The organism is Neobacillus sp. 19, from assembly GCF_049463095.1.
In the GTDB taxonomy this organism is placed as follows: Bacteria; Bacillota; Bacilli; order Bacillales; family Cytobacillaceae; genus Neobacillus.
This window is the reverse complement of the sequence record NZ_JBMPZU010000100.1, coordinates 1-55280: the sequence shown is the minus strand read 5'-3', so window position 1 is coordinate 55280 and position 55280 is coordinate 1. Positions and strand designations below refer to the sequence as shown.

The following is a 55280-nucleotide window of genomic DNA, read 5'->3' as shown; positions in this document are numbered from 1 at the left end:
CCCTTTTGTTTCCCACTTCATTTCCCCTTCCTATTCAATTCCCGCATATCATGGATCGCTTCATATTCCCAATGTGATTTCAAAACGTCTTTGAATGGAGGAATCTGTTCGTTGTTCCAAAGGGCAAGCCCTAGCCAATAGAGGGCTTTCCTTTTTCCGTTCGTAGTAATTAGTCCGTCCGATATGCATTTCGCTATAAACAAAATCATCCAAAGGATAGCTTCCCGATGCTTTGATTTGCAGGTATTTCCGCGCAATGATCTCCCGATGCAATTCGGGTAGTTCATTTAACTTGCTTTGGAAGAGGTCAAGCCATTGCTCCGCCTGCCTGCATTTCTCATTTTGCCTATCGGGCCCGCCCGCAGACATGGGTTTCTTTTTCGCTTTCAATTTCATTACGAAATACTTGGCAATCCATTCGTCCAAGACGTATTTTACAAACCTATCCTTTTCTTCATTGAACTTCTTTCTTGCCTTCTTTTTGTCTGAATCAGTCGTCATGTGTGTCTTGACCATGTTGAAATGCTGATAATCAAATTCGCCCTCGTTATGCATGTGCATATACTTAAAGATGTGGGATAATTGAAACAACACTTCGTATGGAATGAATCCCGTCTCGTCATTATCGTCGCTTGGAAAATAAGGCACATTGAAGACTTTTAGATTCCCATTGTAGAACGTCTTGAATGCGACTTGTTTTCTAGACATCACTTGAAACACCGATACGTCTCCTTTTTGCGTAATCATCAAACCGAATTTCCCCCTAATCTCTTGTTGTATCCTTTACCGCCCGTCCACTAACAAACATTGGTAAAGAATCGGCTGCTGTACCACCCCCTGCATCCCTTGATCCGGCAAAAACTACTGGTCTTTCACGAATTCACCGTCCTTCAGGAAATAGAAGATGTTCTGTACATGCGCTTCATCCGCAAGCAGGTCGGAATCGAGCACGACCCTCGCCTTCAATGGAAGCAAAGCGTGTTTCAATAGTTTCAGATGCCGGATGTCCTCCGCGATGATGATGAGCCGTTCGTTGAAACTTTCTCCTTTCCATTTCATGTGCATAAGAAAATCATTTATTTCTCCCCTCACAACGTATACATACAGGAAGGATCGCCTAAACTGGATGGCCCCGATGAACGGGTTTGGCGTCGGTAGGATGGCGGGACCCGTTTTTCCGTCTTCCGCCTCCCTACCTTGGAATCGCTCGTATAGCTTGAAGAACAGCATCCGTTTCAAAACGTCTTCTGTCTTATATCGCACCCAATAATTGAGTTCATACGCATCTTCCATTCCGGCGATCAAAGCTCCGTTCAGCCCAAGCGTAAAAATGGGGATGATATTCCCGTCAAGCCGCATTTCGTGGCGAACGACCTTCTGCTCCGCAATCATGCGTTTTAGCCTTTTCTTGTCGATGCCGAACAACTGATGAAGCTGTTGCCCGCCGATAACGCCGACTTTGCCAATTGCATCAATCGCCTGTTTTTCCTTGCTCGACTTCGAACCGAAATGCTCAATGCGCTTCAGATTGGACGGCTTTCGATCCCAATGCAAGGTCCATGCGTGTGAAAGTGAAAACGGACTAGTGGCTTTCACTGCATTCATTTTCCTCACCCCTTTCATACGACGATCAGTGCCCGCCGTTTTTATTTATGCAAATAAAAATAATTGAATAGCGCGACAGCGCAATTCTGATATATGAATATCCGAAATAATCTCCAATAAAAGTGATGTAAAGATTGAACCACCCGTCATGTATCTTTTCGGAAAAGAGGATTGTGTAATCACCACACAATCCGCTCCCCCCTTCAAATCACACGGACGATTTTCGCACGTACTTGTTGTTCCTTTTCATCAATACCGTTAATCCGCACGAGTACCCGGTCGCCCCGCTTTAGGTTCTGATATTTCAAGTGGCTGGCGAAGAATCCACGCCGGCCTCAAGGTTGATAAACACACCGAACTCCCGGACGCCCGACACCGTACCGACATATTCCGCTCCGCGCTTATACCTCGCCTTGCAGTCCTCCCACGGATTCTTCATGAGCGCCTTTGCACTCACCTTCACGTCCTTCTTCTCCGCATCAATGCCTAACACCTTGACACGCAGATGGTCCCCCGGCTTCACTTCCTCCGTTAAATCATCGATCCAACCGTACCGGATCTGGTCGAGTGGCAGCCTTACTTCGATGCCGCCGATGTCGGCACGGACAAGCGACGGGCTAACCGTACGGACGACTGCGATAATATCGTCCCCTGTCTTAATCCGTCTCAGCGTGATTTCCGCCATTTCTTCCAGCGCTGCCGTCCGGGACGCCATGAAAATCTGCTTTTCCGCGTCCTCTATGTATTCAAGTACCTTGTAGGCAACTTTCTTCCCCGTCAAGGCCCGTAGTTGCCGCAGGTTCTCGACTCCTGTAAATTCAATGGGGATGTATCCTTTAATCCTGCCGACATGGACGACCGCGCATTCCTTGCTGCCGATGCTTTCGATCCCGACAATCTCTGATTGGAGAATCTTGTCATTCTGTTTTGCGCCGACAACCTGTTGCCAATCCTTGTCATATTGTTCTTCCTGCGCGAGCCTCCGCGTGTCAAACCCCTCAATCAACATGGACGTAACATTCAATTCTTCCGCCATTCTGTAGCACTCCTTTTTTATTATGATGTAAGAGTAAGCCCCCACGAACCGAATCATAGGAGCCTGCATATAAGATGTAATTGTTATTTGAAAACCCTATTTCTAATTGTTCATGCGGATGTACCTACACCCTCCTTTCCTCTGTTTTGACCTTTTTTGCAGTTATACACAGTGGGAGTAGATAATGAATTACATACACATATTGTATATAAAGAGAAATTCCAATTCAACAGTTTGTGGAATCGGAACACGAAAAAACCTACTGCTGTTCTCTCGCTTCATTGCAAGAAAACCTCCACGGGTTATTTTCCGTCAGAATAACTTAATACTAGGGATTGAGGGTAGAGGTAGGTGGAATAGCCTCTCGTTTTTCTTTTGTATGGCATAGCTTATTTGCATTCAATACCATAATCAGGAAACCTAGAGATACTCCTTTTGTGTAGGATTGTGCTGATTACGCATTTATTCTACACAAAACAAAAAATGGGTTAACAGTTTGTGTACATTTTTTTCAATCCCAGAATCCGTCATCGGAACACAGGACGATATTCGGGGTTTCTTCCTCGGTTTTCGGCGAAATGATTGTGGCATCCTGCTTATGTTTTGGCAAGACTCCCCCACCCCTCTTGCTGTCAATCCTCAGTTTATTCGTAACAAGCAGGCGGTTTTCCGCTTTCTTTTCTGGTTCTGGCTTCGCGGACGGTAGTTTTCGATTTGCAGGCGGTTGATCCACCCTTTGTCCAGACTTTTCTTCCTTCCTTTCGTATAAGGTGGTCAAGTTTGGCTCCTGTCCTTGCGTATCAAAAGGCGCGGCAAGTTCTTCAGGGACTGCATGCATAGAGGGCACTTTTATCTCTTTCTTTGGCGCTTCTATATATCCGCTGATGACCAGTTCCCTCCCTTTGCCTTTCCATCTGCGTAGCAACAGATTCAAAACGCGTTTCATATCCATACTACTTCTTTTGACCAAGCTACCGGATTCCCATTCCTTTCGTTCCTTCCAGTCGCGGGGGATGAACTTTCCCTGCCCGAGCGCCGGCTTTTGAAGCGCGCCACCCTGCATGAGCTGATGGACGAAGTTGAAGCGCGGCAAGCCGTCAATTAAATCGGTAGGGTCGAACCGATATTCCTCGTTTTCGGTATCCCGGTAAGAATCTGGGAATAGGTTTGGCAGAAAAATCCGGTTCTTGTACGTCGATTGGCGCATGATGATTTTATCCTTCCCAAACATCTCCGCGAACTCTTTTGCGTCCTCCGCCCCGACGCCGCCGAATGCGATCTTGTTCCGGCAGTTGGCTAAAATCGACCGTTTCATGGCTTTCGCACTCACTTTCCCCGATTCAAGTTCAAGCTGTCCGAGCGATTGCGTCGCGAATATCCCTGCCACCCGGTACTCCGCCGCGAGCGACAGGAAAATCTCGACATCCGGGTTGATATAACGGGAGTATTCATCTACGATCAGGTAATGAGGAACCCGAGAGCTTTCTGTGCCAGGCCTTCTGAATGTGCCGTTTTGAAGGTGCATCGTCACGAATTGACCGAAGGCGTCACCGGACGAGCGTAACATCCCAAGCGCGGTGTTCACCGCAAGGATGCCGCCATTTTCGAAATGCTCATCAATGCTGATGCTGCTTTTCCCGGTCATGATCCGGCGAAGAGCATCGTTCGATACGACATTTTCAAGCTGCGCCCGAAGTCCAATGATGAATTGGCGGTATTTGTCGCGCATGCTACCGAGTAATTCCGACTCGAAGAAATGCACAAGGTCAGTCATGCCGTCCCGCTGTTTCAGTTCTGCCACTTTTGCCTCAAGCACAGCCTGATCCCGAAGCGTGTTCATCACATCAATAATATCCATGTGGTCGCCGTGCAGTTCCTTCAGTAGTTTGGTGACATTTCGCGCGGACAATTCCTGAACCGTCGCAAAGAAAGCATCCTGCTTTCCGAACAGCCCTTTCAGGACGACCACGGTTGCTTCCGCCACGTCATTGATTTCCCCCTCCATCGGATTGAACCGGTCCGTGTCAGGCTTCATCGGGTCGATATGGATGTACGGAAGGCCCATTTCCTCGCTCATTTCCGCGACCATCGCCGCCACGTCCCCTTTCGGTTCGACAACGGACAAGCCAAGTGGGATGCCACGTTTCTTCTGCAATAACAACTGGTAGATAATCGGCTTCAGGATTGTAGCCGTCTTCCCACACCGGGTCGGCCCAACGACAAGCATATGGGTGAAACAATCACTGCCGCCCCAAGTGATGGGAACGGTAGCAGTACTAGCCAGTCTCATATTTCCAAACTCCTTTTCGTATCTTTTTCCTTCACGAGGACACCTATTCCCGCCTTTTCTTGCGTTTCTGCTTTCATCTTCCAATTTCATTTCCTCCTGTTTCGTAATTATTTGTACACGACATATGTCTTAGTGATGAAATCATGCAGTGCATGCTTTCTTTCGGTGAACGCAACCATGATATCGCCGATATAAAGAATCGCCGAGAGGAACTTCCCTATATATCGCAGGAGCACCCGCCTAAGGGAAAGACGGCCACCGTTTTCGTCTGCGACCTTGACGCCGATAACCATCTTGTCGTGGGTTGCCTGCTGCGATGAACTTTCCATCATCCCGTAATAGACGATCGCTACCACGGTGGATAATACTCCGTTTACAAACATCACTGCCATGTTGGCTGTAATCATCTGGGCTTGATTCCCTATGACAGGAGCCAAAATCAGCAGATTGATGAACATCTGTAAGAAGAACAAAGGGATTCCAAGGACAAAGCCGTCGATCAGAGATGCAACAAAGCGAATCCAGAATCCCGCGTATTTCCTTTCCGTTAAAACCATACTCTCCATTCAAATAAAACCCCTTTTGTTTAGTTTTCCATGCAATTACACATTTTGAGTATAATGTAAGCAAAAAAATAATACCTGGCTCACTCGCCTTCCACCATGGTGAATTTTCCTTCCCGATTCTCCTTCGTTTCCACGTTCCCCCATACCGTTTCCTCGTACAACAACTTGATACTTTCCCGCACTTCCTTCGGGTTCGCGTCTGGGTTCACGGTCACAATCAGTTTTTGTAACAGAAACCGGTCGATCAATTTGACGTTACATACCTGTGCGAGAAGGCGGGCATTCTCCGTGAAGACCGTGTTGGTGATGAGCCACGCTTCGTTTGCACCATGGTACATCCGCGCTGCAACGATCTCCTGCACCGCACGAACGCCGACCCGTGTGTTCACGCCGAGGCGGTTGATCTGTAAAACGGCTTTTGTTTCCCCTTCAAGAATAAAATCCGCCCCGAACAGGACTTCCAGTTCCTCGACTTCTGTTGTTTTGAATCCAACTTCCCCGAACAGCAGCCTGATGAATGCACCAAACTCATTTTCATCCATCCGGTCAATATCGTGTATCCCGGCGTCCCGCAATCTCTGCTCGTCCTGCCTTGTCCGAATGACGCGAACCAGACTTGGAACGGCGAGGGAAAGAACGAGCACCGTTACTGTCCATCCAATCAGTTGTGACAAACCTCTATCTCCTTTCCATAATTTTAATTTCAGGCTTTCCATCTATGACGTTTCAGGGAACCCCGAGATTTCTTTCTAGCACAGAACACAAATCCGTATAGATGTCCTCCCTCAAAAATGGTTGATAATACATAAGACTGATAATTTCATTGCATGCCCGCATATATTTTTCCTCGTGAAATGCAGCTTCAATATCCCGCATCCGCCGACCGTACCGCTCCGTCTTTTCTTTTTCTGGCCTATTATCGACTGGACCGACCTTAACGAGCTGTCCATAATACGATTGCAGGGCTACTTTCGCTTCCATATTCTTACGTTTTTGTTCCAGCGGATTGCAGTTTTGCGCATTCCACCAGTCATCGTGATTGGTAAGCACGGTATAGAGCTGGAATAATTCCATATCGACTGAACGCTCCCTTTCTTGCTCTTTTCGCCGCTCCTTTCGGCCCAATAGTTTACGGACGAAATTCATTACGTTTCACTCCTTCCCTTCATATTCATCGCTCACCAGTTCTTAAAACAGGAATCGAACAGTGACTGCGAATACGATGACAATTTCGCCTTCTCGCAATCTAACATCTGCCGGATGACAAGGTTCGCGCTCCCTAATTTTCGGTGTTTTGATACCACGAAAGCAATCTTGTGCTCCATCCGATCCACTGTCTTGATAGTGATGAGTTTGACAATCTTTCCTCTTGGTGTTGTGGATAATACTGTGGATAACTCTATTGACAAAATAGCTGACTTCCTTTCTCTTTATCTAGCTTTCTCTTCCATTTCAAAACAAGTTTCATTTTCTCGACTGATTGTCCACTGGATGAACCATGTAGACGTTCGTTTTTTCCTCATACACGTCCATCATGTCGTCCATTGGACTTTGTGCCATCCTAACAGAAAAGAAGACGGTCAAGATCATCACGAGAAAAACAAAACGAGGATGATATTCATGAAATATCGTCCTCGCATATCCCCGTCCTTGCTTTGCGCCCGAAGTCTCCCGAAATACCGCTCCTTGCTGTCAAGTGGATTATTCTCCATTTTCAGTCGATTCCCCCAATACAATCATGACTTCCTGCTTCGGCTCCTGCTTGCGGTTCTTCCATTTCTCATACATGCTTTCCTGGGCCGGCTCCTTGATCCGTTGGTTCCCCCTCTTCTTCTTGTAGGAAGACTCTGCGCGCATGTACAGGAAATTTCCGTATGTGCTAAGCAGAAGAAGCATGAACAGAATCGCCTTCATCATCATCGCCGCGCTGAATATCTTATCGAATGTCCAGGCCGAATACAGATAGCTTGAAAGCAAAAGCGATATATAAACCGTGAGCGAAAATACGAGCAGCCGCCTTATTTTTTTACTTCTCCCCTTCGTCACGAACGATGCCGCGTAATAGACTAGCGTAAGCGCCGATCCTGCGAGCATTATTAGCTTCGGTGACGGGATATACTCACCTCCCATCATCAAGGCGACACCGATCCCCCCTGCCACGAAATGCAGCAGGGCTACCATTAGTTGAATCAAAAGCTATCCCCTCCTTCCTGACTAATTGAATTCGCCAACCATCCGATTCCCCGTATAAGGTTCCGATCCGTGAGTCTCTTTGAATGCCTTCCTGCGAATCTCCACTTCGAGAATAAGTGCAACTTCATCCGAAAGGACATCCTTCACAATGTCGTACATCCTCCCCTGCTCCTCCTTATCCAAATGATGCGAAACCGCATCCGCAAGCTCCTTTCCATTGTTAAGTAATGAAAATAACTGGTTTAATTCCGGTGTAACTCTGTACTGTGTCAATGTGAAATACCATCCTTTCCATTCCGATTCTTTCTTCAACCGGGGCAAGACCACCCTCCCCGCATACTCACTACTTGTTCCGACTTTTTTGCGACCCCCTAAAACAAAACGTCTTTTGAAGGGCGAAACGTCTCTTTGTCAAGGAGGCAGGCAAATTATTGCTTGTCCTGCCGCTCCATTCCTTGCATGATGAATCTATAGTTCAACTCAAATTCAAAACGTGTTTTGAAGGACAACCTGTATTCGAGTTCTTTTAATTCAAAACTGCCAGATAGTCCACGACCCGGCTCGGATGCACTGCCAGATAATCGATATGGAAGATTTCCTTCAGCAACTTGCTATGCAGATCGACATGTGTTAGGACAAGCAGTTTTCGCCCATCTTCCCGATAACTCTCTTTCCGATATCGAAGCATATGATGGATTTTCTTCAAGTCCGTATCAAGTAGATTCACGAAATACTTTTCCTCTCCTTCATGCCAAACGATTGTGTCGAGACCATCGTGGCAAATGGAGGGACCTTTGAGCCTTTCCTTAAATGATACACCGAGTTCCGATACCGCGAACCTAAGTACCTTGTCCTCGTCATCGAAATGGCTTAGATACTTTCTTCCGAACACATGGGGTAATACTTTGATGCTATGCCGCTTCGCAACTACCTTGCCGTCGTCTCCTTCTAATAGCGCCTTTACAATGGTTTCAAATGTCTGGCTCCCGCTCGTAAATAACAAAAAGTCGTTAATCTGATCGTAGTCCCCAACTTCACGGATGGTCTTTTGCAAATTTTTTGGACCCATGTTGGCATTCAGGATGTAAATTCCATATTCGTTCCGGGTGTGCGTATTCAGTAGCATCCCCTGTATGTTGTCGCTTCGGTTCAGGCGGAATCTCGCTTTCGTATCTCGGCTGTCCGATAACTCCCATCCGTGCGGTTCCAAATCAACGAGCAAGTCATTCGTCATCAAAACGTAGGGCAAGTGGTACTTATCTATTTTCAGTTGGTACGCCTGCCGCTCGACAAACATCCCCTGTTTTTTCAAACAGGAGATGCCCGTCTCGCTAATCCGGTGATATTTCCCCTGGCTCCGTTGCTTATTCAAATAACCGGAAATCGGTTCGCTATGCAGCAGTTTCTTCTTCCGCATCATGTACAGTTTCTTATATGTGTACGGCATCGAAATCCCAAACTTGCGCGCAATCTGCTCTGTCGTAAGCGCGCGGTACTCGTAAAGCCCCGTGAGAATTTCTGTATCCAATTTGCATAGGCGTTTGCTTCCTTCCAAAGGCATTTCCCCCTCCTGCTCCCCCGAAAGGAGTCTGTATTCCTGTTTTTAAGTGATCGCTAGCCATGCGGAGCGTACGGATTGTTTCGTTACGCAATATTGTCATGACTTCCAACATGGCTAACAAAACTTCGTGGATTTTTTAGATTTTTGCCACCTTGCTGGTAAACCTACGAAACTCCGAAGAATCAAGGTTCGAATTATCCCGAACAGGTATAATCCATCTGTGAAAAACCAAAAAATAAAGGTAAGAATTAAGGTCTCCGCAACCTAGTTTAGTTCTTACCTTTCGAGAAAGGTATAATCTAAAAAAAGCCGGGTATAAATGAAGCGAAAATCAGTTCCAAAAGTCATTTGCTCCATCAGATACCAAAACATCGATCTCCTCTCCTGCCATCATCTTTTCGACCGCATTTATATTCACTTCACTGAAAATTTTCCCGTCATGAATTTCTCTGTTATTTGCGCCTCGCCAAGTCAGAAAAGGGAAAAGGTTCTCCCGTTCCAACACAAAAACATCGATATAGGGTTCCGTATCCGTCAGGTGTGCCTCCTCTAACAACGTTAGTACATGCGCGTTATCATCGGGAATCAATCCGGTCGCCCGTACCGCATCAATCAAATATTTCCGGTTCCGATTATCGAGATCACGAATACCGGCTTCCTTGAAATGATGCTCAATTATGATGGTTGCCTTGTCAAAACGGGTTTCAATTGCATTGAAATCATAGAGATTGAACGTCGCTTCGAGGTACATCCTTCGAATAACAGCTTGAAATTCCTTGTCATGGGAATCATATAGTGGCAATGTTCCGGGATATGAAAAGCGAAACACCGGAAAACCATTAATTTGCAAAGGCTTCGATTGCTTGTTGCGGAAACTAGTTTCTGCAACATAACTTACATCCTCTGATAAATAGCCGGTTTCTCTTATCAATCGCACGCGAAATTCCTCCAAACTTTTTAGCAACAAGTTCATTTCTTTCGGCAAAGCGAAACCTCCTTGGTTATGACGTTGTTTATCCATGTGAACCCCTGTAATAAAGGGAATTGGCAATTAGGCGTCAGACGCATTTTTCATATTGATTCAGCGTTTATTCCATCCGTCTGACAAATGAAGAAGAAGCAAGGTCGGAAACATTGATGTGAAAGGGCTTTGCTCGTTTCGGTCACGTCCGACACGTCACTTTCACTTGGTCCGACGTAAGGGGATTGCCTGTATCGTCTTTCGTTGAAATGAAGGCATTTATCGCTTATTCGCTCCGTCAGACAAACCCATTCCAATGAAATTAGCTGCTCACTTATCCGAAAACACCCTTTCTAATCCTTCGAATTCATTGACAAGCCAATGATTATTCGTCTTGATAACATCGGCATAATACATCTTCCTTTGCGTGCTAATGGTCTTCACCCCGTCTAGAAGCTGCCAGTCGGCGAAGATGACAAAACGCATTTCGTTTTCATTCTTCGGTTCGGTTGCAAAAATTTCTAGATTGGAAATATCCCGCTTCTTGTCATCACGACTAATTTTGATGTCCTTGATCGCCTTCTTATAAAAATGCTCGGTTGCATATGTCTGCCACTCCGCCTTGTTTGTTTCGTCTAGCACCCAGATCGCCATTGTTTTTCCGACAGTTGACCGTGCTTGATTCACCTGTTCCTTGCCGTGTTTCTTGATGAACTCAGCTTCGAAATCAGGCTCTGTCGGTTGCTCGGCCGTTCCACCTCTCTCGTCTTCTCCTTGAACCCCACCCTTTGTCTCGTCCTTTTCGATAGTAGGCGTAGCCACCTTATCCGGCCTTTTTGCTGGCCGTTCATCCCCCGAATCCTTCGGAATCACTTCGGCTTGTTTTGGTGGTTCCTCCTGCACATTCGGCTCCTGCTTTCCTTTTATAAGTGAAAAAACGACAAAGATTAGAGCCAATGCCATTGCGACGATACCGATAATTTTCGTCTTATCCATATTCAAAAATCCTCCTCATTTTTATTCCGAGAAGTCGGCTACTCTGCCGAATCCTACAATTTTCGGTCCCCAATAGGAATCGAAGGGATTGGAATACATGACACCTGAATTGTTGGAGTTATACATCTTCCCATTTCCGACAAACATGCCGACATGCGTAACCGGCGCGTAAGAAGCGGTGCTAAAAAAAATCAGGTCGCCTGGCTGTAATTCATCCTGTGTGATGCGTTGGCTAAACCTGTATTGTTCATAGGAAGTGCGGGGAAGCTGAATTCCTGCCCTTGCATACGCCCATTGCATCAATCCCGAGCAGTCGAAACCGGCGGAAGGGCTTGCCCCCGCCCAGACATACGACCATCCTTGATATTTCAACATTTCTTCATAAATGATCTGGAAGGCTTCATTTCCAACCGCCAGAACACCTTCACAGTTCATAATAAGCCCACCGAAATCAGCTGCAATTTCGGTCACTCTTGAGACCCAGTATTGATTCAATCCGTTCGGATCGTTCGCGGCTCCGATTGGCGCATATACAGCACCGAGTTTTTCAATCGTGTCAAGCCCATCATCAATAATCCGCCGTTTTATATTTGCCATCGTATAGCGCAGGCCTTCTTCCATGTTAGGGAAGCGCATGAGACTAGACCAACCGGAAGCCGGATCCATGATCCCCCCCGGATTGTTGTAATTCTTTACAGCGTTCGATGTACCGCTCCCTGTTTCATGCAGCATGATTGCGGAAGCAAGCACAGGGTCAATCCCGTATTCGCTTGCTAGGCTGATAATGGTATCTCCGTATCCCACAAGTGCCCCCACTTTGGATGGGTCCGCAAAGTTCGCATCCCATATATTGAAATCTACCTCACCTTCAAGCCGGCAGAAGGAACCGAAGCTGTTTGAGCGCTCCTGCTCTTCATCATCCACGATGATGATGAACATGCCTGCTGCGATAAGGAGGAACAGGCTAATCATCAGCAACGGAAGACAGCCTAGTGACGCACCGATGCCGATAAGCCAACCCTTTCCACCCTTTTTGTTATGTTCGTTTTCCATACATCAAACTCCTTACATCCGTACTTGTGTTTGAAAACAACAGGAAAAAGCGTGAAGACATGCCTTCACGCTTTTTTGTTACTGATTCGTATTTCTGTCTTCCGTGCCAGGTTCGGGGTTCAATTGCTCTGTTTGGTGAATCCGTGGTTGCGCCCCGCGGTTTGTTTCGTTTGGAACCAAATTTGTTGGCGTGTTGCCAGTTTCCTTCTTCGGCTGAACCGGTTCCTCCTTTGTCTGCCCGCTCTCAAAAGGTGTGTTTTCAATTGGTGCCGTTTCGATGGAACTGCCACCGAAGGAACTCTGTTCAAGCGGTTTCGCATCCATCCCTTTTCCTTGTAGAGGACTGTTGTCAAAGGATGAGCCTTCCATCGACGAGCCTTTCATTTCACTGCCGCCCATCGGGGAAGCGTCTATCTTTGAACTATCAAGATGGATAGAACCAAGCGGCTTCGTTTCCATATTATTGCCACCGATTGGGTTGTCCTCCATCGGTTTTGAATCCATGCCGCCGCCCTTCATTTCGTTTCCGCTGATAGGCTTGCTTTCCAACTGGCTTCCGCCTACTGGATTATTGCCGATTGGGTTTGTATCCATTTTTTCGCCCGATAGCGCATCATTTTGAAGCGGTGTTGTATCCATAGAACCGCCTTCCAAGGGTGTGTCTCCTATTGGTTTTGCATCCAACCTATTTGAGCCCATTGAATTGCCATCAAGACGACCGCCGTCAATCGGCCTGGTTTCTAAGCCTCCACCCGTTGCGGCATTTCCGCTTAAAGGACTAGAATCCATGCCGGTTCGGTACTTATCCGCCCCTTGGAGTAAACTGTTATCCATATGAGAAGCCTCTGTCCGAGCATAAGCATCCATCGAACGGATGTCTGACTGTTGGCTCCCGAATGCTGCAGTCTGTATCGGGCCGCCTCCAATCGGGGTATTTTCTACCAGGTTGAAAGGATCCTGCCCACCGTACAGGGAATTCAAATTCATATCCGTGTTCTCCATTGGAATGGAAGAAACATGGGCATATTCCGCCCCTATCCCGTGATTATTGAAATCATTCGGTTCAAATTCTGGCCCCATTTTCCGGAAAATCCGTTCGTTTTCCTCGTAATTCGAATTTTGAACACGTTGCGCCTTGATGCCCCTCGCAAACTCATCCGCAAAGTTTCCTTGAAGTTGCCCTTTTTCGAACTGGCTCTGCATCTTGCTGTATTGCGCTTCCATCTCCGCCATACTTACGTCTTGGAGACCTGCTTTTTCTAGCGACGTTACAACGTCGTGTGTTGCATGGTGCGCCCCTTTTTCATGGAAGAACCGGGTAGCGTTTTCCGATGTTTCTGTTGGTCGCTGATCTCGTCGCAAAATACGCTCCTGTTCGCTCAACCGGTTTTCCACCCGCTGTTCTTTGATTCCGGAAATCATAGATTGGGAGAAATCTTTGTTCATCTCGCCCGTACGGGATTTCTGCACCATTTTGTCGTATTGTTCTTCGAATTCCTCCGGCGTCACGTCATGTAAACCGTTCTTTTCAAAGGCTTCCATCGTTTCGTCGATTGTGTCTGTGCCGAAGCCCTTCTCCTTCATGAAGCTCACAAGCGTCCCTTTCTCTTGAATAGCAAGTTCAGGAGCGTTCTTCGTAGAACCAAGTTTACTCAATCGGCTGAAATTCGCTGCACGTGCCGATGCAGATGCTACTTCTGCGATGCCCGCTTCCCCTGTCACCGCTCTGCCTGCTGTACTGCCGATGGAAGCGCCCATCGCCGCTCCTGCAGGTCCTCCGAGAAACGCACCAACTGCCGTGCCTGCGACCGTTGCCGTGCCTTGCACGCCTTTTTTCGCTATACTGAACGGATTCACCGGACCGGACGCTTCCCGCAAGCCTGCAATCATCTGCGAGCCGGATGCAAATACATTGGAAATCCGTTTCCGCAACAGGAACAGCGTGATAAACAATACAAAGTGGAATACGCCGACTGCGATATAATCCACGATAGATTGTGCGTTAAAACGTTGCGCCACACTCATGGAGAATAATGCTTCCGACAATACCAACAACAATACGGTGAAAAAGGCAAAAAATATTTTTAATGCTAGCGGAATGACAAACTCAATTGCATAACGTTTCAACACCCCAAAGAATCCCGGAATCGAAGCGATTAACAATGCGAACGGAGCGATAGCCGCGATAATAAGGAACCAGAATTGCAGCACAATCAACAAAACTGCAAGCATGAAGATTGGCATGGAAACGATTCCGTTTACTACTAGATAAAATGCACTGAACGATAATCGGTCAAGGACGGAACTGTGAACCATCAGCCCGTTATTATGATCCACTACCTCCTTTGTCAAAACCTTCTCATATCGGTCTTCCCCGGTTGGCGTCTTCAATAAATCCCTTATCCGACTTTCTCCAATTTGGCCTGTATCATGCGTGCCATATTGCATGTACAAATACGGACGATCGACGAACATTGTCCATAAGGAATCCTTCATCGTTGTCTTCGTATCAGCATTGACGGTAACGTTGCTATTCTCATTCCATGTCGTCAATCCGATAATATGACGTGTTGCATCATGTGTAATGCTTTGCGCTCCATTGATAAAAGTTGCGTAGTTGGAGAACAACAACAATGACAAAGTGAGTGTCAAAACCGTTTTCATCAAAGCACCGATAGATTCAAGGAACGCACGGCGAATGACGAAGACATACAACATATTCAAAACCGCAAGGATAATGACCATTTTAATCAAGCCACCGAACAAGCCACCGCCAAGGAACTTGCCTCCGGAAATACCGGCCATATTTTGAATGCTGTCCTGTAGTTGTTGCACCAATGCACTGATAATATCGATATCGAAAGCGAAATCAAGCACCATAATCATCGTGTTCGTCAAAAAAAGATTCATTTTGAATGCCATGTTGACGATCATATTTAGGAAGGTGTTGAACTTATCCATAAAGTTGCCGCTGAAGTCGGTCCAACCGAACAGCTTATCTTTGATGTTCTCCCAGCCGCTGTCCTCTCTCGCTTTTTTCGCATCACGTTCCGTGACTGAATCTAAATAGTAATAGTTTTTCCCTCCCCCTTAAATTCCCCCATCTGCTCCCGCTCAAAGGCATCCACAATTCCTTGATCGACCCGTTGGGAATCCGTTTCTGCAAACACGGGTGCAGGGGACGATGCCCCAATCCCCCCGACGAAAAAAAGCAGCGTAAGTATTAGAAATGACCGCTTCAAAATAGATATTTTCTTTTGTTTCATAGATTAAGGGGAAAAAAGAATCTCCCTAGCATGTAGGGAGATTCTTCTTCCGCACCTTTTACCTCCTTTCTAAAAACACAGAAGTATAAAAGTCAGTTATTTTTTGTTAAATTGCCTTTTCCATCAAAGTAAAGTTTTGAAACAGTCCCTCCATTTTTCTCCATTGTTTGAGGGAAAACCTCACTACTGCTTAATCCATTGTTCTCAATCTTCCATATATCATTTTCATCCTTTGCAAGTGCGACATTCATGGATACAGCGGTACTTGAACCCTTTTTGTATACATATGTTTGATAGTACAATTTTCCGGTTTTATCATATTCAGATGAATACCGGATGAAATAGTATTCATCAACGTTTTGAACGAACGCCCCATTTTGTTGGGCCTCCAGTGTTTGGCGACCGCTTCCCATGAACTTTTCATATCCAGCTTCATTCGGAAGATACATAGCTTCCAATGTATCAAGATCGCTTTCGAAATTAGCAACAAGGAATTCGTGAATCACTTTATCCGCATCCTTGAATTTTTCATTCAACTTAGCTCTCATTTCTTTGTCAAGCTGCAATTCGTCTTTTGTTTCATCCTTTCCGGGTTTGGCTGTTTTCTCCGCCTTTGGAGCAGACTGCTGACTGCCGTTTGAACCGGAACAGCCGCTAATAATAAGGGCGCACCCTGCAATTAGGGCAATTCCGAAAGTTCGTAAACTGATTTTCTTTTTATCCATCCCAATCATTCCTTTTCTTGTTTTCTAGTTTACAAGAATTATAGGACACTTCTATACAGACGGACAATGAATTAGCAGGAAGGATTTACCTCGCCCGCTCTTTTTCACGTTCCCGTTCTTCCTCAGTGGACGTGGACGAGTCGAACGCATTCAACAATTCCTCGAACACCGGATTGATACGGATAACGGCAGAGCGACCGTAGATATCCTGAAACAGGGCTTCCCCGCGGTCAAGCCTTTTGAGTGTATCAATGTTTTCCTGTGTCCTCGGTAGATTCAGATAGTCGAGCATTTCTTCACATTCACTCGTCTTCCGCAAACCGAAACTGAATTTCATTCCGATGTTTGCGACATCCTGCCCGTGGTCAGACGCATTCTGTGAACCTTTCATCAGCGTGGTGTTGTAGTAACGGCCCATCCGCACGATGAAGTTCATGAGTTCCGCACCGATCGGGCTTCGCTCAATCGCACTTGCTTCGTCTTGGAGAATGTACTTGTGCACGCCGCGTTCACTGTTGAACATGTATTGCTTCGTCCACGCGGTAATTGAAATCATGATCGCTTCCGAAATCATATGGATCGGACGCTTTTGTTTTTCCTCGCCCGAAGGCAGGTTCAGGTTCTGGATCATCAGCACTTGAATCGGTTTTTCATGTTCAAGCACCTTGAATTTCTGTCCAACTTCACCGAATAATAGCAATGACAACTGGTTTCGTTTAAGAGTGGTGAGCGTATTTAGCAGACTTTCTAACGCTTGGTAGCGCTGGTCCGACATGTTGGCCAGCCTGTTGTCGTAAAGATTCTGCAAATGGCTCATGGCAACTCCTATGCATGGATCGTCGTGCTTTGGCACTTCCTCGACTGCTTCGCTCAATATGCTGTATGCCACGTCGTCAATATTGATCTGTGCCAGATACGAAAGGATGTCCATTGTCACATCCTTTGCTTCCTCTGTGCTTGTACTCGTACGGAACGGGTCGAGGGAACCGGCGTCGTCCGGGTCCTTCCCGAGCGTCCAGACGGAAATATATTCCGGTGGGATAAACGGCAAGCCTTTGTTCCAATCTTTCCGGTCGCCTTTCGGGTCAATGATAAGCCCTTTGGAACCGGTCAGCGTCGCAAGATAGGTAAACAGGTTCATGAAAAACGATTTACCTTTTCCAGTCATCCCTGCAACAAGAACCGAGATGGAATCAACCACATTGCCAAGGCCGTCAAAGGCTTTCGCAGCAAGGTCTGGTTGCACGAACACCGGCTTCGACAAACGGGATGTATGTCCAATATAGAAGCCCCGGTTATCCCCGATGTTGGTCGTTGCTCCGAACATCATCCCGCCTAGAATGCCTGGCGCCACTTCCATCCTGTAATCTTCATGGATTTTCCTCGATCCGGGAATCGTTTCAAGCAGTAAGGGGATCTGATAGCCGTATGGAGATAGGATTTTCAGACCGAACTTACTCATTTCGTTTATCAGCAAATCCACCCGCGTTTTTAACTGTTCCTCGTTTTCTGCCGTCACTTTCAGGACGAACGAGCAGGCGTAACCGGGATACCCGGTCTGTTGGAAATAGTTCTCCATCTGGACCGTCCCCTGCTCCGACACTTCAACGTTCATGTCAATTCCCTGTCCGCCCTTCCACGCTTCATTGCGTTGATCTTGAATTTCAAGTTTCGCATTCCCGAGCCGCTTCCGCACCATTTCGTTCGGTTGATGATCAGCCCGGATGGAAATAGTGACAGGGAACGGCATCCGCAGCTTGATGTAGTACAGCCATTCATAGCCCGGATGAAAATGGATGTCGCCCATGTCGGCGATGACAAGATGCTGGCAGTACAATTCCTCGATATTGTTGTCGTCCGTGATGCGGCTTAACAGGAGTTTCTTTGGGTTGATTTCCTCAATATTGGTCCCTTGCAGGTCGATGAACTCCTTCCTGTCGCACCGAACCGCTTTATGCTTGACTCCCTTCTTATCCACCCCCTCGATGGCTTTGCCGGACGCAAAGCCGCTCCGCATTTTTATGTCCGAATTGTTGTTCCGTGTGCTAAACATCTTTTCCGCGATGTATACCGTCTCCGCTGTTGAGACGCGCGTTATACGTGAGGAGAAAGCATTCACAAGAGTTGTCTCAATCGTTGACGCTTGACTCCGGTACGCCTGAATCTCACTATCTAGGATGTCATCCGGGTACAGGCCGACCGCTTGATACAAGGGAGAATTTAAGCCGTTCATGAAACTCTTGAAAGCATTGATCGCGTCAATCCCCATGTTGCCGGACGTATATCGGTTCCGTTCCTTGTTCAGTTGAATGCCGATATAATCATGGTATTCGCTTGATTCATTCAGTTCCTTTTGGTCTTCCAGCGCCGCCTTCACTCGTTGGATGAACGTGATGCCATTTTCTCGAAGGGGATAGTTCTTCCGCTCCATCACCGCGATTGTTTCATCCAGAATGCCCGATATGTCCGTCGGGTTCGGAATCGAAAGGAAATGCAAATCAAGTCCAATATTCGTAAAGAGAGACATTTGTTGCTGAAACGGGATGATTTTTTCATCGTCATCCAAAAAATCATAGTTGAAACCATCGATTTTGTAGTACGCCCACACGGTATTGTCTTGGGCAAATACAAGGTTTCCTTCGATATGCTTAATCGGAAATTCAATCTTCAAAGACCCCACACTCCTTTTTTGAAACAGTCTTATTTTTTTCTTCATCTGTTTGCGTTCTGTACGCGATCCGACACCGATTAGCTCTTTTCTTCGGACGATGTTTCCGATTTTATCGGACTCAGGCTAAGGAGCTCGAACACTTCCTTTTTGACTTCCCTCCTTTCTTTTTTCCTTTTTCCGCCTAGCGATCAGGGGATTAGGTGGTTTGAGTGTTGGCAGGAAGGCTTTGCCTACCGATTCCTGTTCCTTCGCCTGTTCCCGCATGTTACCTTCCATCAGCTTTTGAAGAGACATAACTTTCTGTTCCAGTTCCGTCAGACGCTGCGATTCCTTTTCCGCGGCCTCATCGATAACAGTTTCCGCCATGCGGGCCGCATCCGGTTGCTTCGGTTCTTCATAGTAAGGGGTTTGTACAGGCAATTCAGATTCTTCACAGTAGATCGGCGAGTGTGTCCTGAACGCTGACGGTTTTTCCTGTACATCCTTTGTTTTGACTTGTACGAATACTTCGTTCACTTGCGCAGGTGCTTCTTCTGGATGAACCTCGACTTCATCCGTTGATTCTTGTTTCAACTGAATGCCAATCGTTTCCTCACGGCTCGTTTCTGGTATAAAAGATGTTTTGTTTTCCCCCGGCTTCCTGTGACGTTGCCTTTGTCTCGCGAACACTTCCTTCGCTTCTTTCATGCGTTTCCACACAGATGGTTTGCTCTCCTTATTTTTGGGAGTTACGCTTGCGGAATGTTCCTGCTCGTTTGCTTTCGGAAGAGCGGCAGTCATCTCTTCAAGCATGTTTACTTCTCCGTTCGATACGGTATAGGTGAAGTAGTTGCGGAATTGGTAGACCGTCTCCTTCGGGATTTCTTTCCCGCGATAATATGTCTTCTTCGAGACGCGGTTTCTCACCTGATACCCGATGAACGACCGGAAGAAGAAGATCGGTGATCGGTTCTCCGTTCCCACATCCGCGAGCAGCCATGCAAGCCCAATCGGAAGAAGGACAAGAACGCCCTTCGGCATCCAGTTGATGAGGTTCCCAAGATACGGAAGGTTATAAAAGACAATCGTTCCGACACCGAAGACGATCCCATACAAAACAGCTTTCATCCGCAACGGTCGTCCTAGCTTCAATCCAAAAACTTGATAGATTTTCTTTTCGAATTTCAAATAGTTGTTCAGGACATATAACGGGATTTTGTTAATCACCATTCACCACCTGTTTTAAATTTCGAAAAACAAAACAATGGGAATCCATAACGGCTGCCACCGATACAGACCCCCATTGTTAAGAGATGACTGTTACCTACCACCAAAGTTAAGCAAGTTCGTCAGCCATTCGGCAAGTGTGATAATCAAATCAGGCTTCACGATAAACATACCGATAAATGCAAGTCCAATGACAACCCCGACCATCGCAATCCAAGCACGCTTGAATGCTGTGACGATGAGCAGAACCAGGAGGGCGATGAACAAAGCCCATTTGACTTCCCCCGCGAACCAATCGAATAAACTTTCTATCGACATATACCAACTAACTCCTTTCAGTTGTTTTCGTTATGTTGTTTTACTGTTCAAAGACCCGTACCTTACCGGTGGTAGGGAAAATGCATTTTCTTGATAACACCACCCCCAACAGGGCAATCCCGGGATCACCTCTTGCCGGATTGTGATTCCTGTTCTTTTTCTCCTTGCTTGTCTTTTTTGCTTTTATCGCCACCGGTTTCATCAGACGATTGCTCTGTAGCCCGAAGTAATTCGTCGATATATTTCTTGCTGTTTAGATGCTTCACCACGAAACGATCCTGCCGCTCCGCAAGGACAATTTGATAATAGGAAGAATATTCAATGCCAGTATCCGGTTCGGCGAAAATGACCGTGGCGCTCACGACTTTTTCCTTTTCGTTTTTCCCTTCGAACACGGTGACATTCTTGATCGAATCGAACTGCATCGTTTTGTTCAAACCACTTTGACGGTGTTCGTCCTCAAACAGATAGCTTAGCTTCTCTCTTGAATCGTTCGCATAGGCTTCGAAAAATGTGTTCAGGAAGTCTTTGACGCCGTTTATCTGGTTGCCGACAACGGTGCGCAGTTTTTCGGTATCCATGTCAGGACCGGATGTATTCGGCGTTTCCTCGTAATAAGTGAAACTTGGAACCTGATAAATCATGTATCGTTTTTGGTCTGCATCGTAATACAGATGGACCGCCACGTATTTTTTCTTTGTAACTCTTTTTACAATTCCTTGTTCGTTTACTACGACATCCATGCTATCCTGCGATAGGTTTTCGACCGAATGGGTATCTTCCCCATCCTCGCCAAGTGCGCTTTTCTCTTTTTCAATGGCAGCGAGCGTCTTGTCGTAAGTGATACCTACCTGAAACGTCAGAATGGACTTGTTATCGCCTATGCCCTCCGCTTCTTTCAACAGGACGGCATCCCGTTTCAGCGTGGATTGCCACATCTTGCCTGCAACATTTCCGATCTGGTCGGCAAGGTCTTTCGTTACAAAGTAGCCGAGTTGTGTATCCCGTTCGTTCTTATCAAGCTGCTCGGGATTCCACGTGAAATAATGCGAAAGGAAATCCTTCGAAAACTCAATGGCTTCCATCGATACCGCCTTACTTGCAGTCGGTTCATTGGGGACCACCGCTTCCGTCTGTTTCTTTCCCCCGCCCGAATTGACAACCACAGTCAGAAACATCAACACCAGCATGACCCAGAAGGCGATGACACCAGCCTTCCGCGTGCAATACCCTTTTGGTTTGTTCTGCTTTTCCTTCTTCTTCGCATCACTTTTCTGCTTTTCATTCTCGTTCATTTTCAAGACGACGTTTTTAAATTTCTTAAACTTTCCCTCCTTATTTGATTTTCTGTGAGTACGTTTGCTCAAATTATTTACTCCTTTCCCGCCATGTGGCGCAAAATCAAATTTTCTTGCTGGAAGAGCCAACCAATATGACGACAGCGACAATAATCATAAGGGTTGCAATCGTTCCGTACTTGACAATCGACAGTTCGTACAGATTGGTAATGTGCATCTTGAACTCTTCCCATAGTGGCACAAGACTCGGAAACTGCTCCAAGACGATATTGCCGATGACTGCGATCAAGAAAATCATGAAGATAATTCCGAGTAACATCCTGAACATGCGTGTTCCTCCTTTACATTGGGTTGTGTATAGAAATTGCTTGCGAATTTACATTTCAACTTGAACCAGTGAGCAAGTATTTCTGACATTACAATAGACCGCTTGGGATTGCTCTCACAGACTCTTTGGAGGTAAAGAAAAAAGAAGAGGATGTTTTCACTCCCCTTCTCCACCTCACTCGCCTATCATTTTATTAGGAAATAAAAACGGATCGCCTTGTCACAACACTTCCATCCGATTCCTTTTTCGGTAGATCAGATATGCGCCTAAGCCCGACGCGGCCACAAGCGATAGTAAATATCCTTTCCTCACTTCATCCCTCCCATCACCCTTGACTGTTGTGTTATTACCTTTATTCTATCAGTCCTTCTGAGTAGAGAAGTCCGTAAAAAGTCCGCGGATATTATTCTGCAAAGAAAAAATGCCCGACCACTTTCGGCCCGACACTTAATGTTTCAGCATATACGAAAATTCACTTCGGATGATCCGCATGGCGTGTTCTGGATCCGTCGCCCGTCCCTGACGGATGAATACGATCATTGCTTCAAGAACATTCCTGCGTTGAAACTCCGGAGGGAGAGTGCATTTCTCTTTGAGCGCCTTTTCAATTGTCGCACGATTATGCTCCGCCGCTCTCACAAACTCGAAGCAATTCAAGAACTCCCTATCGCACCTCCCTTCCAGTATGTTTGTCCGCTTCTTTATGACGTTGTAGGCCCTAAAACCAAAAAGCACCGCGAGGGCAACGGAACCGCCCATGAAGAAGTATAGAGGAAACCAAAATACAGTTTCCCGCATCGGTCGGACCATTGAGTTGAGCAGGAAGAAGATGAGCGTCGAAACGCCCATTGTTGTAAGGACAATTCGCAGGACCGTATTGTTGTTCACAATCCTCTTTTGCAGAAACCCATCCATTTTCCTCTTCCATATATCCCGTTCTTCCGTGAACATTTCTTTCAGCAACAACGCCTTGTATGTCTGCTCCAGGGACAGCATCATTACACCCATCTCCTTTTTTCAATTATTGATCTTACGCCTATAATAGCCCTCTCGCAGGAGTTCAACCAATTATCGTAAGGAGAATTTTTATGTTGCTAACAAAACACCTTTTGTTATGAACAAAAAGCTAACACACAAGATACTGCGGTTTGCATTCCTGTATCAGGTACCCGATCCACCGTTTTCCGAGCGTCGTGTTCAAGAATTTCTCCGACAGGTTGATACTTTCCCAATGCCGGATGATACCCCATTCTAAAAACCAAAGGACGGAAAAGGCATCTGAAATAATTACCTTCTTTCCATTGACGACAGCTTCTGCCGTGAACGTGTGGATGCTAATGTCTCCATTATTCTTGCAGGTATGCACTTCCACTTTCCGCACATGGACTTTTAAGGGCCCGTGTTCCCTTTCCATTGCTTGTACTGCTTTTTCTACCGTCGGCTTCCATTGCCACTTATCCAAATGGGTGAAAGCCGCTTCCTTCACTTCTTTTTCCAAATCAACGTACACTCCTAACATTAAAATCAAACAGGCAACCTAGTTGCCTGTTTCGTTAACGGCGGATTCTCGCTTTTCTGCCTTCGAGTTCAAGGCTTGGCTTGTCGAAGGCGTAGTAGTCTTCCCTATGTTCGAGTCGGGTGAATAGATAATAGCCTCCCGCCTGTGAGTCCTCATCCTCCACCCAGATATCAAGGGGCGACCCGCTCGACAGTTCGTATGCCCCAAGGGCGTACCGTCCATTCCCGTTCTTTTTTAGAACGCCCTCTATGAATGTAGTCTTTCCCAACTCCGCCATACAGCCGTACGCTTTTTCAAGAGCCAACTGACTTTGATAAACCAGTAGATATTTCTGATATTCATCGATGTTAAGTATTGCCGTATTAGTGTTGTCGAACATTTTATCTGTATCCTGCAAAAGGGTTTCAATTTCCCCACCGAGCTTTTTGTATCGCTTCACGATTTCTTCTAAATCCATTTCATTTCCACTCCTCTCGTTTAAATGTAGTTTCAGCCGAATCATGAAATTCGGTGCATCGCCTACATGACTTGCCCCGTTTTCCATCCTTTGGCTTGATAGACCATATTTAAAAAACCATTCAACTGCTTCGGATTGGTGAATCCTAGCGCACGTTGAATGGATTTCTTTGTTGCTCCCTGTTCGAGCAAGTAGAGGACTTCATCAGGCGTTAGTTCCTCCCCTTTGGAAAGAAGAAATTCGATGTTCGTATTCTTCTCCCATAGTTCAGTTCCCACGTTCCGTAGACATTTGTAAATCGGGCAATTTCCGCATACAGATTCATAGGAGTTCGGTTCCTCTGGGGCGACGTCGGAAATTGCCCGTCCGTTCATCGGACAGGCATCGCAGATTTTAAAACATCTGCCAATTTCCAGAAACAGCCGCTTCTTTTTCAGCCGCGTCTTTGCCTTGAAGCTGCTCTCTATCTTCTCCCTTGTTTTTGCATCTAACATCTCTATCTCCCTTCCCCTAGTGATTATTCATTACCGAAAGAGGACAGAAAGGCTTGCGCGCTGTTTCTAATGGCATCCTCCGATACAACGCCCTTCTGATCCTTTCTGCTTATCTCGCTCCCGCTTGAAGCAACCGTGATCCCTTTCCGCAGTTCTTTTAACAGTTCTTCATGCTGTAATCGGTATAATTCCTTAAAATTGAGCAATTCCTTTTTAAGTTCATCAAATTCCTTCTTCTCTTTCCGTTCGTCGTTCATCGTGCGGTATGCATATTTAAGCATATTTCGAATCATTTCACTCCGCCTGCTTTTGGGGACATTTTCAAGCATTCTTCCAATGTCCTCATCTTCGTCCGTGAGCCGGAAACTGTACCGCCTTTCCCAATTCGCTGTCATCGTTGTTCACCGCCCGCCACCTTATTTCCGATGATTGAAAATGGAGTTGCCTAGCCGCAAGTACCCGATTGCATTTGCGAATTGACTTTCCTGAATCTTAATCAGCCGGTCATCGAAGGGTTTCTGAATAAATGGCTCGAACAATTCACCACCGCCCCCCGCAAGGAAAATAGCATCAAATAGGTCCGACTCTTCACCCCACACGTTTTTTAACCGGTCTACGATATTCATGGCAATCGACTTCTTGCTCGTATGGATCATTTCCTCAAAGTTTAGTGTTTTCCCCTTGTAAGTCAGCCGCCCGTCTTGCATGGCACGGTTCAGATGGAACTCGTTCAAATCCGCACCACCCGTTTGCACCTTGAAGGCTTGCCTGATGTCCCGCGTCAGGTTGATAACTCCATCGTCGATTGTACCGGACAGCTTGGTCTTCGGCATGAATCCCTTGTTCGCCTGAATCTCGACAACCACGAAATCCGTTGTCCGATACCCAATGTCGATCAAACCGATCAGCGCACCCTCATTCATGTAATGTGGGTACGTCAGTTTACCTTCGTGGTTGAAAAGGGCTGAATACACAGCGGACGCTCCTTGCGGAAACACAAGTGCATCCTCAATGTTAATCTGCTCCTTGCACCCGGCAAGCGAGCCGGATTCCCATTCAAGCGTAGGATGCACACCTTTGATGGACTGTTGGAAATCCTTTGCCTGCGCTCTATAGAAGTCAAGAGGCAACCCCGTCGATAGTTTAATAGAACCGCTCTTTCCATCCGTTACAAGCTGAACTGCAGTATTCAGCAAGATATGCGTATATAAGTGTTCAAACCGCTCCCGCTCAAAAATTCGTGACAGGGAACGCGATTCCTTCGCAAGTTCGCCCACGAAGTAACTTTCTCCTTTGTACACGACATGTATATTCAAAAGATCATTCTTTTCTTCCCCGAACATGTTTGTAAGCCCCCGGTCATGTCCTTTTCCGACAAGCGACGGGAAAACAACTCTCTTGCCTGTTGAGGAAATCGCCTTTACAAAACCATATCCTAAATCCACCGCTACAAAATTCGTATTCACCCTTTTGTCCTCCCCTTCAGTCGCTAGAAACCTAGCAATATTTGTACTATCTCCATTTTCTCCAACCAATCTGCTAAACTCAAAAAATAATCAGTAAAATCTTTCCACCCGAAAAACAACAGGATCACTATCATGATGACTCGGCATATCCGGTCATTCACGACGAACATGAACCATGATACCTTTATGCCAACCGATAGATTCAGGGGATTGAACAGCTTCACCCGGCCCGTCAACATATCCCCCCACAGCGTGTGCCAGAACCCCCGCCTTGACTGCAAGTCCCACCTTCAGGTCCATAGCAGGGTTAGGAGCAATCCAACCGCTATCGAAAACGGAAACGAATGCGGCAGCGTCCGATGTCCCACCAACTGATTCAGCGGAAGCGACACTCGGAACAGTACTTTTCCGTACTTCAATTTTGGCTCATCGAGATCAGGGATGATGCCTGCGATACAACCAATCAACCCGCCTTTCCAGTCACCACCCGATGCCATGTAGCCGGCGACGACACCAGACAACATATGCGTTTGACATTCCAAAAGTAGGACACCTTCCCTCCGGGGAAAGTCTTCATTTTATCTATCAATCTAAGAAACCTTATCACCCCTCTCATTTCGTCAGCACCCTGCTATAAAGTCGTTTGTCCTCGACATGTGCCTGCATCCCCTTGCAGCGATAGCACCACAGATGCTTGATATGTCCATCCTTCTTCTGATTGCCTTTCAGCCGAAACATCGGGTAGACATTTTGACATTCGCTGCATATCAGAAATGTTTTGACCGTTTCTCGTTTCGTCCGCCACAATGATTCACACCTCCCTTTTATCTGCTTTGTCTCCACGTGTGGTTTTTGGGGATTGCCTGCACTTAGGCAGCGGATTGCGTTATCCCCTTGCATCCACTGTTTCTGCGTGTCATATTACCGGACAGATTGTTGTTCTTGGCGGACCTTGTTATTTAGTTGGTTATAAATGGCTTCGAGTTCCTCGTCTGATAGGTTCCTGTAGAACTCTTTGCTGTACCCGCCCCATACATAGCACCACTCTTCCATGAATGCCCGGTTCGACGACATAGCCAGGTCTTCATCTTTTACCGCCATACGCTTTCCCTCCCTTCAAGCAATTCAAAAAGGGGCGACCTTCAATCAGGTCAATCCCCTTGTTTGCGCGTAGTTTCGACTGCACTGCGTTCAGTAGCAACTTACAATTTATTTTTAATTTTTTTCGAGTCAAGTCCGCAATGGATACGGCACGTTTTCTGCAGAGCAGGAAAAACAGATTACCACCTGAACCTAGGCTGAAACCAGAACAACATGCATTTTGGTATTTTTTGAACCATCCACCTCCTTCAAGTTAGCTTGTTGTTAAATCCTGAACGGTAATTTGTCCATGACAGGGTTCCGGACCGGCTCCGCAAAAAGATGTTTGATGGACAGAGGAATCGCACAGGACATTTCGCCATAAAACACGATGTTCGGATTGGCAAACATAATGTATTGAGCCACCTTCGCTATGTCGCTTTTATTCAGCTCCTTTTTAAGCAGCCCTTTTCGTTCCAGTCCGCCAATCAACCGATTTATAGTTTCCCTCGACATCTCCATCCGATGGGCGAGTTCGCTTTGCGTGAGATAATGCCCGCGTTCGCGATTGATGCAGTTGTCGGAATCAAGAACTGTGGATAAACGAAAAAGGAATGCCATTTCCGCATCGGTTAGATATTTATGTTCGGTGAAATAGGAAATGTTAGGTGTCACGAAGGTTACGACGTTGGACGTCCTTTCCGTTTCTTGGATAACCAAGTAAATCAACTCCTTGCCTTTTTGTCTAAAAATTAAGAATCGGACACTATATATAAGAATAAGAATAGCGCCAACTGACCAAGGTGCGAAAAATCCCTTCAAACCAACGTTTATAAGCGTTTTAGGATGTGTCTTTTAGAACACACTAGTGTATCTTTTTAGACACACCCCCAAAGCATTATTTTGGTGTTATTTTTTATGGTGTGACAAAAAAGACACACCTATGGCCTTACCTTTTCCTGCTTTCCCGTTTATTTTTCAAATAAGTGGAACGACTCAGCATTTTACCTTCCTTCTGATTGTGTGAATGCCACACCTTCCATTCGAGCAGGATTTTGCTTTTTTCAATGTAATCGTATTCCATCACCATGTCACAAAGCATGGGGTCAATTTCGTCCTTATTTCCCTTATATATGATTTCAGGGTTCACGAACAAAGGGCGCGCATTGACGTTCCGTTTATAAAGTTTGATTTCTTTTGCACTAACAATTTCGTAAATCAATCCTTTGTCTATCAGTTTTTTTATAGTTCGGCTTAGATTTTCCCGTTGAACACCTAACACATTGGCAATTTCGGTAATCGTCATAAATTGGTCCGTTTCAGGATTTTTGATAGCATTTGAACTCATTGCAATAAACGGGGAAATTGCCGATAGAAAACCAAGTTCGTTCATCGTCATATACTTTTCTCTGATCAGGATGTCGATATTCTCGTGGAACATTTGTACAAAAGGCGTTTTGTTTTTCTTTTTGATTTTGTACAGCCCGTAACCTATACGGTTCGCCTTCTCCTCCTGACGAGCGACTTCGCTTAGATCGACCAGCCTTTCAGATTCCCTCAGCCGTGCGTGCTGCTCCGCTACCTCTAGCTGCCTTTGCAGACTCATTTGCCTCCACCCCTGTTATCCCTGTGTATTTTCTGCGGCGCAAACATAAAAAAGTCAACAGGAATTGTTGACCCTTTCGTTTTTCTTATAGCGATTGCCGTGATTGATTTCTTCAACGATCCGTTCGGCCAATCTGCTGTTCCGTTTCGTGATCTTGTCATTGCCGATTGCCATGTTCATCGCTTTGTTCGTTCCAATTAAGACCGCCTTCTCTTTCGCCCGTGTCAGAGCCGTGTAAACGAGATTCCGGGCAAGCATAATGTAATGGCTCGTTGTCATGGGAATGATGACAACAGGGGCTTCTCCTCCTTGTGACTTGTGTATAGTGATGGCATACCCTAATTCAATCTGGTCCATATCTTCTCGTAGGTATGTCACATTCCGGCCGCCAAAATTAGCTGTAAGGATGTCAACATATTCATTCAGGTCCTTGACGAAATATCTTTCGATGGCACGGATGACACCGATATCCCCGTTATACACGTCTTTGTCCCGATTGTTTTTCTTTTGAAGAATTTTATCGCCGACACGGAAAGTCCGATTCCCTAGCCTCCATTCTTCTGTATAGGCGGTCTTCGGGTTGACCGCATCCCGCAGCATCTGATTCAGCGCAATGGTTCCGACCGGCCCTTTCCTCATCGCGCTTAACACCAAGATGTCGGATAAATCGTAACCTATATTTATGAATCGGACGACGCTGAGCACGACAAGCTGTGCGATATGGTCAGGCCCTTCCTTTTGGATGAAGTAGAAATCGTCTTTGCTCGTGTCAATCAATAACGGCTTCCCTTTATTAATTCGGTGCGCGTTAGTGACAATCTGGCTTTCTTGCGCCTGCCTAAATACATCGGTAAGGCGAACAGTCGGCACACCAGCTTGGATCATGTCAGCAAGGACGTTGCCCGGGCTTACTGAGGGCAATTGATCTGTATCTCCGACGAACAGAATTTTCGCATTGTCCTCGACCGCTTGCAGAAGCAGGTGCATTAGGTGCAGGTCCACCATTGATACTTCATCAATAACAAGAAGGTTTGCCTGAAGCTTGTTATCGCTGTTGTATTCCGGTTTGTCGCTAGGTCGGTAACCGATTAGACTATGGATTGTTTTCGCTTCCTGCCCGGTCACTTCGGAAAGTTTCCTGCTTGCCCTCCCGGTAGGCGCGGCGAGCGCTACTTGTGCATTAGGGTGGACGGCTTTGAATACGTCTAGCATGGTCTTCACAACGGTCGTCTTCCCTGTTCCTGGCCCACCGGTCAGAATTAGTATTTGTTCTAAAAACAGACATTTGACCGCTTCCCGCTGCTTTTCCGCGAGGATGATACGGTTCTTCCTTTGATATGCCGTAATCTGCTTTTCCAAAAAAGACATAGCTTCGCCACCCCGTGATCCTCTCAATTTTGAAAGTTTCCGGGCTAGTTTCTGTTCATATGTGTATAATTTTTTGGGATAGACGCTTCCGTCATCCTCGATGACAATGGTTTGTCCGTCGAGGCGGAAAACGCTTTGTTCGATTTCCGCCATCGTGACAACTGCATCACCGGTAGCATGATGGTTAAGCGCGAGTTCGACTTGCTGGAACAGTTCATTTTCCTCTACAAAGCAATGCCCTAATCTGTAGCAAGTCTCTTTCAAGACAAATTCTATGCAAGCATCTATGCGAAAACTTGAAATCGGAAGGATGCCAATTTTTCTTGCGATCTCGTCCGCTTTCAGGAACCCGATATTATTGAATTTGATAAGTTCATATGGATTTGCACGGATGACGTTAGCAACATTCGCTCCGAATTCTTTATAGGCTATCAAGGCAACATTCATTGTGATGCCGTAGACAAGCAGTTCACTAATTATTTTCTGCACTTCGAAAGTCAACCGCACGCTTTCGACAATGCGGGTTTGCCTTTTCGGACCAATCCCCCTGATTCCCTCAAGAGACGATTCGCCTTCTTTGCTGATGATCTCGATGGCATTCTCCCCTAGTTTCTCGACGATCAGAACAGCTTGCTTCGCGCCACAACCATTCACCAAAGAAGAAGCGAGAAATGCGATTGCCTGCTCTTTGGTCTGCGGTACGGGCCGCTCCCACGTTTCTACTGCGAATTGTTGGCCGTACTTGGGGTGGGTTTCCCATTTCCCTTTGATGGTGAGGTCTTCCCCTTTTTCGACACCATACAGGCTGCCTTTTATTTTGATGATGTTCCGTCCGTCTGTTTGGAAATTTCCGATCAAAAAGTCGTCTTTCCTGAAAAACACGTCCTTCAAAACGCCGGAAAGTGTTTCGGAATCAACGGCTTGTCCCTCATTCATGATACACACACCCTTTCTCCCTAGATTCATAGAGCAGGTGTTTCAACCGCTGCAAGAAGGTATGGCGGTCATCTAGTACAAACACGTTTTGTTTTAAAGGGATACGTACATCAGGATAAACAGCCTCAAAAAGGGATTGCGACATGCGGATTCTCTTTTTCCTTTGATGGATGGTCACATTAATGGCTTGTATCTTTGAGTGGATAGAATTGCCCTTCCACTCCTTTCTTTGTCTATTGTCATAATCACGGAGCAGTTCTTCGATTCCCGTTTCGATTGGATTTTGTAAATCATCAATTTGGTTCAATAGAACTTGTTCCGCGTCGCTTCCGATGACTTCATTTGCCTGTTGAAGAAGTTCTTGCTTGATCTTTTCAATTTCCTCCTTGTTTGAAAGCTCTTCCAGTTCGATTTGAATTTCCGGTGTCATGTCGAGCTGCATGAGGAAGGCATCGACTTCCTCCTGTGGCACGTTGTTTTTGCTCGGCAGCCCGATAATTCTCGGAACACTATGAACAGCATGCAAAAGGTCGCTCGGGAAACGGCTTGCATCCGAATGGGTTTCGATCAGGATATAGCCGTTTAGAACAGAACCGATTTTTTTGTTCTCCTGGCGCAATTCTTTCAACTGCCTTGTCAGGGTGCGGATGTTCTCTCTGTAGGAATCAAGCATCTCTAGCGAATCTGTATCCTCGTATCGTTTCATGGCATCGCAGGCATGGCGAAGGTTGGATATTCCTGCTTGCAGCCGCTTCACATGAAGGTATTCCGATATTTCTTCGTGTTCCAATCCGCACAGTTCATCCAAATCTTGACCTGTCCGGTATACGGAATCAGCCTTTTCCATCGCGTAGATACATTTGACCGTTCTGTTATTTGTTCTAGTTAGCACATTTAGCAACATTTCTTTTGCTTCAATTTCGAAGCCTGTGTGAACTTGCAAAACAAAGAAAGACCCCATTCCCTTCTACCCTTTCCTCTAATATTTTTGTTCCTATGTTTAGGAACAAAAAGTAATCTGATTAGTTCCTTGACATCGCTTAGATATCGCGGCATTTCCCGCTGTTCGCATGCATCCACTTAAAAACCTCGTCACGCGGATACCTTGCCGAGACGAACTGACTTTTCGGAAATCCTTTGATTCCAACAATTTTATTTACTGTTGCTTCCTTAACCTGAAATATTTCCGTAAGATCCAACTTTGTCAACAAATGAGGATATTGAAACTGCTTCTGTGAATCCTGGACACCAAGTTCGTACGCTTCCTTGAAAAGGAGTTTTAATTCCTTCGTCAGCACTTCAGTTTTTAATTGATCGAGTAAAACATTCATTTTCCTCTCCCCTTCCGAGAATGTTCCCCATAATGAATATAATCTTTTATACTTTTACACAATATGGGTAGAAATTAGCCAAAAAAAAGATCTTCAACTTTTTCGTTTAGGATATCAGCGATTTTTAGTGCAGTTTCTAGGGTGAGTGATGTCTTTCCGCTTTCAATATTGGCGTATCCCGAAGGAGAACGATAACCCAGGAGCTTTGCAACGTGCGTTTGGCTGACTCCTTTTCGCATCCTGTATTGCCGTAAACGGGAAATGTTATATTTCTTCTGGTCCATAATCTGCCGAAACACAACTCCTTCTCTTGATACACAAATCGGGTAACTTAAATGTATAGTAACCTACTCAACTTGTGTATGTCAACTACTCATTTTGTTAATCTATGAAAAAACTTTCCTCTTTTGTGTAATCGTGTTACTATATTAATAAATATTTGGAAAAGATTTATTTTGTTTTTATATTAAGGATAAGGGTGTTTTGTGAATGAAGGATGATCTTGCTTCAAAACTGAAAATGTTGCGTGAGTCGAATAATTGGTCGAAGACGGACGTACAACGGAGACTAAATCTGAAAACCCTATCCACCTATGCAAATTGGGAATACGGACTTCGGAGCCCTGACAACGAAATGCTCGCGAAAATCGCGGAATTGTACGATGTCTCAACAGATTATTTATTAGGCGTCACAAGCAAGCCAACTTCCGTTGAGAGGAATCAGGAGGAAGAGGAATTTTTGAAGGCTATCTCGAATCCTGAATTGAAGCGTTGGTTCATTGATCTGTCGAAGTCGGACGAGAGTGATCTCGAAAAACTTCGGACGATGTGGAACTTGATTAAGGGGGAACAGGAGGGGGGTAGGAAAAAATAAGGGAGACAACAAACAATTCAAAAGACGTTTCATTTTCCATCGAAGGAATTTCCTGTTCTGGATGATGGAATTTTCTTTACCCAACAGACCGAACAAACGTTTGACTATAGTCAACAAAAAGACATCGCTTTTAAACAAGGGACGTCTTCTGAATAAATTCCTTGTTCGGAAGGCAACTCGCTTTTATTCAACCAGAATGGAGTGCAGTGATGAAGGGGGATAATCCAATGGACAAAATGATTCAGACACTATACAGAGACATCAACATTTCAAAATGGGAGGATTTTCAGGAAAGACCGGTGCGTAGGATGATTGCAGAGATTTCAGATGAATTGGGGCTTCCTGTCCACTTCTACGGTCATCCGAGCGAATTGAACAACATGGGTGGTACATGGCGCGTCTTCCTTAACGAAAACCAGTGCGATGAAAAGCTATGGCAGGACTTCGGAAAGGTTGTCGGCATTTATGTATGTCATCAACTGTTTCTGGAAGGAAAAGCAGTACACCAATTATGTGACTTCCCTTATTACTTCTGCGTCCCCTCTTTTCTCCTTCGACAGTTACCACTCGTGGAGAAGACGGAGGACAAACAATGGATTACAGGGGAAATTACACGTATTTTCCATGTCGAATCAAGTTTTGCAGAAACAAGGATTCAGTTATTTTGTGCATCTTAACTAATGCGTATTGCCGCACAATACTTTTTAAGAATTCACCGGAAGGGTGGTGGTTAAATTGGTCGCTTAAAATAAGTTTGTAGTTTTAAAATGTATTTAAATAGCAAAAGCATTTTTGCTCAGAACAACAGAAAGGGGTAATGAGGTAAAAAATGGCGTCATACAAAAGATACAAAACACAGGAAGGGTACCGCTGGTCTGTTCAAGTAGGGATCGGAAAAGACCCGATGACAGGTAAGTACCGCTACACAACAAGAAGGGGTTTCAAGAGAAAGCAGGATGCAGAGGATGCAGTACGCGATATCTTGAATCAGGTGGATGAAGGCGACTTCATTCAAACTGAATATGTGACGTTCGAAGAAGTCTACCAGAAGTGGTTGCAGGAACAGGAACGGAAACTGAAAATATCCTCGATTATGAACAAGAAGTCAAAGTTCAACAAACATATCTTGCCAAACTTCGCAAAACTTTATATCGACCAGATCACGACAAAGGATTGTCAGCGTTTCATTGACGACCTTGCGATGAAGATGAAATGTTTCAAGGATTATGGAAATCAAATGGATTTGCTGTTCCGCTACGCGAAACGGAAGAAGATCATCAAGGAAAATCCAATGGATGAATTGGTCTACCCGGCCTACGTAGACGAGTATAGCAGTCAGGAAGAAGATCAAGGAGTAGAGTTTTGGGAACGGGAGACGGTCAATTATTTCCTGAGCCGGACAGAGCAGGAATTTCCATACCGCGTATATGCGATGTTTCGGACCTTGCTGTATACAGGCATCCGCAAAGGTGAACTTGGTGCGCTGCTTGAATCGGATGTATGCGAAAAGAAAAAGGAATTGCAGATTAGTAAGAACCTCGTTTGGATCAACGGGGAATATCTATTGCTACGTCCGAAAACGAAGAATTCGGTGCGCACAATCAGCCTTGATGATGAGACGTTTGAAGTTCTGGTAAAGTTGAAGAAACTGAACAAACAACTACGGGAAGATCATGGCAATCCTGAAATTGAGAAATTTCTGTTCCCGCGTCCAAGCGACCTGAAACCGATACGGCTTGCACATCTGAACGAGCGACTTCATTTCGCCTGCAAGAAATTCAAATTGAAAAATATCAGGGTGCATGGGCTGCGGCATACACACGCTTCTATGTTGTTCGCATCCGGGGCAAGAATGAAAGACATTCAGCAAAGATTAGGACATGCACGTATCAGTACCACAATGGATATTTACACACACATCACCGAAGATGTAGACGGAAGTTTAAGTAAACTTTTGGCGAGCTACTTGAATAAAGAAACCGTCCCAAGCGAAGAAGATAATGAGGTATAAAAGGTGTGACACGCGCATGTTCGAATCCCTAAAAACAGCCGAGAGTGAGTCCTTCGAAAATTTTTCGAAAAAAATTACATTCAAATTACATTCACTCGGGTGTTTTTCACCAGATTTTAGTAAAATAAAGCCCATTTGAAATAAATTCCAAATGGGCGAAACCCTTGATACGACTGATTTTTTAGCGTTTTGAGAACTGTGGTGCACGACGAGCGCCTTTAAGACCGTATTTCTTACGTTCTTTCATACGAGCGTCACGAGTTAATAAACCTGCGCGCTTTAATGTTGGACGGAATTCTGGGTCTGCTTGAAGTAATGCGCGAGCAATACCGTGGCGGATTGCGCCAGCTTGACCAGTGTATCCACCGCCGCTTACGTTTACAAGAACATCATAGCTGCCAACAGTTTCAGTAGCTACTAATGGTTGTCTTACAACAACACGTAAAGCTTCAAATGGGATATAATCTTCGATTTCACGACCATTAACTACGATTTTGCCTGTGCCTGGAACTAAGCGCACACGTGCGACAGAGCTCTTACGACGACCAGTACCGATATATTGAACTTGTGCCATATAGTTTTGTCCCTCCCTTTTAATTAACCGCGAAGTTCGTAAACTTCAGGTTGTTGTGCTTGGTGCGGATGTTCTGCGCCAGCGTATACGTGTAATTTTTTGTACATTTGACGTCCAAGAGAATTCTTTGGAAGCATGCCTTTAACAGCAAGCTCGATCATCTTCTCAGCATAGTTAGTACGCATTTCAAGAGCAGTTCTTTGCTTTAAACCACCTGGGTGCATTGTGTGACGGTAGTAAATTTTGTCATTTAATTTATTACCAGTTAGTTCTACTTTAGATGCGTTAAGAATGATTACATGATCACCAGTGTCAACATGTGGTGTAAAAGTTGGTTTGTTTTTACCACGTAAGATTGAAGCTACTTCAGAAGCAAGACGTCCAAGAGTTTTGCCCTCAGCATCAATCACGTACCATTTACGCTCGATATTGTTGGCATTTGCCATAAACGTTGTACGCATGAGTTTCCCTCCTAATTATATCCATTAAAGATTATTGTTCGCACGGTTCTAAGCAATGACCAATGATTCTGTTCCGGGAATCACGAGCAAAGCCATTTGTGCGCTTAAGTTTCAATTCATATATTTTCAATCACGATGAAGACTTTCCGGGGCTTTATCGTGGGATTAAAAACACACACATATAATATAATAAATACTCACCATCTAATTGTCAAGAAAATGTTACACCAGGTGGGGTTGTTTTAATAAAAAACTTCCCAAAGATACAAACCCTGGGCTGGAGCTGTTTTCCCGGCAAAACGGCGATCTTTTTTTTTCAAAATTACAGGGATTTCTTCGGGCTTTACTTCTCCTGAGCCGACTGCTAATAGCGTTCCTACAAGGATTCGCACCATATTATATAAAAACCCGTTTCCCACAAAGCGAAGCGTAAGGAGATCGCCCTCCAAATGAAAATCAATCGTCTCAATCGTCCGGACTTTATCCACCACTTCCGTTTTAGCTGAGCAAAAACTAGTAAAGTCATGGGTTCCAAGGAAATATTTACTTGCCCGCCGCATCAACTCCAGATTTAAGGGGTATGGGTAACGGCAGGCATATTTCCGCTGAAACGGATCACGTATGGAAGATAAATGAAGGACATAGCGGTATTCCTTCCCAATCGCGTCAAATCGGGCATGGAAAGCCGCGTCAACCTTCGTCACTGACAGAACCGATATATCTTCAGGCAGCATAGAATTTAAAGCGACTTCCCAGCGCTCTACCGGAATCGCCAGCGGAGAATCAAAGTGAATGACTTGTCCTTTTGCATGAACACCGGCATCCGTTCGTCCTGAGCCGCTCACTTTAACAGGCTCACCTTTATGCATTTTTGCTAAAGCAGCTTCAAGCTCAAGCTGTACGGTTCGTTTGTTCGGCTGTACCTGATAACCGGAGAAATCTGAGCCATCGTAAGAAATGATGCATTTATACCTTTGCATGGCAGCCCCGCCCCATTTATGAACGTAGTAAGATTAATAGAATCGTTATAATAGCTAAAACAACCAACTGTATAGAATCTGCTGCTTTCCAGCTCAATTGCCGGTACTTCGTCCTTCCCTCACCGCCGCGGTAGCCTCTCGCTTCCATCGCAATTGCGAGCTCCTCAGCCCGTTTAAAAGAACTGACAAACAAAGGAATCAGAAGAGGAATAACTGCCTTTATCCGCTCCTTGAACGGGCCGCTGGCAAATTCAACACCCCGGGCAATCTGCGCTTTCATAATCTTGTCTGTTTCCTGCATAAGCGTCGGGATAAATCTTAGTGAAATAGACATCATCAGCGCCATTTCATGAACGGGAAACCGCACCTTTTTTAACGGATTTAATAAGGTTTCTAGTCCATCCGTTATCTCAATTGGAGTTGTCGTCAAGGTTAATAAAGACGTCATCAAAATTAAAAAGAAGAATCGAAGTGAGATAAAGATTCCCATCTTCAGTCCCTCTTCATAAATTTTCAGCGGCCCTAATTCGACTAGTAAGGCCCCTTCCTTTGTAAAAAACAACTGCAGGACAAGAGTAAATAAAACAAGCCATAAAACAGGTTTTAGTCCACCGTATAAAAAACGAACAGGGATGCGGGACATGCCAAGCATATAAAAGGTATAAATTCCGATGAGTGCATAGGTGATCCCATTATTCGCCAGGAAAATAATACAAACAAAAAAGAAAATAATGATTAACTTCGAACGAGGATCCATTTTATGGACCGTTGAATCTGCAGGGACATAGCGGCCAAAAATCATTTTTTCCATCATGTGCGGACACCCCTTTCCGCAGCCTCTGAAACAGCAGAGGATAGTTCCTCGATAGAAAGATAGATTTTTTCTAATTTCAACCCTGTTTTCTCTTCCAGCTTCAACTGGAAACGTACAACTTCCGGAACGTCGAGTCCCATTTCTACCAATTCCACCGGTGATGAAAAGATTTCTTGCGGAGACCCTTGTTTCACAACCTTGCCTTGCTGCATTATGACAATTTTGTCCGCATACCTGGCCGCATCTTCCATACTGTGTGTGACCAGTATCGTTGAAAGTCCTCTTACCTTATGGAGTGTATAAAACATATCCATGATTTCCTTACGGCCTCGGGGATCCAAACCAGCCGTCGGCTCGTCCAGAACAATCACATCAGGCTCCATTGCAAGGACACCGGCAATGGCGACACGGCGCATTTGGCCGCCTGAAAGATCAAACGGTGACTTTTCTAAGATTTCTTCCGCTAAACCGACCTGTTTCAAGGCCTGCCTCGCTCTCTCTTTGGCCTCTGTTTCGGAAACACCAAAGTTCATTGGCCCAAAGATAATATCCTTTTCTACCGTCTCCTCAAACAATTGATGCTCGGGGAACTGAAAGACAATTCCTACCTTTTGCCGAACTGGTTTAAGGTTTTTATTTTTCTGCTGGGCTTTGATTTCATGACTGCCAATTTTAACGGTTCCTTTTGTTGGCTGCAGCAGCCCGTTGAGATGCTGTAAAACCGTCGATTTGCCAGAGCCGGTATGGCCAATGATTGCCATGTACATACCTGTTGGAATATCAATGGATACATCTTGAATGGCAAGCCGTTCAAAAGGAGTATTTGCTTGATATCGGTACTCTATTTGCTGAAGTGAGATGTCCATAGCTCTGTCACCAACTCTTCTTCTGATAGATAATGCTTGGATAGGTCAATCCCGTTTTGCCGGAATGCCTTGCTCATTTTTACTGAAAAAGGAATATCTAGTCCTAATTGAATCAATTGCTCATCCATGGAGAAAATCTCTTCAGGTGTTCCCTCGTGGAATACTTCCCCTTTATTCATCACAATAATGCGGTCCGCCTTTGCTGCCTCCTCAAGGTCATGAGTAATCGAAATAACGGTTAAGGATTTCTCTTCTTTCAATAGTCTAACCGTCTCAAGTACTTCTTCCCGTCCTCTTGGGTCAAGCATGGAAGTTGCTTCATCTAAAATAATGATTGAAGGTCTTAGCGCCAGTACACCGGCAATGGCTACTCGCTGCTTCTGTCCACCCGAAAGATGGTGGGGCTCTTGATATAGAAATTGATCCATTTTCACCTTTCTTAATGAATCTTCAACTCGCTGCACCATTTCATCCCGGGGAATCCCATTGTTTTCTAAACCAAAAGCCACATCATCCTCAACCGTTGTCCCGACAAACTGGTTGTCCGGGTTTTGAAAAACCATCCCTATCCTCTTGCGAATATCCCAGATGGACTCTTCAGTTAGCTGTATACCGCCAACGGTTATTTCCCCTTGCTGCGGAAACTGCAGGCCGTTTAGAAGCTTTGCCATTGTTGATTTACCAGATCCATTGTGGCCGACAATCGCCAGCCATTCCCCATCATAAATGTCGAAACTCACGTTGTTTAAGGCATACCGTTCTTGTGAATCGTATTGGAAAGACACTCCCTTTAGCGATACAATTGACTTTTTCATCGATATTCCTCCTCTCAGCTAATCTTAACTCAGCTCAAAATTCAATTTATACCCATTATAACAAAAAAAGCCCGCACCTCGTCCCTGGGCAGCAACGTAATCAACTGCGAAATAAGGGATTTCTATAAAGAAATGGGAGGAGGTGCAAGAGCTAGACGAGACGTAAAAAAGAATAATGTTATTCCATCCGGTAAAGAGTAAAAACCCTTTCATATCGCTCCATTAAAAGGAGTCACGCTCATCATAACACTCGTTTTGGCTTGTGACGAACAAATATATAAAATTCTTTTACAGAAAAAGGGCAAAGAACAAGTTTGTGTGTAAACTGTCCAGCGCCCTTGTTGTCTGTTAAAAGGTATATTAAACTAACTCGATAATAACCATTGGTGCACCATCGCCGCGGCGTGGTCCAAGTTTCATGATTCGAGTATATCCACCTTGACGCTCTTGGTAACGTGGAGCGATATCAGCGAATAATTTTTGAACAGCATCTTGACCGTTTTCAGCATTAGCAACCTCGTGACGAACATATGAAGCAGCTTGACGGCGGGCATGTAAATCACCGCGTTTGCCTAAAGTGATCATTTTTTCAACAGTTGAGCGAAGTTCTTTCGCGCGAGTTTCTGTTGTTTCAATGCGCTCGTTGATAATTAAATCTGTAGTTAAATCACGTAGCATAGCTTTACGCTGTGCACTTGTGCGTCCTAACTTTCTGTATGCCATGAAGGGTTCCCTCCTTTGTTGAAGTCATAAAACGGATATTCAGCATTGCCTTTGACTAGTCGTCTTTACGCAAGCCTAATCCAAGCTCTTCTAGTTTTGCCTTCACTTCTTCGAGTGATTTGCGGCCTAAGTTACGAACCTTCATCATATCTTCTTCAGTCTTATTAGCTAATTCCTGAACAGTGTTGATTCCAGCACGCTTTAAGCAGTTATAAGAACGAACAGAAAGATCTAGTTCTTCAATTGTCATTTCAAGAACTTTTTCCTTTTGATCTTCTTCTTTTTCAATCATGATTTCAGCATTTTGAGCTTCATCAGTTAAACCGACGAAAATATTCAAATGCTCGGTCAAAATTTTCGAACCAAGAGCAATCGCTTCTTTTGGCCCAGTGCTACCATCTGTCCAAACATCTAGCGTTAGCTTATCATAATTTGACAATTGACCTACACGAGTATTTTCTACTTGATAGGACACGCGAGAAACAGGTGTATAAATCGAATCGATTGGAATCACACCGATTGGCTGATCTTCTCTTTTGTTGTTCTCAGCTGGTGTATATCCACGACCGCGTCTAGCTGTCAAACGCATGCGAAGATGTCCGTTGGAAGCTAATGTCGCAATGTGAAGGTCAGGATTTAAAATCTCGACATCACTGTCATGGGTAACATTCATCGCCTTGACAGGTCCTTCACCCTGTACATCAATTTCAAGGGTTTTCTCTTCGTCAGAGTAGATTTTTAAAGCTAATTTCTTAATGTTTAAAATGATGGATGTTACATCCTCTACGACGCCTTCAATTGTTGAGAACTCATGAAGTACCCCATCGACCTGAATCGATGTAACAGCGGCACCTGGGAGTGAAGATAATAGGATACGACGTAAGGAGTTACCCAAAGTGGTACCATATCCACGCTCAAGTGGCTCTACGACGAACTTACCGTACTTGGCATCATCGTTGATCTCAATCGTTTCGATTTTTGGTTTTTCTATTTCGATCATCAAATAACCCTCCTTCAAAACGTCGAAACCTCAATTAGACTAGCGTTCTAATTGAAATTCCCCCATGTATACGTTCCCGTTTTGTGCACAACAACTGGAATAAGTTTCCTGTATAAGTTGTAAAAAATTAGTATCATATCCATTATAGACGCATGATACAAGTTCTATACAGAAAAATTAAACACGACGGCGTTTTGGTGGACGGCATCCATTATGAGGAACAGGTGTAACGTCTTTGATCGCTGTAACTTCAAGACCAGCAGCTTGAAGAGCACGGATAGCAGCTTCACGGCCTGCACCAGGTCCTTTTACAGTCACTTCTAAAGTTTTCATACCGTGTTCGATAGATGTCTTAGCTGCAGTTTCAGCAGCCATTTGCGCTGCGAATGGAGTAGATTTACGAGAACCTCTAAATCCAAGCGCACCAGCACTTGACCAAGAAATTGCGTTACCATGAACATCAGTGATTGTTACAATCGTATTGTTAAATGTTGAACGGATATGTGCGATACCTGATTCAATATTCTTTTTCACACGACGTTTACGTGTATTAGTTTTACGTGCCATTTAAATTAACCTCCTTTGCCGATTACTTCTTCTTGTTCGCAACAGTCTTACGAGGACCTTTGCGTGTACGAGCGTTGTTTTTCGTATTTTGTCCACGAACCGGTAAACCACGACGATGACGTAATCCGCGGTAGCAGCCGATTTCCATTAAACGCTTAATGTTAAGAGAAATTTCACGGCGAAGATCACCTTCAACTTTTAACTTGTCGATGATGTCACGGATTTTGTTTAATTCGTCTTCTGTTAGATCACGCACACGGGTATCTTCAGAAACACCAGCTTCTGCTAATACTTTTTGTGCTGTATTTTTACCAATACCATAAATATAAGTTAAAGAGATAACTACACGCTTTTCACGTGGAATATCTACACCAGCAATACGTGCCATATTTTAGCGCACCTCCTTCAAAATTAACCTTGTTTTTGTTTATGTTTAGGGTTTTCACAAATAACCATAACTTTTCCGCGTCTACGGATAACCTTGCACTTTTCGCAGATCGGTTTAACAGATGGTCTAACTTTCATTATTATCCTAACCTCCTTAGTAGTACGGAGTGCTGATTATTTAAAGCGGTACGTAATTCTTCCGCGAGTTAAGTCATATGGAGAAAGCTCAACAGTTACCTTATCACCTGGAAGAATGCGAATAAAGTGCATTCGAATTTTACCAGATACATGAGCTAGCACAGTATGACCATTTTCTAATTCTACCTTAAACATTGCGTTTGGCAAAGTCTCAATCACTTTACCTTCAATTTCAATAACATCATCTTTGGCCATCGGTCTCGTCTCCCTTCTCTTTTCAAAAATAGCGTTCATAAAAATGCAAGCGAGTCATTAAGTTCAATCGACATTATGCAACCTTATAATAGTAACATATACTACTGCACTTTGTCCGCAAGGAATTTTATCATAATGAGGAATATGTTTGGTCCTCATGTCATTCTTGCCCAACTCTCGGTCCTGCATACTCAGCACCATAGAAAAGCCCATTTGCCTTCACATACTTTTGAAACTTACTGGAGAAATTCGAGAGTCGAATGGCAGATTGTTCGAACGCAAGCAAAACACCATTAAACTAGGCTCCCAAGCAACTGTTCGATATCAGCAAATACTTTACTAATATCCTGCTGACCATCAATCGTGCGAAGATAGCCTTTTGTTTCATAAAAAGTAAGTAATGGCTCTTGTTGTTTGATATTGACGTCTAAACGATTTTGAACCGTTTCAGCGTTATCATCTGCCCGTTGGTACAGCTCACCGCCGCAGCGATCGCATACTCCCTCTTTTGCAGGAGGATTAAAGACTAAATGATAGGTTGAGCCGCATTCCTTACAAATCCGTCTTCCTGTCAAACGCTCCATTAAAATACTCTTATCAACGTTAATATTAATTACATAGTTAATCTTTTTATTTAGATCAACAAGTAAATTTTCTAATGCTTCTGCTTGAGGCACCGTTCTAGGAAAGCCATCCAACAAAAAGCCTTTTTGGCAATCTTCTTTGCTTAATCTTTCACGAACAATGCCGATCGTTACCTCATCTGGAACAAGTTCGCCTTTATCCATGAATGATTTCGCTTGGATTCCTAGTTCCGTTCCTTCTTTCATCGCTGCACGGAACATATCTCCAGTAGAGATATGAGGGATGCCGTATTGTTCGACGATTCTTTCAGCCTGAGTACCTTTACCAGCACCTGGAAGCCCCATTAATACTAAATTCACACGTGTTCCCCCTCGTGCTTAATTTAGGTTTTGGGGTCCATGGGGCCCCAAAAACCTTGAGCTACTTAATAAATCCTTTATAGTGACGTTTAACCAATTGTGCTTCAAGCTGTTTATACGTATCAAGTGCAACACCGACCACAATTAGCAAGCTTGTTCCCCCAATTTGCGCTGATTGCGGTAAATTCGCTATTTTTATAAATAACATAGGAAGAACAGCAATCACCGTTAGGAAAATCGCACCAACAAAGGTTAAACGATATAAAACGCGGGTTAAGTATTCCTGCGTGCTCTTTCCTGGACGAATGCCAGGGATATAGCCGCTTTGCTTCTGTAAGTTTTCCGCTGCTTGTTCAGGGTTAACTTGGATAAAAGCATAGAAATAAGTGAACGCGATAATTAAGATTGCATATAAAGTCATTCCGATTGGCGCGGAATAATCTAAATTTTTATTGATCCAAAGTGTAACATCATTTGTTGGGAAAAATGACGCAATCGTCCTTGGTGTTACAATGAATGAAACGGCAAAGATAACAGGAATAACCCCTGCCGCATTTACTTTCAACGGCATGTGTGTGGATTGACCACCTACAGGATTACGTCCAGCCACAACACGCTTTGCATATTGAATTGGTATTTTACGATTGGCTTGTTGGATGAAAATAACACCAACCACAATTGCGATTACCGCAAGAATGATTAAGACAACAGTTACAATACGTAAGAATAAAGCATCTCCTGCGTTTTCAAATTGCTGAACATAAATTTGATTGATGACAGATGGCATACCAGCAACGATACCGGCAAAGATGATAATGGAAATTCCATTACCTACACCTTTTTCAGTAATCTGTTCGCCTAGCCACATCAAAAAGGCTGTTCCAGCAGTTAATGTAACTGCAATTAAGAGATACGTACCAATACCAGGGTTTTCAATCAATTGTCCGCTGGCTAAGTTATTAAAGCCATATGACATCCCTAACGCTTGGATAAATCCAAGTACGATAGTGAAATATCTGGTGAATTGAGCAATCTTACGACGACCCGACTCCCCTTGTTTGGACCATTCCGTAAATTTCGGAACAACATCCATTTGTAAAAGCTGAATGATAATCGAAGCAGTGATATACGGCATAATACCCATTGCAAAGATGGAGAATTGTTTTAATGCTCCACCGCCAAAGGTATTTAAAATACCGAAAACACTTAGCTTATCCTGATTAGCAAGTACTTCAGCATTTACGTTTGGTACGGGAATAAATGTACCAAGTCGGAAAACGACTAACATCAAAAGGGTGAATATGATCTTACGTCTTATATCACCCACGCGCATAAAATTGGAGATTGTCTGGAACATTAGATCACCTCAGTAGTTCCACCAGCAGCTTCGATCGCTTCCTTAGCAGCAGAGGAGAATTTATGAGCTTTTACAGTCAACTTTTTCTCAACGTTCCCTTTAGCAAGAATCTTAATTCCTGCTTTCTCGTTACTAACTACACCTGTTTCGATAAGAAGTTCTGGAGTAACTTCTGTACCTTCTTCGAAGCGATTTAATACATCAAGATTGACAACAGCATATTCTTTACGGCTGATGTTGGTAAAACCACGTTTTGGTAAACGACGATATAAAGGTGTTTGACCACCCTCAAAACCAACGCGTACACCGCCGCCAGAACGAGCTTTTTGACCTTTATGACCTTTACCTGCTGTTTTCCCTTGACCAGATCCGATTCCACGGCCTAAACGTTTACGTTCTTGGCGAGAACCTTCGGCAGGTTGTAATTCATGAAGTTTCATATTGGCACCTCCTTATTAAAGACAAGAATCAATTATTGTTCTTTAACTGTTACAAGGTGAGCAACTTTGTTAATCATACCGCGAATCGCAGCGTTATCTTGATGCTCAACTGTTTGATTTAATTTACGTAATCCAAGCGCTTTAACTGTTTCACGTTGGTCCTCAGGGCGACCAATTACGCTGCGGTTGAGGGTAATTAAAAGTTTCGCCATTTGATTTCCCCCCTTATCCTAACAGTTCTTCTACTGATTTACCACGTAATTTTGCTACGTCTTCAGCACGTTTTAATTGTTTTAAACCTTCAACTGTAGCACGTACCATGTTAATTGGAGTATTCGTTCCAAGAGATTTAGAAAGGATATCTTGTACCCCGCCTAATTCAAGAACCGCACGTACTGGACCGCCGGCGATAACTCCTGTACCTTCAGAAGCAGGTTTTAGAAGGATTTCACCAGCACCAAAGCGTCCAATTACTTGGTGAGGAATTGTTGTTCCAACCATTGGTACTTCGACTAAGTTTTTCTTTGCATCTTCGATGGCTTTGCGGATAGCATCTGGTACTTCTTGTGCTTTACCAGTGCCGAAACCTACATGACCATTTCTGTCCCCAACTACTACAAGAGCAGTGAAACGGAAACGACGTCCACCTTTAACAACTTTCGCAACACGGTTAACCGTAACTACGCGTTCTTCAAGTTCAAGTTTGTTTGGATCAATACGACGCATCTTTTTGTGTCCCTCCTTTGTCTATTAAAATTGTAAGCCGTTTTCGCGGGCAGCATCAGCTAATGCTTGCACACGTCCGTGGTATAGGTATCCTCCACGATCAAAGACAACAGAAGAGATACCTTTTTCTACCGCACGTTTAGCGACTAATTCTCCGACCTTTTGTGCAGCTTCAACGTTGTTAGTAGATTCAAGACCAAAATCTTTTTCTATTGTAGAAGCACTTGCTAAAGTTACTCCATTCATGTCATCGATTACCTGCGCATAAATGTGTTGGTTTGAACGAAACACATTTAAGCGAGGACGAGCTGAAGTACCGCTAAGTTTCGCACGAACACGGGCATGTCTTTTCCGGCGAGTAGCGTTTTTATCAAGCTTCGTAATCATTTACGTCACTCCTTTCGTTTACCTATGCGGCATTACTTACCAGTTTTACCTTCTTTACGACGAACGAATTCACCTTCGTAACGAATACCTTTACCTTTGTAAGGCTCTGGTGGACGTACTTGACGAATATTGGCTGCTAATGCACCAACACGTTCTTTGTCAGTACCTTTAACAATAATTTTTGTATTGCTTGGTACTTCTACTTCAAGGCCAGCCTCAGGTTCAATTTCAACTGGATGTGAGTAACCAACGTTTAAAACAAGTTTATTTCCTTGTTTTTGCACACGGTAACCAACCCCGATTAGTTCTAAGCCCTTTGTGAAGCCATTAGAAACACCTTCAACCATGTTTGCAAGTACCGCACGAGTTGTGCCATGCAATGCGCGGTGTTCTTTCACGTCAGATGGACGAGTGATTGTAATAACGTTCTCTTCAACGTTAATAGCGATATCAGGACTAAAAGAACGAGTAAGTTCGCCTTTAGGTCCTTTAACTGTAGCAGTATTGTTATTTAACGTAACTGTAACTCCTGCTGGAATTTCAATTGGTTTTTTCCCTATGCGAGACATTTAGTGCACCTCCATTCATTCAGAAACTCGATTACCAAACGTAAGCTAATACTTCTCCGCCAACTTGTTTTGCACGAGCTTCTTTATCTGTAATAACACCATTTGATGTTGATACTAACGCGATACCAAGACCGTTAAGAACGCGTGGTACCTCATTTGATTTAGCGTAAACTCGAAGTCCGGGCTTGCTTATGCGCTTAAGACCAGTAATAACACGTTCGTTATTTGCCCCGTACTTTAAGAAGATACGGATGATCCCTTGTTTGTTGTCTTCGATAAATTCGACGTCACGTACGAAACCTTCGCGCTTTAGGATTTCAGCAATTTCTTTTTTCAAATTAGAAGCAGGCACTTCTAACTTTTCGTGACGCACCATGTTCGCATTACGAATGCGAGTAAGCATATCAGCAATTGGATCTGTCATGACCATTATTTTTACCTCCTTCCCAACTTCTAGTTTTACCAGCTAGCTTTCTTTACACCAGGAATTTGTCCTTTGTATGCTAATTCACGGAAACAAATACGGCAAAGCTTAAATTTACGGTATACAGAGTGTGGACGTCCGCAACGTTCGCAGCGTGTATACTCTTGTACTTTGAATTTAGGCGTGCGCTGTTGTTTCGCAATCATTGACTTTTTAGCCACGTTTTCGCCTCCCTTATTTAACGATTACTTTTGGAATGGCATTCCAAATTGAGTTAAAAGTTCACGAGATTCTTCATCAGTGTTTGCAGTCGTTACGATAACGATATCCATACCACGAACTTTGCTTACTTTATCGTAATCAATTTCAGGGAAGATTAGTTGTTCTTTAATACCCAATGTATAGTTACCGCGACCATCGAACGCTTTTTTAGAAACACCACGGAAGTCACGTACACGAGGTAAAGAAACGGAAACTAATTTATCCAAGAATTCGTACATGCGCTCACCGCGAAGTGTAACCTTTGCACCGATTGGCATACCTTCACGAAGACGGAAGCCAGCGATAGACTTTTTCGCACGAGTTACGATTGGCTTTTGACCTGTAATCGTTGCAAGCTCTTCAACCGCATTGTCAAGTGCTTTTGCATTGGCAACTGCGTCACCAACACCCATATTTATAACGATTTTATCAAGTTTTGGAACTTGCATAACTGATTTATAGTTGAACTTGCTCATTAGAGCAGGTGTCACTTCTTTAACAAATTTTTCTTTTAGGCGGTTCACTTATTGTACCTCCCTTCTAAAATTTAAACTATTTATCTAAAACTTCACCGGATTTTGCTACGCGTACTTTCTTCCCATCAACCATTTTGTAACCTACACGAGTTGGGTTACCTGATTTAGGATCGATAGGCATAACGTTTGATACATGAATTGGAGCCTCAAAGCTGATAATTCCGCCTTGTGGATTCACTTGAGAAGGTTTTGCGTGTTTTTTGACGATGTTTACACCTTCTACTAGTACACGGCTATCTTTAGGATAAGCTGCTAGGATCACACCTGTTTTGCCTTTATCCTTGCCAGACATAACTCTGACTTTATCACCTTTTTTTACATGCATCTTGTCGCACCTCCTTAAAGGCAATTGATTTTGAAATTATAATACTTCTGGAGCTAAAGATACGATTTTCATAAAGTTGTTGTCGCGAAGTTCGCGGGCAACTGGTCCGAAGATACGAGTTCCACGTGGGCTCTTATCATCTTTGATGATAACACATGCGTTTTCATCAAAACGAATGTAAGAACCATCAGGACGACGGGCACCGCTCTTTGTACGAACAATAACAGCCTTAACAACGTCACCTTTTTTAACAACGCCACCAGGTGTTGCTTGTTTTACGGTACAAACGATCACATCACCAATATTAGCAGTTTTGCGACCAGAACCACCAAGGACTTTAATCGTAAGTACTTCACGAGCACCAGAGTTGTCAGCAACTTTTAAACGTGATTCTTGTTGAATCATGTGTGTAACCTCCCTTCGGAATGAAGCTTATCCGAACAATTAAATAATAACTGCTTTTTCTACTACTTCGACTAAACGGAAGCGTTTAGTAGCTGAAAGTGGGCGAGTTTCCATGATGCGTACTACATCGCCGATTTTTGCTTCGTTTTGCTCATCATGAGCCTTAAACTTTTTAGAGTATTTCACGCGTTTACCGTATAAAGGATGCTTTTTATGTGTTTCTACTAGAACAGTAACGGTTTTATCCATTTTGTCAGAAACAACGCGTCCAGTGTAAACTTTGCGCTGGTTACGTTCACTCATATTCGTGAACCTCCTCTCAATGATTACTTGTTAACGCTGATTTCTCTTTCACGAACAACTGTTTTCATGCGAGCAATCGATTTACGTACTTCACGAATACGAGCTGTGTTTTCAAGTTGTCCTGTCGCCAATTGAAAGCGAAGGTTGAAAAGTTCTTCTTTTAAAGATTTTACTTTTTGTTCAATTTCAGCAGTGGTAAGGTCACGCAGTTCATTAGCTTTCACTTGATTCACCACCAATTTCTTCTCGTTTTACAAACTTACATTTAACAGGAAGTTTGTGCATAGCTAGTCGAAGTGCTTCACGTGCGATTTCTTCAGAAACGCCAGCAATTTCGAACATGATTTTTCCTGGCTTAACAACAGCTACCCAGCCTTCTGGTGCCCCTTTACCGGAACCCATCCGTACTTCTAACGGTTTTGCTGTGTAAGGCTTATGTGGGAAGATTTTAATCCATACTTTACCGCCACGTTTCATGTAACGTGTCATCGCAATACGGGCTGCTTCAATTTGACGGTTTGTAATCCAAGAAGCTTCCGTTGCTTGTAAGCCGTATTCACCGAAAGTTACTTCAGTGCCGCCTTTTGCGTTACCACGCATTTTACCACGGTGTTGACGGCGATATTTTACGCGTTTTGGCAATAACATGATTATTTGCCTCCTTCCGCATTTTTCTTCTTAGTAGGAAGGACTTCTCCCTTATAGATCCATACTTTTACGCCAAGCTTACCATACGTTGTATCAGCTTCAGCTGTAGCATAGTCGATATCAGCGCGAAGAGTATGAAGTGGAACTGTTCCTTCGCTATAGTGTTCTGCACGAGCGATATCTGCACCGCCAAGACGGCCTGATACTTGTGTTTTAATACCTTTCGCACCAGCACGCATAGCACGTTGGATCGCTTGCTTTTGTGCACGACGGAATGATACACGGTTTTCTAATTGACGAGCAATATTTTCAGCAACTAGTTTCGCATCAACGTCAGCTCTCTTGATTTCAAGGATGTTGATGTGTACTCGCTTGCCAGTAAGTTGATTTAGTGCTTTACGAAGAGCTTCAACTTCCGTACCGCCTTTACCGATAACCATACCAGGCTTAGCTGTATGAACTGTTACGTTCACTCGGTTAGCAGCACGTTCGATTTCTACTTTAGAAACAGAAGCATCTTTTAGACGTTTCGTGATATACTCACGAATTTTAAGGTCTTCGTGTAAAAGATCAGCAAAGTCTTTGCCTGCGTACCACTTAGATTCCCAATCACGGATGATTCCGATACGCAAACCGACTGGATTTACTTTTTGACCCACAGCTTATCCCTCCTTCTTTTCTGATAAAACGATTGTGATGTGGCTTGTGCGTTTGTTAATTTGGCTTGCACGGCCCATTGCGCGAGGACGGAAACGTTTTAAAGTTGGTCCTTCATCAACGAATGCTTGTGCTACAACTAGATTGTTAACGTCCATTTCATAGTTGTGCTCAGCGTTTGCCATAGCCGATTTTAATACTTTTTCTACGATTGGAGAAGCAGCCTTAGGAGTGAGATTTAAAATCGCCACCGCTTCACCAACTTGCTTTCCTCGGATTAAATCAACGACTAAACGTGCTTTACGAGGAGCAATACGAACTGTTCTTGCAACAGCTTTAGCTTGCATATGGATGCCCTCCTCTCTTAACGTCTTGTTTTCTTGTCATCATTGCCATGCCCTTTGTAAGCACGAGTTGGAGCAAATTCTCCAAGCTTGTGTCCTACCATGTCTTCAGTAACATATACAGGCACATGTTTGCGACCATCATAAACAGCGATTGTGTGGCCGATAAATTGTGGGAAGATCGTAGAACGGCGAGACCAAGTTTTAACAACTTGTTTACTTTCAGTTTCATTTAACTTTTCGACCTTAACCATTAAATGATCATCAACAAATGGTCCTTTTTTTAAGCTGCGACCCATGAAGGAACCTCCCTTCGTGACTGTGCTACGGTTCTTTCTTTGAACCGTAGGTAAGCCCCGTTATTTTTTACGTCGACGTACAATAAATTTATCTGATTTGTTTTTCTTCTTACGTGTTTTGAATCCAAGAGTCGGTTTGCCCCATGGAGACATTGGTGATTTACGTCCGATTGGTGAACGTCCTTCACCACCACCGTGTGGGTGATCGTTAGGGTTCATAACAGATCCGCGGACAGTTGGGCGTTTGCCTAACCAGCGAGAGCGACCTGCTTTACCAATGTTAACAAGTTCGTGTTGTTCGTTACCTACTTGACCGACTGACGCACGGCACTCAGCAAGAATCATACGAACTTCACCTGAAGTTAAACGTACTAATACGTATTTTCCTTCTTTACCAAGGACTTGTGCGCTTGTTCCAGCAGAACGAACTAACTGGCCGCCTTTTCCTGGTTTTAACTCGATGTTGTGTACCACAGTACCAACTGGGATGTTTGCTAGTGGAAGTGCGTTACCCACTTTAATATCAGCTTCTGGACCTGACATTACTTCCATACCTACTTGTAGGTTTTTTGGAGCTAGGATATAACGCTTTTCTCCATCAACATAATTGATTAATGCAATATTTGCAGAACGATTTGGATCGTACTCGATAGTGGCAACGCGTCCTGGAATGCCATCTTTGTTACGTTTAAAGTCGATTAAACGATATTGACGCTTATGGCCGCCACCTTGATGACGAACTGTAATCTTACCTTGATTGTTACGGCCGCCTTTTCTATTAACTGGAGCTAATAGAGATTTTTCTGGAGTGCTAGTTGTAATTTCTTCGAAACTTAAAACTGTCATTCCACGTCGACCGTTCGAGGTAGGTTTATACTTCTTAATCGCCATTTTATTTCCCTCCTCTTCTTGATAGGTTCTTATGCTTCAAAGAATTCGATTTCTTTGCTGTCAGCAGTTAATTTTACAATTGCTTTACGGCGTTTGTTCGTATATCCACCGAATTTACCCATACGCTTGAATTTACCTTTATAGTTCATGATGTTCACTTTTTCAACTTCAACGCCGAAGATTTCTTTTACAGCATCTTTGACTTGAGTTTTATTAGCTCTAACATCCACTTCGAACGTATATTTCTTTTCAGCCATTAGGTCAGTAGAACGTTCAGTGATAACGGGGCGCTTAATGATATCGCGTGCATCCATTATGCAAGCACCTCCTCTACTTTTTCAACCGCTGCTTTAGTCATGATTAATTTATCATGATTGACAACGTCTAATACGTTGATTCCATCAGCTGTTACAACTGTTACACCAGGAATATTACGAGCAGATAATGCTACGTTTTCATCAAGGTCAGCAGTAACGATTAGCGCCTTTTTCTCAACAGAAAGACCACCCAATACTGATTTGAATTCTTTTGTTTTTGGAGCTTCAAAGCTTAAGCTTTCAAGTACCAAAATATTCTCTTCTAACACTTTAGATGAAAGTGCAGATTTAATCGCTAAGCGACGGACTTTTTTCGGTAATTTATAGCTGTAGCTGCGTGGTGTAGGTCCGAATACTGTACCACCTCCGCGCCATTGTGGAGAACGAATTGACCCTTGACGTGCACGGCCAGTTCCTTTTTGACGCCATGGTTTACGACCACCGCCGCGTACTTCAGAACGAATTTTTGTTTTATGAGTACCTTGACGTAGAGAAGCTCTTTGCATAATAATCGCTTCGAATAATACGTGCTCATTAGGCTCAATACCAAAAACTGTTTCATTAAGTTCGATGTCACCAACTTGTGAACCGTTTTGGTTTAATAATGCTACTTTAGGCATTCCTTTGTTCCTCCTTTCTTACAAAGTGATTATGCTTTAACCGCACCTTTGATTTTTAGTAATGCTTTTTTAGGTCCTGGAACGTTACCTTTGATTAAAAGTAAGTTGCGCTCTGTGTCAACCTTAACGATTTCAAGGTTTTGAACTGTTATTTGCTCTCCGCCCATACGTCCTGGTAATAATTTACCTTTGAAAACACGGTTTGGAGCAACAGGTCCCATTGAACCAGGGCGACGATGATAACGTGAACCGTGAGCCATTGGGCCGCGAGATTGTCCGTGGCGTTTGATAACACCTTGGAAACCTTTACCCTTTGAGATTCCTGTTACATCTACGATATCGCCTGCAGCGAAAATATCAACTTTGACTTCTTGACCAACTTCAAGTGCAGCTAAGTCATCTCCGCGGAATTCGCGAACGAAGCGCTTAGGAGCAGTGTTTGCTTTCGCAACGTGACCCTTTTCAGGTTTGTTTGACAACTTTTCACGTTTGTCTTCAAAACCAACTTGAACGGCAACATATCCGTCACTATCAACTGATTTCTTTTGAAGAACAACGTTTGGAGCTGCTTCAACTACTGTTACAGGGATTAAGATGCCATTTTCAGCAAATACTTGAGTCATACCAATCTTTCTTCCTAAGATTCCTTTGGTCATTTAAGTCACACCTCCTGTGATTTTGTTTGTTTATTTTGATTAAAGTTTAATTTCGATATCTACACCAGATGGTAAATCTAAACGCATTAACGCATCAACTGTTTGTGGAGTTGGGTTAACGATGTCGATTAGACGCTTATGTGTCCGCATTTCAAATTGCTCACGAGAATCTTTGTACTTATGAACCGCACGAAGAATTGTGTAAACAGATTTTTCAGTTGGAAGCGGGATCGGACCGGAAACTGCCGCACCAGAACGCTTTGCTGTTTCTACGATTTTCTCTGCAGATTGATCAAGGATTCTGTGATCATATGCTTTTAAACGGATACGAATTTTTTGTTTTGCCATTATTTTCCCTCCTTTATTCGCCTATTTTCGAAATAGACATTCTCAGTGAAAATTTCCCACACACTCGCCATGGCAAAGCGGCCGGGTGTGTCAGCAACCTTTCACATCATCGCAGTCAAAGACCAACATTGTCTATTATACATAAAACATAAAGCAAACGCAACATTTATCACGAATATTTTTATGCATATTGTGCTGAACACTTTTTTAATTATAGCGGCTCAAATATTCGATTTCAATACCTTATTTTAATCTCCAGTAATATCCTAAATTTATCGTTCATTGAAAGAAAATTAAAACATCACTTATATAATAGAAGAAACACGATTTTAGACAAAAAAAAGCAGGTGGATCGTCACCCACCTGCTTCGTTATAATTTGAGAATTATCTAGCTCCAGCGCACAGCGACAAGTGGCTAAACGTGCGCTTCCGCTTTTCTAATTACTCAACGATTGTTGTGATTGAACCTGAACCTACTGTACGTCCGCCTTCACGAATAGAGAACTTAGTTCCTTCTTCGATCGCAACTGGAGCAATTAGCTCAACAGACATTTCGATGTGGTCACCAGGCATAACCATTTCTGTACCTTCTGGTAAGTTACAAATACCAGTGATGTCAGAAGTACGGAAATAGAATTGTGGACGGTAGTTTGTGAAGAATGGAGTATGACGTCCACCTTCTTCTTTAGATAAAACGTAAACTTGTGCTTTGAACTTTGTGTGTGGAGTGATTGATTTTGGCTTAGCCAAAACTTGTCCACGCTCGATTTCTTCACGAGCTACACCACGAAGAAGGGCACCAATGTTGTCACCTGCTTCAGCAAAGTCAAGAAGTTTACGGAACATTTCTACACCTGTTACAGTTGTAGATTTTGGCTCTTCAGTGAAACCAACGTGAAGCGGCGCACGAAAAACGCGAGTAGCGTTTCACTGTATAAACGCGAAAACGCCTATCTAGGTTGTTGGGTTCTGGGGTGCCACATCGGCGGCTGCAAAACCGAACTTTAAAAGTGTATGCAAAAAAAAAA

At 44.2% G+C, this 55280-nt stretch carries 76 protein-coding genes and 2 pseudogenes (1 of these 78 running past the window's edge); 3 read left to right on the top strand and 75 right to left on the bottom strand.

Annotated elements, in window-relative coordinates; genetic code table 11:
• The 39 genes and pseudogenes from ACO1D1_RS27610 to ACO1D1_RS27420 all read right to left on the bottom strand — a co-directional run.
• Positions 1-16 carry the start of a hypothetical protein gene (locus ACO1D1_RS27610; RefSeq protein ID WP_042353648.1) on the bottom strand. It extends 2639 nt beyond the left edge of the window, so 16 of the gene's 2655 nt are visible here — the first part of the coding sequence; the start codon lies at positions 14-16; its stop codon lies beyond the left edge, outside the window.
• A 44-nt stretch (positions 17-60) separates the two neighbouring features.
• The gene (locus ACO1D1_RS27605; RefSeq protein WP_423337724.1) at positions 61-750 is read right to left on the bottom strand and encodes a hypothetical protein; all 690 of its coding nucleotides are present in this window, start codon (positions 748-750) and stop codon (positions 61-63) included.
• Between the two features lie 111 nt (positions 751-861).
• Positions 862-1605 (bottom strand): hypothetical protein, encoded by a 744-nt coding sequence (locus ACO1D1_RS27600; protein WP_042353650.1) that lies wholly within the window; start codon positions 1603-1605, stop codon positions 862-864.
• 304 nt (positions 1606-1909) lie between these two features.
• Entirely contained in the window at positions 1910-2641 is a 732-nt protein-coding gene (locus ACO1D1_RS27595) for a S1 RNA-binding domain-containing protein (RefSeq protein ID WP_423337723.1), read from the bottom strand.
• A gap of 511 nt (positions 2642-3152) precedes the next feature.
• Complete coding sequence (locus ACO1D1_RS27590; protein WP_423337722.1) at positions 3153-5015, bottom strand: type IV secretory system conjugative DNA transfer family protein; 1863 nt, start codon at positions 5013-5015, stop codon at positions 3153-3155.
• A gap of 23 nt (positions 5016-5038) precedes the next feature.
• Complete coding sequence (locus ACO1D1_RS27585) at positions 5039-5497, bottom strand: RDD family protein (protein ID WP_052404713.1); 459 nt, start codon at positions 5495-5497, stop codon at positions 5039-5041.
• Between the two features lie 80 nt (positions 5498-5577).
• Positions 5578-6171, bottom strand: coding sequence for a restriction endonuclease (locus ACO1D1_RS27580; protein WP_052404714.1), 594 nt, complete (start codon positions 6169-6171; stop codon positions 5578-5580).
• A 52-nt stretch (positions 6172-6223) separates the two neighbouring features.
• The gene (locus ACO1D1_RS27575) at positions 6224-6643 is read right to left on the bottom strand and encodes a hypothetical protein (RefSeq protein ID WP_052404715.1); all 420 of its coding nucleotides are present in this window, start codon (positions 6641-6643) and stop codon (positions 6224-6226) included.
• A gap of 318 nt (positions 6644-6961) precedes the next feature.
• Positions 6962-7090, bottom strand: a complete 129-nt coding sequence (locus tag ACO1D1_RS27570; protein ID WP_423337721.1) for a hypothetical protein — start codon at positions 7088-7090, stop codon at positions 6962-6964.
• A 108-nt stretch (positions 7091-7198) separates the two neighbouring features.
• On the bottom strand, positions 7199-7690 hold the full coding sequence (locus ACO1D1_RS27565) for a hypothetical protein (protein ID WP_042353653.1): 492 nt from the start codon (positions 7688-7690) through the stop codon (positions 7199-7201).
• A gap of 21 nt (positions 7691-7711) precedes the next feature.
• Positions 7712-7963 (bottom strand): hypothetical protein, encoded by a 252-nt coding sequence (locus tag ACO1D1_RS27560; RefSeq protein WP_148347712.1) that lies wholly within the window; start codon positions 7961-7963, stop codon positions 7712-7714.
• 253 nt (positions 7964-8216) lie between these two features.
• The gene (locus ACO1D1_RS27555) at positions 8217-9137 is read right to left on the bottom strand and encodes a hypothetical protein (protein ID WP_423337720.1); all 921 of its coding nucleotides are present in this window, start codon (positions 9135-9137) and stop codon (positions 8217-8219) included.
• Positions 9138-9582: 445 nt separating this feature from the next.
• On the bottom strand, positions 9583-10236 hold the full coding sequence (locus tag ACO1D1_RS27550; RefSeq protein ID WP_042353656.1) for a hypothetical protein: 654 nt from the start codon (positions 10234-10236) through the stop codon (positions 9583-9585).
• A 306-nt stretch (positions 10237-10542) separates the two neighbouring features.
• Positions 10543-11208, bottom strand: coding sequence for a hypothetical protein (locus ACO1D1_RS27545; RefSeq protein WP_042353657.1), 666 nt, complete (start codon positions 11206-11208; stop codon positions 10543-10545).
• 21 nt (positions 11209-11229) lie between these two features.
• Complete coding sequence (locus ACO1D1_RS27540; RefSeq protein WP_052404716.1) at positions 11230-12261, bottom strand: NlpC/P60 family protein; 1032 nt, start codon at positions 12259-12261, stop codon at positions 11230-11232.
• A gap of 78 nt (positions 12262-12339) precedes the next feature.
• Positions 12340-15273 (bottom strand): annotated as a pseudogene (locus ACO1D1_RS27535) (CD3337/EF1877 family mobilome membrane protein); the annotation flags it as partial.
• A 50-nt stretch (positions 15274-15323) separates the two neighbouring features.
• Positions 15324-15527 (bottom strand): hypothetical protein, encoded by a 204-nt coding sequence (locus ACO1D1_RS27530; protein WP_423337719.1) that lies wholly within the window; start codon positions 15525-15527, stop codon positions 15324-15326.
• 92 nt (positions 15528-15619) lie between these two features.
• Positions 15620-16252, bottom strand: coding sequence for a hypothetical protein (locus ACO1D1_RS27525; protein WP_042353659.1), 633 nt, complete (start codon positions 16250-16252; stop codon positions 15620-15622).
• A gap of 85 nt (positions 16253-16337) precedes the next feature.
• Positions 16338-18923, bottom strand: a complete 2586-nt coding sequence (locus ACO1D1_RS27520; RefSeq protein WP_042353660.1) for an ATP-binding protein — start codon at positions 18921-18923, stop codon at positions 16338-16340.
• Positions 18924-19046: 123 nt separating this feature from the next.
• A complete protein-coding gene (locus ACO1D1_RS27515) occupies positions 19047-20132 on the bottom strand; it encodes a TcpE family conjugal transfer membrane protein (protein ID WP_423337718.1) in 1086 nt (361 codons plus the stop codon).
• A gap of 90 nt (positions 20133-20222) precedes the next feature.
• Positions 20223-20447, bottom strand: a complete 225-nt coding sequence (locus tag ACO1D1_RS27510) for a hypothetical protein (RefSeq protein WP_042353662.1) — start codon at positions 20445-20447, stop codon at positions 20223-20225.
• 125 nt (positions 20448-20572) lie between these two features.
• A complete protein-coding gene (locus ACO1D1_RS27505) occupies positions 20573-21742 on the bottom strand; it encodes a conjugal transfer protein (RefSeq protein WP_423337717.1) in 1170 nt (389 codons plus the stop codon).
• Between the two features lie 106 nt (positions 21743-21848).
• Positions 21849-22073, bottom strand: coding sequence for a hypothetical protein (locus ACO1D1_RS27500; RefSeq protein WP_042353664.1), 225 nt, complete (start codon positions 22071-22073; stop codon positions 21849-21851).
• Between the two features lie 447 nt (positions 22074-22520).
• Positions 22521-23072, bottom strand: coding sequence for a hypothetical protein (locus ACO1D1_RS27495; RefSeq protein ID WP_042353665.1), 552 nt, complete (start codon positions 23070-23072; stop codon positions 22521-22523).
• Between the two features lie 127 nt (positions 23073-23199).
• Complete coding sequence (locus ACO1D1_RS27490; RefSeq protein WP_423337716.1) at positions 23200-23601, bottom strand: hypothetical protein; 402 nt, start codon at positions 23599-23601, stop codon at positions 23200-23202.
• A gap of 25 nt (positions 23602-23626) precedes the next feature.
• The gene (locus ACO1D1_RS27485; protein ID WP_042353667.1) at positions 23627-24049 is read right to left on the bottom strand and encodes a DUF5348 domain-containing protein; all 423 of its coding nucleotides are present in this window, start codon (positions 24047-24049) and stop codon (positions 23627-23629) included.
• 62 nt (positions 24050-24111) lie between these two features.
• A complete protein-coding gene (locus ACO1D1_RS27480) occupies positions 24112-24543 on the bottom strand; it encodes a hypothetical protein (RefSeq protein ID WP_042353668.1) in 432 nt (143 codons plus the stop codon).
• A 23-nt stretch (positions 24544-24566) separates the two neighbouring features.
• On the bottom strand, positions 24567-24938 hold the full coding sequence (locus ACO1D1_RS27475; protein ID WP_042353669.1) for a hypothetical protein: 372 nt from the start codon (positions 24936-24938) through the stop codon (positions 24567-24569).
• Between the two features lie 21 nt (positions 24939-24959).
• The gene (locus ACO1D1_RS27470; RefSeq protein WP_423337715.1) at positions 24960-26078 is read right to left on the bottom strand and encodes a hypothetical protein; all 1119 of its coding nucleotides are present in this window, start codon (positions 26076-26078) and stop codon (positions 24960-24962) included.
• 84 nt (positions 26079-26162) lie between these two features.
• The gene (locus ACO1D1_RS27465; RefSeq protein WP_187373119.1) at positions 26163-26309 is read right to left on the bottom strand and encodes a hypothetical protein; all 147 of its coding nucleotides are present in this window, start codon (positions 26307-26309) and stop codon (positions 26163-26165) included.
• Positions 26300-26506 (bottom strand): metal-dependent hydrolase, encoded by a 207-nt coding sequence (locus tag ACO1D1_RS27460; protein ID WP_423337742.1) that lies wholly within the window; start codon positions 26504-26506, stop codon positions 26300-26302. Before ACO1D1_RS27460 ends, ACO1D1_RS27465 begins: the two co-directional genes overlap by 10 nt.
• Before the next feature lie 115 nt (positions 26507-26621).
• A complete protein-coding gene (locus ACO1D1_RS27455) occupies positions 26622-26747 on the bottom strand; it encodes a hypothetical protein (protein WP_423337714.1) in 126 nt (41 codons plus the stop codon).
• 183 nt (positions 26748-26930) lie between these two features.
• Positions 26931-27110 (bottom strand): hypothetical protein, encoded by a 180-nt coding sequence (locus ACO1D1_RS27450; RefSeq protein ID WP_042353674.1) that lies wholly within the window; start codon positions 27108-27110, stop codon positions 26931-26933.
• Positions 27111-27374: 264 nt separating this feature from the next.
• Positions 27375-27809: a MarR family transcriptional regulator gene (locus tag ACO1D1_RS27445; protein WP_042353675.1), complete on the bottom strand. Its 435-nt coding sequence runs from the start codon at positions 27807-27809 to the stop codon at positions 27375-27377.
• Between the two features lie 229 nt (positions 27810-28038).
• On the bottom strand, positions 28039-28695 hold the full coding sequence (locus ACO1D1_RS27440) for a helix-turn-helix domain-containing protein (RefSeq protein ID WP_052404717.1): 657 nt from the start codon (positions 28693-28695) through the stop codon (positions 28039-28041).
• A gap of 54 nt (positions 28696-28749) precedes the next feature.
• Positions 28750-30999 carry an ATP-dependent RecD-like DNA helicase gene (locus ACO1D1_RS27435; protein WP_042353676.1) on the bottom strand — a complete coding sequence of 750 codons (2250 nt, stop codon included), beginning with the start codon at positions 30997-30999 and terminating at the stop codon, positions 28750-28752.
• A complete protein-coding gene (locus tag ACO1D1_RS27430; protein WP_042353677.1) occupies positions 30992-31960 on the bottom strand; it encodes a transcription termination/antitermination NusG family protein in 969 nt (322 codons plus the stop codon). The genes ACO1D1_RS27435 and ACO1D1_RS27430 overlap by 8 nt, the downstream gene beginning before the upstream one ends.
• A gap of 79 nt (positions 31961-32039) precedes the next feature.
• A complete protein-coding gene (locus ACO1D1_RS27425; RefSeq protein WP_042353678.1) occupies positions 32040-32330 on the bottom strand; it encodes a hypothetical protein in 291 nt (96 codons plus the stop codon).
• Positions 32331-32404: 74 nt separating this feature from the next.
• Positions 32405-32614, bottom strand: coding sequence for a helix-turn-helix transcriptional regulator (locus ACO1D1_RS27420; RefSeq protein ID WP_042353762.1), 210 nt, complete (start codon positions 32612-32614; stop codon positions 32405-32407).
• Between the two features lie 205 nt (positions 32615-32819).
• Between ACO1D1_RS27420 and ACO1D1_RS27415 the strand changes: the two genes are divergently transcribed.
• The 3 genes from ACO1D1_RS27415 (at position 32820) to ACO1D1_RS27405 (ending at position 35214) form a co-directional block, all read left to right on the top strand.
• Complete coding sequence (locus ACO1D1_RS27415) at positions 32820-33203, top strand: helix-turn-helix domain-containing protein (protein WP_042353679.1); 384 nt, start codon at positions 32820-32822, stop codon at positions 33201-33203.
• Positions 33204-33430: 227 nt separating this feature from the next.
• Entirely contained in the window at positions 33431-33880 is a 450-nt protein-coding gene (locus ACO1D1_RS27410; RefSeq protein WP_052404718.1) for a hypothetical protein, read from the top strand.
• A 152-nt stretch (positions 33881-34032) separates the two neighbouring features.
• Positions 34033-35214, top strand: coding sequence for a site-specific integrase (locus ACO1D1_RS27405; protein WP_052404719.1), 1182 nt, complete (start codon positions 34033-34035; stop codon positions 35212-35214).
• Between the two features lie 181 nt (positions 35215-35395).
• On the opposite strand, the gene rpsI is transcribed toward ACO1D1_RS27405, so the two are convergent.
• The 36 genes and pseudogenes from rpsI to ACO1D1_RS27225 all read right to left on the bottom strand — a co-directional run.
• Entirely contained in the window at positions 35396-35788 is a 393-nt protein-coding gene (gene rpsI, locus ACO1D1_RS27400) for a 30S ribosomal protein S9 (protein WP_098533175.1), read from the bottom strand.
• A 23-nt stretch (positions 35789-35811) separates the two neighbouring features.
• Positions 35812-36249: a 50S ribosomal protein L13 gene (gene rplM, locus ACO1D1_RS27395; RefSeq protein ID WP_149868128.1), complete on the bottom strand. Its 438-nt coding sequence runs from the start codon at positions 36247-36249 to the stop codon at positions 35812-35814.
• Positions 36250-36491: 242 nt separating this feature from the next.
• Positions 36492-37229, bottom strand: a complete 738-nt coding sequence (gene truA / locus ACO1D1_RS27390) for a tRNA pseudouridine(38-40) synthase TruA (RefSeq protein WP_423337713.1) — start codon at positions 37227-37229, stop codon at positions 36492-36494.
• A 16-nt stretch (positions 37230-37245) separates the two neighbouring features.
• The gene (locus ACO1D1_RS27385) at positions 37246-38043 is read right to left on the bottom strand and encodes an energy-coupling factor transporter transmembrane component T family protein (protein ID WP_149868126.1); all 798 of its coding nucleotides are present in this window, start codon (positions 38041-38043) and stop codon (positions 37246-37248) included.
• Entirely contained in the window at positions 38040-38909 is an 870-nt protein-coding gene (locus ACO1D1_RS27380) for an energy-coupling factor ABC transporter ATP-binding protein (RefSeq protein WP_423337712.1), read from the bottom strand. Before ACO1D1_RS27380 ends, ACO1D1_RS27385 begins: the two co-directional genes overlap by 4 nt.
• Positions 38885-39724: an energy-coupling factor ABC transporter ATP-binding protein gene (locus tag ACO1D1_RS27375; protein WP_149868124.1), complete on the bottom strand. Its 840-nt coding sequence runs from the start codon at positions 39722-39724 to the stop codon at positions 38885-38887. Before ACO1D1_RS27375 ends, ACO1D1_RS27380 begins: the two co-directional genes overlap by 25 nt.
• A 360-nt stretch (positions 39725-40084) precedes the next feature.
• Entirely contained in the window at positions 40085-40447 is a 363-nt protein-coding gene (rplQ, locus tag ACO1D1_RS27370) for a 50S ribosomal protein L17 (RefSeq protein WP_149868123.1), read from the bottom strand.
• A gap of 55 nt (positions 40448-40502) precedes the next feature.
• Positions 40503-41447 (bottom strand): DNA-directed RNA polymerase subunit alpha, encoded by a 945-nt coding sequence (locus tag ACO1D1_RS27365; protein ID WP_149868122.1) that lies wholly within the window; start codon positions 41445-41447, stop codon positions 40503-40505.
• A 177-nt stretch (positions 41448-41624) separates the two neighbouring features.
• Positions 41625-42014, bottom strand: a complete 390-nt coding sequence (gene rpsK / locus ACO1D1_RS27360) for a 30S ribosomal protein S11 (protein WP_024027886.1) — start codon at positions 42012-42014, stop codon at positions 41625-41627.
• 22 nt (positions 42015-42036) lie between these two features.
• Entirely contained in the window at positions 42037-42402 is a 366-nt protein-coding gene (gene rpsM / locus ACO1D1_RS27355) for a 30S ribosomal protein S13 (protein WP_026565543.1), read from the bottom strand.
• Positions 42403-42425: 23 nt separating this feature from the next.
• On the bottom strand, positions 42426-42539 hold the full coding sequence (gene rpmJ / locus ACO1D1_RS27350) for a 50S ribosomal protein L36 (protein ID WP_000868344.1): 114 nt from the start codon (positions 42537-42539) through the stop codon (positions 42426-42428).
• A gap of 36 nt (positions 42540-42575) precedes the next feature.
• A complete protein-coding gene (infA, locus tag ACO1D1_RS27345; protein ID WP_007085268.1) occupies positions 42576-42794 on the bottom strand; it encodes a translation initiation factor IF-1 in 219 nt (72 codons plus the stop codon).
• Between the two features lie 293 nt (positions 42795-43087).
• Positions 43088-43738 (bottom strand): adenylate kinase, encoded by a 651-nt coding sequence (locus tag ACO1D1_RS27340; RefSeq protein ID WP_149868121.1) that lies wholly within the window; start codon positions 43736-43738, stop codon positions 43088-43090.
• Positions 43739-43799: 61 nt separating this feature from the next.
• Complete coding sequence (gene secY / locus ACO1D1_RS27335; protein ID WP_149868120.1) at positions 43800-45095, bottom strand: preprotein translocase subunit SecY; 1296 nt, start codon at positions 45093-45095, stop codon at positions 43800-43802.
• On the bottom strand, positions 45095-45535 hold the full coding sequence (rplO, locus tag ACO1D1_RS27330) for a 50S ribosomal protein L15 (protein ID WP_149868119.1): 441 nt from the start codon (positions 45533-45535) through the stop codon (positions 45095-45097). The genes secY and rplO overlap by 1 nt, the downstream gene beginning before the upstream one ends.
• A gap of 32 nt (positions 45536-45567) precedes the next feature.
• A complete protein-coding gene (gene rpmD, locus ACO1D1_RS27325) occupies positions 45568-45747 on the bottom strand; it encodes a 50S ribosomal protein L30 (protein ID WP_098533198.1) in 180 nt (59 codons plus the stop codon).
• 13 nt (positions 45748-45760) lie between these two features.
• Positions 45761-46261: a 30S ribosomal protein S5 gene (rpsE, locus tag ACO1D1_RS27320; protein ID WP_149868118.1), complete on the bottom strand. Its 501-nt coding sequence runs from the start codon at positions 46259-46261 to the stop codon at positions 45761-45763.
• Between the two features lie 24 nt (positions 46262-46285).
• Positions 46286-46648 (bottom strand): 50S ribosomal protein L18, encoded by a 363-nt coding sequence (rplR, locus tag ACO1D1_RS27315; RefSeq protein WP_149868117.1) that lies wholly within the window; start codon positions 46646-46648, stop codon positions 46286-46288.
• Positions 46649-46680: 32 nt separating this feature from the next.
• Complete coding sequence (rplF, locus tag ACO1D1_RS27310; RefSeq protein WP_149868116.1) at positions 46681-47217, bottom strand: 50S ribosomal protein L6; 537 nt, start codon at positions 47215-47217, stop codon at positions 46681-46683.
• A 31-nt stretch (positions 47218-47248) separates the two neighbouring features.
• Positions 47249-47647 carry a 30S ribosomal protein S8 gene (rpsH, locus tag ACO1D1_RS27305; protein ID WP_149868115.1) on the bottom strand — a complete coding sequence of 133 codons (399 nt, stop codon included), beginning with the start codon at positions 47645-47647 and terminating at the stop codon, positions 47249-47251.
• A gap of 29 nt (positions 47648-47676) precedes the next feature.
• Entirely contained in the window at positions 47677-47862 is a 186-nt protein-coding gene (gene rpsN, locus ACO1D1_RS27300; protein WP_007085277.1) for a 30S ribosomal protein S14, read from the bottom strand.
• Positions 47863-47886: 24 nt separating this feature from the next.
• Positions 47887-48426 carry a 50S ribosomal protein L5 gene (gene rplE, locus ACO1D1_RS27295; RefSeq protein WP_149868114.1) on the bottom strand — a complete coding sequence of 180 codons (540 nt, stop codon included), beginning with the start codon at positions 48424-48426 and terminating at the stop codon, positions 47887-47889.
• A 28-nt stretch (positions 48427-48454) separates the two neighbouring features.
• A complete protein-coding gene (gene rplX, locus ACO1D1_RS27290) occupies positions 48455-48763 on the bottom strand; it encodes a 50S ribosomal protein L24 (RefSeq protein WP_149868113.1) in 309 nt (102 codons plus the stop codon).
• Positions 48764-48799: 36 nt separating this feature from the next.
• Positions 48800-49168 carry a 50S ribosomal protein L14 gene (gene rplN, locus ACO1D1_RS27285; RefSeq protein ID WP_149868112.1) on the bottom strand — a complete coding sequence of 123 codons (369 nt, stop codon included), beginning with the start codon at positions 49166-49168 and terminating at the stop codon, positions 48800-48802.
• Between the two features lie 39 nt (positions 49169-49207).
• Complete coding sequence (gene rpsQ, locus ACO1D1_RS27280) at positions 49208-49471, bottom strand: 30S ribosomal protein S17 (protein WP_007085281.1); 264 nt, start codon at positions 49469-49471, stop codon at positions 49208-49210.
• A gap of 23 nt (positions 49472-49494) precedes the next feature.
• Positions 49495-49695, bottom strand: a complete 201-nt coding sequence (rpmC, locus tag ACO1D1_RS27275; RefSeq protein WP_040203247.1) for a 50S ribosomal protein L29 — start codon at positions 49693-49695, stop codon at positions 49495-49497.
• A complete protein-coding gene (gene rplP, locus ACO1D1_RS27270) occupies positions 49685-50119 on the bottom strand; it encodes a 50S ribosomal protein L16 (protein WP_007085283.1) in 435 nt (144 codons plus the stop codon). The genes rpmC and rplP overlap by 11 nt, the downstream gene beginning before the upstream one ends.
• Before the next feature lie 2 nt (positions 50120-50121).
• Positions 50122-50778, bottom strand: a complete 657-nt coding sequence (gene rpsC, locus ACO1D1_RS27265; RefSeq protein WP_149868111.1) for a 30S ribosomal protein S3 — start codon at positions 50776-50778, stop codon at positions 50122-50124.
• Between the two features lie 3 nt (positions 50779-50781).
• Entirely contained in the window at positions 50782-51123 is a 342-nt protein-coding gene (gene rplV / locus ACO1D1_RS27260) for a 50S ribosomal protein L22 (RefSeq protein ID WP_042453964.1), read from the bottom strand.
• A 17-nt stretch (positions 51124-51140) separates the two neighbouring features.
• Positions 51141-51419: a 30S ribosomal protein S19 gene (gene rpsS / locus ACO1D1_RS27255; protein WP_040203241.1), complete on the bottom strand. Its 279-nt coding sequence runs from the start codon at positions 51417-51419 to the stop codon at positions 51141-51143.
• Between the two features lie 60 nt (positions 51420-51479).
• Complete coding sequence (rplB, locus tag ACO1D1_RS27250; protein WP_149868110.1) at positions 51480-52310, bottom strand: 50S ribosomal protein L2; 831 nt, start codon at positions 52308-52310, stop codon at positions 51480-51482.
• A 29-nt stretch (positions 52311-52339) separates the two neighbouring features.
• Positions 52340-52624, bottom strand: a complete 285-nt coding sequence (gene rplW / locus ACO1D1_RS27245) for a 50S ribosomal protein L23 (protein WP_040203238.1) — start codon at positions 52622-52624, stop codon at positions 52340-52342.
• Positions 52624-53247, bottom strand: coding sequence for a 50S ribosomal protein L4 (rplD, locus tag ACO1D1_RS27240; protein ID WP_149868109.1), 624 nt, complete (start codon positions 53245-53247; stop codon positions 52624-52626). The genes rplW and rplD overlap by 1 nt, the downstream gene beginning before the upstream one ends.
• A gap of 29 nt (positions 53248-53276) precedes the next feature.
• Positions 53277-53903, bottom strand: a complete 627-nt coding sequence (gene rplC / locus ACO1D1_RS27235; protein WP_149868108.1) for a 50S ribosomal protein L3 — start codon at positions 53901-53903, stop codon at positions 53277-53279.
• A gap of 39 nt (positions 53904-53942) precedes the next feature.
• The gene (gene rpsJ, locus ACO1D1_RS27230; protein WP_007085291.1) at positions 53943-54251 is read right to left on the bottom strand and encodes a 30S ribosomal protein S10; all 309 of its coding nucleotides are present in this window, start codon (positions 54249-54251) and stop codon (positions 53943-53945) included.
• Between the two features lie 442 nt (positions 54252-54693).
• Positions 54694-55146 (bottom strand): annotated as a pseudogene (locus tag ACO1D1_RS27225) (EF-Tu/IF-2/RF-3 family GTPase); the annotation flags it as partial.
• Positions 55147-55280: the final 134 nt, after the last annotated feature.

Bases quoted from the DNA above. Each gene is read 5' to 3' on its own strand.
- ACO1D1_RS27545 (WP_042353657.1), bottom strand. From the start codon at position 11,208: ATGGATAAGACGAAAATTATCGGTATCGTCGCAATGGCATTGGCTCTA.
- ACO1D1_RS27510 (WP_042353662.1), bottom strand. From the start codon at position 20,447: ATGTCGATAGAAAGTTTATTCGATTGGTTCGCGGGGGAAGTCAAATGG.
- ACO1D1_RS27595 (WP_423337723.1), bottom strand. From the start codon at position 2,641: ATGGCGGAAGAATTGAATGTTACGTCCATGTTGATTGAGGGGTTTGAC.
- ACO1D1_RS27485 (WP_042353667.1), bottom strand. From the start codon at position 24,049: ATGGATTTAGAAGAAATCGTGAAGCGATACAAAAAGCTCGGTGGGGAA.
- ACO1D1_RS27425 (WP_042353678.1), bottom strand. From the start codon at position 32,330: ATGAATGTTTTACTCGATCAATTAAAAACTGAAGTGCTGACGAAGGAA.
- ACO1D1_RS27480 (WP_042353668.1), bottom strand. From the start codon at position 24,543: ATGTTAGATGCAAAAACAAGGGAGAAGATAGAGAGCAGCTTCAAGGCA.
- ACO1D1_RS27380 (WP_423337712.1), bottom strand. From the start codon at position 38,909: ATGGACATCTCACTTCAGCAAATAGAGTACCGATATCAAGCAAATACT.
- rplO (WP_149868119.1), bottom strand. From the start codon at position 45,535: ATGAAACTTCATGAATTACAACCTGCCGAAGGTTCTCGCCAAGAACGT.
- rplB (WP_149868110.1), bottom strand. From the start codon at position 52,310: ATGGCGATTAAGAAGTATAAACCTACCTCGAACGGTCGACGTGGAATG.
- ACO1D1_RS27540 (WP_052404716.1), bottom strand. From the start codon at position 12,261: ATGGAAAACGAACATAACAAAAAGGGTGGAAAGGGTTGGCTTATCGGC.
- ACO1D1_RS27475 (WP_042353669.1), bottom strand. From the start codon at position 24,938: ATGACAGCGAATTGGGAAAGGCGGTACAGTTTCCGGCTCACGGACGAA.
- ACO1D1_RS27585 (WP_052404713.1), bottom strand. From the start codon at position 5,497: ATGGAGAGTATGGTTTTAACGGAAAGGAAATACGCGGGATTCTGGATT.
- ACO1D1_RS27450 (WP_042353674.1), bottom strand. From the start codon at position 27,110: ATGGCGGTAAAAGATGAAGACCTGGCTATGTCGTCGAACCGGGCATTC.
- rplN (WP_149868112.1), bottom strand. From the start codon at position 49,168: ATGATTCAACAAGAATCACGTTTAAAAGTTGCTGACAACTCTGGTGCT.
- ACO1D1_RS27440 (WP_052404717.1), bottom strand. From the start codon at position 28,695: ATGAGTCTGCAAAGGCAGCTAGAGGTAGCGGAGCAGCACGCACGGCTG.
- ACO1D1_RS27365 (WP_149868122.1), bottom strand. From the start codon at position 41,447: ATGATCGAAATAGAAAAACCAAAAATCGAAACGATTGAGATCAACGAT.
- rplV (WP_042453964.1), bottom strand. From the start codon at position 51,123: ATGCAAGCTAAAGCTGTTGCAAGAACAGTTCGTATTGCTCCTCGTAAA.
- rplC (WP_149868108.1), bottom strand. From the start codon at position 53,903: ATGACCAAAGGAATCTTAGGAAGAAAGATTGGTATGACTCAAGTATTT.
- rplP (WP_007085283.1), bottom strand. From the start codon at position 50,119: ATGTTATTGCCAAAACGCGTAAAATATCGCCGTCAACACCGTGGTAAA.
- ACO1D1_RS27500 (WP_042353664.1), bottom strand. From the start codon at position 22,073: ATGTTCAGGATGTTACTCGGAATTATCTTCATGATTTTCTTGATCGCA.
- ACO1D1_RS27405 (WP_052404719.1), top strand. From the start codon at position 34,033: ATGGCGTCATACAAAAGATACAAAACACAGGAAGGGTACCGCTGGTCT.
- rplR (WP_149868117.1), bottom strand. From the start codon at position 46,648: ATGATTACGAAGCTTGATAAAAACGCTACTCGCCGGAAAAGACATGCC.
- rplX (WP_149868113.1), bottom strand. From the start codon at position 48,763: ATGCATGTAAAAAAAGGTGATAAAGTCAGAGTTATGTCTGGCAAGGAT.
- ACO1D1_RS27600 (WP_042353650.1), bottom strand. From the start codon at position 1,605: ATGAATGCAGTGAAAGCCACTAGTCCGTTTTCACTTTCACACGCATGG.
- rpmJ (WP_000868344.1), bottom strand. From the start codon at position 42,539: ATGAAAGTTAGACCATCTGTTAAACCGATCTGCGAAAAGTGCAAGGTT.
- ACO1D1_RS27460 (WP_423337742.1), bottom strand. From the start codon at position 26,506: ATGGCATCGGGTGGTGACTGGAAAGGCGGGTTGATTGGTTGTATCGCA.
- ACO1D1_RS27515 (WP_423337718.1), bottom strand. From the start codon at position 20,132: ATGGTGATTAACAAAATCCCGTTATATGTCCTGAACAACTATTTGAAA.
- rplQ (WP_149868123.1), bottom strand. From the start codon at position 40,447: ATGGCATACAGAAAGTTAGGACGCACAAGTGCACAGCGTAAAGCTATG.
- ACO1D1_RS27465 (WP_187373119.1), bottom strand. From the start codon at position 26,309: ATGGACCTGAAGGTGGGACTTGCAGTCAAGGCGGGGGTTCTGGCACAC.
- ACO1D1_RS27495 (WP_042353665.1), bottom strand. From the start codon at position 23,072: ATGATGCTGTCCCTGGAGCAGACATACAAGGCGTTGTTGCTGAAAGAA.
- rpsE (WP_149868118.1), bottom strand. From the start codon at position 46,261: ATGCGTCGTATTGATCCAAACAAACTTGAACTTGAAGAACGCGTAGTT.
- ACO1D1_RS27525 (WP_042353659.1), bottom strand. From the start codon at position 16,252: ATGGATAAAAAGAAAATCAGTTTACGAACTTTCGGAATTGCCCTAATT.
- ACO1D1_RS27415 (WP_042353679.1), top strand. From the start codon at position 32,820: ATGAAGGATGATCTTGCTTCAAAACTGAAAATGTTGCGTGAGTCGAAT.
- rplD (WP_149868109.1), bottom strand. From the start codon at position 53,247: ATGCCTAAAGTAGCATTATTAAACCAAAACGGTTCACAAGTTGGTGAC.
- rplM (WP_149868128.1), bottom strand. From the start codon at position 36,249: ATGCGTACAACGTTTATGGCAAATGCCAACAATATCGAGCGTAAATGG.
- rpsI (WP_098533175.1), bottom strand. From the start codon at position 35,788: ATGGCACAAGTTCAATATATCGGTACTGGTCGTCGTAAGAGCTCTGTC.
- ACO1D1_RS27375 (WP_149868124.1), bottom strand. From the start codon at position 39,724: ATGAAAAAGTCAATTGTATCGCTAAAGGGAGTGTCTTTCCAATACGAT.
- ACO1D1_RS27435 (WP_042353676.1), bottom strand. From the start codon at position 30,999: ATGAATGAGGGACAAGCCGTTGATTCCGAAACACTTTCCGGCGTTTTG.
- ACO1D1_RS27420 (WP_042353762.1), bottom strand. From the start codon at position 32,614: ATGGACCAGAAGAAATATAACATTTCCCGTTTACGGCAATACAGGATG.
- ACO1D1_RS27575 (WP_052404715.1), bottom strand. From the start codon at position 6,643: ATGAATTTCGTCCGTAAACTATTGGGCCGAAAGGAGCGGCGAAAAGAG.
- ACO1D1_RS27430 (WP_042353677.1), bottom strand. From the start codon at position 31,960: ATGGGGTCTTTCTTTGTTTTGCAAGTTCACACAGGCTTCGAAATTGAA.
- rpsS (WP_040203241.1), bottom strand. From the start codon at position 51,419: ATGGGTCGCAGCTTAAAAAAAGGACCATTTGTTGATGATCATTTAATG.
- rpsJ (WP_007085291.1), bottom strand. From the start codon at position 54,251: ATGGCAAAACAAAAAATTCGTATCCGTTTAAAAGCATATGATCACAGA.
- truA (WP_423337713.1), bottom strand. From the start codon at position 37,229: ATGCAAAGGTATAAATGCATCATTTCTTACGATGGCTCAGATTTCTCC.
- rpsQ (WP_007085281.1), bottom strand. From the start codon at position 49,471: ATGAGTGAACGTAACCAGCGCAAAGTTTACACTGGACGCGTTGTTTCT.
- rpsH (WP_149868115.1), bottom strand. From the start codon at position 47,647: ATGGTCATGACAGATCCAATTGCTGATATGCTTACTCGCATTCGTAAT.
- rplF (WP_149868116.1), bottom strand. From the start codon at position 47,217: ATGTCTCGCATAGGGAAAAAACCAATTGAAATTCCAGCAGGAGTTACA.
- ACO1D1_RS27410 (WP_052404718.1), top strand. From the start codon at position 33,431: ATGGACAAAATGATTCAGACACTATACAGAGACATCAACATTTCAAAA.
- ACO1D1_RS27455 (WP_423337714.1), bottom strand. From the start codon at position 26,747: ATGTTTCGGCTGAAAGGCAATCAGAAGAAGGATGGACATATCAAGCAT.
- ACO1D1_RS27530 (WP_423337719.1), bottom strand. From the start codon at position 15,527: ATGAAACAAAAGAAAATATCTATTTTGAAGCGGTCATTTCTAATACTT.
- ACO1D1_RS27555 (WP_423337720.1), bottom strand. From the start codon at position 9,137: ATGCCGTACACATATAAGAAACTGTACATGATGCGGAAGAAGAAACTG.
- secY (WP_149868120.1), bottom strand. From the start codon at position 45,095: ATGTTCCAGACAATCTCCAATTTTATGCGCGTGGGTGATATAAGACGT.
- rpsM (WP_026565543.1), bottom strand. From the start codon at position 42,402: ATGGCACGTATTGCTGGTGTAGATATTCCACGTGAAAAGCGTGTAGTT.
- ACO1D1_RS27505 (WP_423337717.1), bottom strand. From the start codon at position 21,742: ATGAACGAGAATGAAAAGCAGAAAAGTGATGCGAAGAAGAAGGAAAAG.
- rpmD (WP_098533198.1), bottom strand. From the start codon at position 45,747: ATGGCGAAACTTTTAATTACCCTCAACCGCAGCGTAATTGGTCGCCCT.
- rplW (WP_040203238.1), bottom strand. From the start codon at position 52,624: ATGGATGCACGCGATATCATTAAGCGCCCCGTTATCACTGAACGTTCT.
- infA (WP_007085268.1), bottom strand. From the start codon at position 42,794: ATGGCCAAAGATGATGTTATTGAAATTGAAGGTAAAGTGATTGAGACT.
- ACO1D1_RS27385 (WP_149868126.1), bottom strand. From the start codon at position 38,043: ATGATGGAAAAAATGATTTTTGGCCGCTATGTCCCTGCAGATTCAACG.
- rpsK (WP_024027886.1), bottom strand. From the start codon at position 42,014: ATGGCACGTAAAACTAATACACGTAAACGTCGTGTGAAAAAGAATATT.